Origin of the sequence: Caldibacillus debilis DSM 16016 (genome assembly GCF_000383875.1) — a bacterium.
Lineage (GTDB): Bacteria > Bacillota > Bacilli > Bacillales > Caldibacillaceae > Caldibacillus > Caldibacillus debilis.
The window spans coordinates 57,672-115,342 of record NZ_KB912916.1; the positions used below are offsets into that span (position 1 = coordinate 57,672).

49 protein-coding genes, 1 tRNA gene, 2 pseudogenes and 1 other annotated feature (1 of these 53 only partly in view) are annotated in these 57,671 nt (G+C 51.8%); of the genes and pseudogenes, 26 read left to right on the forward strand and 26 right to left on the reverse strand.

Annotation, left to right across the window (positions count from 1 at the left end):
- Positions 1-71 precede the first annotated feature (71 nt).
- Positions 72-449 carry an iron chaperone gene (locus A3EQ_RS0118275; protein ID WP_020156588.1) on the forward strand — a complete coding sequence of 126 codons (378 nt, stop codon included), beginning with the start codon at positions 72-74 and terminating at the stop codon, positions 447-449.
- 810 nt (positions 450-1,259) lie between these two features.
- The gene (erm, locus tag A3EQ_RS0118295) at positions 1,260-2,114 is read left to right on the forward strand and encodes a 23S ribosomal RNA methyltransferase Erm (protein ID WP_020156592.1); all 855 of its coding nucleotides are present in this window, start codon (positions 1,260-1,262) and stop codon (positions 2,112-2,114) included.
- 516 nt (positions 2,115-2,630) lie between these two features.
- Here the strand turns inward: erm and A3EQ_RS0118305 are convergent.
- Both A3EQ_RS0118305 and A3EQ_RS23160 read right to left on the reverse strand, forming a co-directional pair.
- Positions 2,631-3,149, reverse strand: a complete 519-nt coding sequence (locus A3EQ_RS0118305) for a DUF2179 domain-containing protein (protein WP_020156594.1) — start codon at positions 3,147-3,149, stop codon at positions 2,631-2,633.
- Positions 3,150-3,495: 346 nt separating this feature from the next.
- On the reverse strand, positions 3,496-3,624 hold the full coding sequence (locus tag A3EQ_RS23160; RefSeq protein ID WP_259462699.1) for a hypothetical protein: 129 nt from the start codon (positions 3,622-3,624) through the stop codon (positions 3,496-3,498).
- 463 nt (positions 3,625-4,087) lie between these two features.
- Here A3EQ_RS23160 and A3EQ_RS23280 point away from each other — a divergent pair.
- The 12 genes and pseudogenes from A3EQ_RS23280 to A3EQ_RS0118430 form a co-directional block, all read left to right on the forward strand.
- A pseudogene (locus A3EQ_RS23280) lies at positions 4,088-4,315 on the forward strand (hypothetical protein); the annotation flags it as partial.
- Positions 4,296-4,520, forward strand: a complete 225-nt coding sequence (locus A3EQ_RS0118325) for a hypothetical protein (RefSeq protein ID WP_147402735.1) — start codon at positions 4,296-4,298, stop codon at positions 4,518-4,520. The pseudogene A3EQ_RS23280 and the gene A3EQ_RS0118325, both read left to right, overlap by 20 nt.
- Positions 4,521-4,868: 348 nt before the next feature.
- Positions 4,869-5,744 carry a Cof-type HAD-IIB family hydrolase gene (locus tag A3EQ_RS0118335; RefSeq protein WP_020156600.1) on the forward strand — a complete coding sequence of 292 codons (876 nt, stop codon included), beginning with the start codon at positions 4,869-4,871 and terminating at the stop codon, positions 5,742-5,744.
- A 655-nt stretch (positions 5,745-6,399) separates the two neighbouring features.
- The gene (locus A3EQ_RS0118350) at positions 6,400-6,945 is read left to right on the forward strand and encodes a sigma-70 family RNA polymerase sigma factor (protein ID WP_020156603.1); all 546 of its coding nucleotides are present in this window, start codon (positions 6,400-6,402) and stop codon (positions 6,943-6,945) included.
- On the forward strand, positions 6,914-7,918 hold the full coding sequence (locus A3EQ_RS0118355; protein ID WP_020156604.1) for a DUF4179 domain-containing protein: 1,005 nt from the start codon (positions 6,914-6,916) through the stop codon (positions 7,916-7,918). The genes A3EQ_RS0118350 and A3EQ_RS0118355 overlap by 32 nt, the downstream gene beginning before the upstream one ends.
- 1,371 nt (positions 7,919-9,289) lie before the next feature.
- A complete protein-coding gene (locus A3EQ_RS0118385) occupies positions 9,290-9,874 on the forward strand; it encodes an SF0329 family protein (RefSeq protein WP_020156610.1) in 585 nt (194 codons plus the stop codon).
- A 261-nt stretch (positions 9,875-10,135) separates the two neighbouring features.
- Positions 10,136-11,560, forward strand: a complete 1,425-nt coding sequence (locus tag A3EQ_RS0118395) for a type I restriction-modification system subunit M (RefSeq protein ID WP_026500072.1) — start codon at positions 10,136-10,138, stop codon at positions 11,558-11,560.
- Between the two features lie 150 nt (positions 11,561-11,710).
- Positions 11,711-12,216: pseudogene (locus A3EQ_RS0118400) on the forward strand (DUF1648 domain-containing protein).
- A gap of 374 nt (positions 12,217-12,590) precedes the next feature.
- Positions 12,591-12,879 (forward strand) — a binding site (T-box leader).
- Between the two features lie 108 nt (positions 12,880-12,987).
- Complete coding sequence (locus A3EQ_RS0118415; RefSeq protein ID WP_020156615.1) at positions 12,988-13,845, forward strand: SAM hydrolase/SAM-dependent halogenase family protein; 858 nt, start codon at positions 12,988-12,990, stop codon at positions 13,843-13,845.
- A 68-nt stretch (positions 13,846-13,913) separates the two neighbouring features.
- A complete protein-coding gene (locus A3EQ_RS0118420) occupies positions 13,914-14,471 on the forward strand; it encodes an ECF-type riboflavin transporter substrate-binding protein (protein WP_020156616.1) in 558 nt (185 codons plus the stop codon).
- A gap of 202 nt (positions 14,472-14,673) precedes the next feature.
- Positions 14,674-16,404: an ABC transporter ATP-binding protein gene (locus A3EQ_RS0118425; protein WP_020156617.1), complete on the forward strand. Its 1,731-nt coding sequence runs from the start codon at positions 14,674-14,676 to the stop codon at positions 16,402-16,404.
- Positions 16,376-17,209 carry an energy-coupling factor transporter transmembrane component T family protein gene (locus A3EQ_RS0118430; protein ID WP_020156618.1) on the forward strand — a complete coding sequence of 278 codons (834 nt, stop codon included), beginning with the start codon at positions 16,376-16,378 and terminating at the stop codon, positions 17,207-17,209. Before A3EQ_RS0118425 ends, A3EQ_RS0118430 begins: the two co-directional genes overlap by 29 nt.
- Positions 17,210-18,263: 1,054 nt before the next feature.
- On the opposite strand, the gene A3EQ_RS0118445 is transcribed toward A3EQ_RS0118430, so the two are convergent.
- The 4 genes from A3EQ_RS0118445 to A3EQ_RS0118460 all read right to left on the reverse strand — a co-directional run bounded on the left by A3EQ_RS0118445 (position 18,264) and on the right by A3EQ_RS0118460 (position 21,282).
- The gene (locus A3EQ_RS0118445) at positions 18,264-19,160 is read right to left on the reverse strand and encodes a permease prefix domain 1-containing protein (RefSeq protein WP_020156621.1); all 897 of its coding nucleotides are present in this window, start codon (positions 19,158-19,160) and stop codon (positions 18,264-18,266) included.
- The gene (locus A3EQ_RS0118450) at positions 19,157-19,498 is read right to left on the reverse strand and encodes a PadR family transcriptional regulator (RefSeq protein WP_020156622.1); all 342 of its coding nucleotides are present in this window, start codon (positions 19,496-19,498) and stop codon (positions 19,157-19,159) included. The genes A3EQ_RS0118445 and A3EQ_RS0118450 overlap by 4 nt, the downstream gene beginning before the upstream one ends.
- Positions 19,499-19,792: 294 nt before the next feature.
- The gene (locus A3EQ_RS0118455) at positions 19,793-20,551 is read right to left on the reverse strand and encodes an ABC transporter permease (protein WP_020156623.1); all 759 of its coding nucleotides are present in this window, start codon (positions 20,549-20,551) and stop codon (positions 19,793-19,795) included.
- A complete protein-coding gene (locus A3EQ_RS0118460) occupies positions 20,548-21,282 on the reverse strand; it encodes an ABC transporter ATP-binding protein (RefSeq protein ID WP_020156624.1) in 735 nt (244 codons plus the stop codon). The genes A3EQ_RS0118455 and A3EQ_RS0118460 overlap by 4 nt, the downstream gene beginning before the upstream one ends.
- A 305-nt stretch (positions 21,283-21,587) precedes the next feature.
- Here A3EQ_RS0118460 and A3EQ_RS22645 point away from each other — a divergent pair, with 305 nt between their 5' ends.
- The 3 genes from A3EQ_RS22645 to A3EQ_RS0118485 all read left to right on the forward strand — a co-directional run bounded on the left by A3EQ_RS22645 (position 21,588) and on the right by A3EQ_RS0118485 (position 23,668).
- The gene (locus A3EQ_RS22645) at positions 21,588-21,785 is read left to right on the forward strand and encodes a hypothetical protein (RefSeq protein ID WP_154652920.1); all 198 of its coding nucleotides are present in this window, start codon (positions 21,588-21,590) and stop codon (positions 21,783-21,785) included.
- Positions 21,786-22,213: 428 nt separating this feature from the next.
- Positions 22,214-22,732: an RDD family protein gene (locus A3EQ_RS0118475; RefSeq protein WP_040369666.1), complete on the forward strand. Its 519-nt coding sequence runs from the start codon at positions 22,214-22,216 to the stop codon at positions 22,730-22,732.
- A gap of 435 nt (positions 22,733-23,167) precedes the next feature.
- Positions 23,168-23,668 carry a hypothetical protein gene (locus tag A3EQ_RS0118485; protein WP_020156629.1) on the forward strand — a complete coding sequence of 167 codons (501 nt, stop codon included), beginning with the start codon at positions 23,168-23,170 and terminating at the stop codon, positions 23,666-23,668.
- 108 nt (positions 23,669-23,776) lie between these two features.
- Here A3EQ_RS0118485 and A3EQ_RS0118490 read toward each other — a convergent pair whose 3' ends face one another.
- Entirely contained in the window at positions 23,777-24,490 is a 714-nt protein-coding gene (locus A3EQ_RS0118490; RefSeq protein WP_020156630.1) for an anti-sigma factor domain-containing protein, read from the reverse strand.
- Complete coding sequence (locus tag A3EQ_RS0118495) at positions 24,480-25,064, reverse strand: RNA polymerase sigma factor (protein ID WP_020156631.1); 585 nt, start codon at positions 25,062-25,064, stop codon at positions 24,480-24,482. The genes A3EQ_RS0118490 and A3EQ_RS0118495 overlap by 11 nt, the downstream gene beginning before the upstream one ends.
- A gap of 118 nt (positions 25,065-25,182) precedes the next feature.
- Between A3EQ_RS0118495 and A3EQ_RS0118505 the strand changes: the two genes are divergently transcribed.
- The 4 genes from A3EQ_RS0118505 to A3EQ_RS0118525 all read left to right on the forward strand — a co-directional run bounded on the left by A3EQ_RS0118505 (position 25,183) and on the right by A3EQ_RS0118525 (position 29,728).
- A complete protein-coding gene (locus A3EQ_RS0118505) occupies positions 25,183-26,337 on the forward strand; it encodes a COG1470 family protein (protein WP_020156633.1) in 1,155 nt (384 codons plus the stop codon).
- 2 nt (positions 26,338-26,339) lie between these two features.
- Positions 26,340-27,296: an ABC transporter ATP-binding protein gene (locus tag A3EQ_RS0118510; RefSeq protein WP_020156634.1), complete on the forward strand. Its 957-nt coding sequence runs from the start codon at positions 26,340-26,342 to the stop codon at positions 27,294-27,296.
- Positions 27,283-28,359 (forward strand): ABC transporter permease, encoded by a 1,077-nt coding sequence (locus A3EQ_RS0118515; RefSeq protein WP_020156635.1) that lies wholly within the window; start codon positions 27,283-27,285, stop codon positions 28,357-28,359. Before A3EQ_RS0118510 ends, A3EQ_RS0118515 begins: the two co-directional genes overlap by 14 nt.
- A gap of 469 nt (positions 28,360-28,828) precedes the next feature.
- Positions 28,829-29,728 carry a manganese catalase family protein gene (locus tag A3EQ_RS0118525; RefSeq protein WP_020156637.1) on the forward strand — a complete coding sequence of 300 codons (900 nt, stop codon included), beginning with the start codon at positions 28,829-28,831 and terminating at the stop codon, positions 29,726-29,728.
- Positions 29,729-30,138: 410 nt separating this feature from the next.
- Here the strand turns inward: A3EQ_RS0118525 and A3EQ_RS0118535 are convergent, their stop codons facing one another.
- Positions 30,139-30,561 carry an acyl-CoA thioesterase gene (locus tag A3EQ_RS0118535; protein ID WP_020156639.1) on the reverse strand — a complete coding sequence of 141 codons (423 nt, stop codon included), beginning with the start codon at positions 30,559-30,561 and terminating at the stop codon, positions 30,139-30,141.
- A 188-nt stretch (positions 30,562-30,749) separates the two neighbouring features.
- Between A3EQ_RS0118535 and A3EQ_RS0118540 the strand changes: the two genes are divergently transcribed.
- Positions 30,750-31,664: a DUF7916 family protein gene (locus A3EQ_RS0118540; RefSeq protein WP_026500076.1), complete on the forward strand. Its 915-nt coding sequence runs from the start codon at positions 30,750-30,752 to the stop codon at positions 31,662-31,664.
- Between the two features lie 310 nt (positions 31,665-31,974).
- Here A3EQ_RS0118540 and A3EQ_RS0118555 read toward each other — a convergent pair whose 3' ends face one another.
- Entirely contained in the window at positions 31,975-32,916 is a 942-nt protein-coding gene (locus A3EQ_RS0118555; protein ID WP_020156642.1) for a ketopantoate reductase family protein, read from the reverse strand.
- A 503-nt stretch (positions 32,917-33,419) separates the two neighbouring features.
- Between A3EQ_RS0118555 and A3EQ_RS23285 the strand changes: the two genes are divergently transcribed.
- A complete protein-coding gene (locus A3EQ_RS23285) occupies positions 33,420-35,075 on the forward strand; it encodes a C39 family peptidase (protein WP_020156644.1) in 1,656 nt (551 codons plus the stop codon).
- An 11-nt stretch (positions 35,076-35,086) separates the two neighbouring features.
- Here A3EQ_RS23285 and A3EQ_RS0118570 read toward each other — a convergent pair whose 3' ends face one another.
- The 5 genes from A3EQ_RS0118570 to A3EQ_RS0118600 all read right to left on the reverse strand — a co-directional run bounded on the left by A3EQ_RS0118570 (position 35,087) and on the right by A3EQ_RS0118600 (position 42,229).
- On the reverse strand, positions 35,087-37,267 hold the full coding sequence (locus tag A3EQ_RS0118570) for an EAL domain-containing protein (RefSeq protein WP_026500079.1): 2,181 nt from the start codon (positions 37,265-37,267) through the stop codon (positions 35,087-35,089).
- A gap of 144 nt (positions 37,268-37,411) precedes the next feature.
- Positions 37,412-39,481, reverse strand: a complete 2,070-nt coding sequence (locus A3EQ_RS23040; protein ID WP_020156645.1) for a helix-turn-helix domain-containing protein — start codon at positions 39,479-39,481, stop codon at positions 37,412-37,414.
- Between the two features lie 253 nt (positions 39,482-39,734).
- On the reverse strand, positions 39,735-39,932 hold the full coding sequence (locus tag A3EQ_RS0118580) for an aspartyl-phosphate phosphatase Spo0E family protein (RefSeq protein ID WP_020156646.1): 198 nt from the start codon (positions 39,930-39,932) through the stop codon (positions 39,735-39,737).
- Between the two features lie 390 nt (positions 39,933-40,322).
- Entirely contained in the window at positions 40,323-41,396 is a 1,074-nt protein-coding gene (locus tag A3EQ_RS0118590; RefSeq protein WP_020156648.1) for a PQQ-dependent sugar dehydrogenase, read from the reverse strand.
- A 323-nt stretch (positions 41,397-41,719) separates the two neighbouring features.
- Positions 41,720-42,229, reverse strand: a complete 510-nt coding sequence (locus A3EQ_RS0118600) for a superoxide dismutase family protein (RefSeq protein WP_051091440.1) — start codon at positions 42,227-42,229, stop codon at positions 41,720-41,722.
- Between the two features lie 186 nt (positions 42,230-42,415).
- Here A3EQ_RS0118600 and A3EQ_RS0118605 point away from each other — a divergent pair, with 186 nt between their 5' ends.
- A complete protein-coding gene (locus A3EQ_RS0118605) occupies positions 42,416-43,414 on the forward strand; it encodes a metal ABC transporter solute-binding protein, Zn/Mn family (protein WP_020156651.1) in 999 nt (332 codons plus the stop codon).
- A 150-nt stretch (positions 43,415-43,564) separates the two neighbouring features.
- Complete coding sequence (locus A3EQ_RS0118610) at positions 43,565-44,305, forward strand: glucose 1-dehydrogenase (protein WP_026500081.1); 741 nt, start codon at positions 43,565-43,567, stop codon at positions 44,303-44,305.
- 372 nt (positions 44,306-44,677) lie between these two features.
- Here A3EQ_RS0118610 and A3EQ_RS0118625 read toward each other — a convergent pair whose 3' ends face one another.
- The 10 genes from A3EQ_RS0118625 to A3EQ_RS0118675 form a co-directional block, all read right to left on the reverse strand.
- Positions 44,678-46,342, reverse strand: a complete 1,665-nt coding sequence (locus A3EQ_RS0118625; protein ID WP_020156654.1) for a glycerol-3-phosphate dehydrogenase/oxidase — start codon at positions 46,340-46,342, stop codon at positions 44,678-44,680.
- Between the two features lie 455 nt (positions 46,343-46,797).
- On the reverse strand, positions 46,798-48,288 hold the full coding sequence (gene glpK, locus A3EQ_RS0118635) for a glycerol kinase GlpK (RefSeq protein ID WP_020156656.1): 1,491 nt from the start codon (positions 48,286-48,288) through the stop codon (positions 46,798-46,800).
- Positions 48,289-48,313: 25 nt separating this feature from the next.
- On the reverse strand, positions 48,314-49,111 hold the full coding sequence (locus A3EQ_RS0118640) for an MIP/aquaporin family protein (protein WP_020156657.1): 798 nt from the start codon (positions 49,109-49,111) through the stop codon (positions 48,314-48,316).
- Positions 49,112-49,328: 217 nt separating this feature from the next.
- Positions 49,329-49,883 (reverse strand): glycerol-3-phosphate responsive antiterminator, encoded by a 555-nt coding sequence (locus A3EQ_RS0118645; protein WP_020156658.1) that lies wholly within the window; start codon positions 49,881-49,883, stop codon positions 49,329-49,331.
- Positions 49,884-50,007: 124 nt separating this feature from the next.
- Positions 50,008-50,268 (reverse strand): HPr family phosphocarrier protein, encoded by a 261-nt coding sequence (locus A3EQ_RS0118650; RefSeq protein ID WP_020156659.1) that lies wholly within the window; start codon positions 50,266-50,268, stop codon positions 50,008-50,010.
- A 22-nt stretch (positions 50,269-50,290) separates the two neighbouring features.
- On the reverse strand, positions 50,291-50,683 hold the full coding sequence (dhaM, locus tag A3EQ_RS0118655) for a dihydroxyacetone kinase phosphoryl donor subunit DhaM (RefSeq protein WP_020156660.1): 393 nt from the start codon (positions 50,681-50,683) through the stop codon (positions 50,291-50,293).
- Positions 50,683-51,309, reverse strand: coding sequence for a dihydroxyacetone kinase subunit DhaL (dhaL, locus tag A3EQ_RS0118660; protein ID WP_020156661.1), 627 nt, complete (start codon positions 51,307-51,309; stop codon positions 50,683-50,685). The genes dhaM and dhaL overlap by 1 nt, the downstream gene beginning before the upstream one ends.
- Positions 51,310-51,355: 46 nt before the next feature.
- The gene (dhaK, locus tag A3EQ_RS0118665) at positions 51,356-52,351 is read right to left on the reverse strand and encodes a dihydroxyacetone kinase subunit DhaK (RefSeq protein ID WP_020156662.1); all 996 of its coding nucleotides are present in this window, start codon (positions 52,349-52,351) and stop codon (positions 51,356-51,358) included.
- Positions 52,352-52,620: 269 nt separating this feature from the next.
- Positions 52,621-54,657: a sigma 54-interacting transcriptional regulator gene (locus A3EQ_RS21455; protein WP_020156663.1), complete on the reverse strand. Its 2,037-nt coding sequence runs from the start codon at positions 54,655-54,657 to the stop codon at positions 52,621-52,623.
- Between the two features lie 103 nt (positions 54,658-54,760).
- A tRNA-Pro gene (locus tag A3EQ_RS0118675) sits at positions 54,761-54,834 on the reverse strand.
- Between the two features lie 859 nt (positions 54,835-55,693).
- Between A3EQ_RS0118675 and A3EQ_RS0118700 the strand changes: the two genes are divergently transcribed.
- Entirely contained in the window at positions 55,694-57,160 is a 1,467-nt protein-coding gene (locus A3EQ_RS0118700) for a nicotinate phosphoribosyltransferase (RefSeq protein ID WP_040369656.1), read from the forward strand.
- Between the two features lie 326 nt (positions 57,161-57,486).
- On the opposite strand, the gene mnhG is transcribed toward A3EQ_RS0118700, so the two are convergent.
- Positions 57,487-57,671: the 3' portion of a monovalent cation/H(+) antiporter subunit G gene (gene mnhG, locus A3EQ_RS0118710; protein WP_040369658.1), read on the reverse strand. The gene runs 181 nt beyond the window's last position; the window shows 185 of its 366 coding nt (coding positions 182-366); its start codon lies beyond the right edge, outside the window; it ends in the stop codon at positions 57,487-57,489.

Genomic DNA, 57,671 nt, shown 5'->3' on the forward strand with positions numbered 1-57,671 from the left:
CTTAATGGGTCGTTTTGCTTAAAATTAGGAAATAAGATAAGATAAAAAAAGATTTTTATGGAGGATCGACGATGCAATACGATGCTAAAACCCCAAAAGAATATCTTGAACTGCTGGACGATGACTGGAGAAAAGAGAAGCTATTAATCGTAAGACAATTTATATTAGAAAATGCGCCTGAACTCGAGGAGGGCATCCAATACAAGATGCTTTGTTATGGCAGCGGGTCCTCCAAATTATTTCATTTGAATGCCCAAAAATCTTATGTGAGCCTGTATGTGGGCAATATTGAGAAAATCGAAAATGCCAAGGAGTTTCTGACCGGATTGGATTATGGAAAAGGGTGTATACGCGTCAAAAAGTCCGTTGATTTGCATAAAAGCGGGCTAGAAGATTTTGTGAAAAAGGCGATCGAGACTTGGAGGGCCGGCGGCGACACTTCCTGTTAGAACTGCATGGCTCGAAAGGTGTTCGTCCTATTTATGAACCCGCATGAATCGTCTTTTTATTTGAAAAGATGCACTTCCGGGATTTTTCAGGGGAGGACCGGATCGGATTCGATGGAGCGGGGAAGCCCGCATGATTGAGGAACCGGAGAAGGATTGGAAATGGAGACCGGCGGGCCATTTCACCATTGCGGAAAATCTCGATGCCGGTTTCCGTTACCGGATCTGAGGAAAATTTTTGCAAAAGTAAGCAAACCCATTGGTTGAAATGGAGGAGCCCGGCATACGGATCCGACGGCCATCCCGGGAAAATCCTGACACATCCCGGGTTTTTTCTGTTGATAATCAGCTGATTATTATGTTATTGTAAGACCGACTGTTAATGATGGAGGGTTTCCTTGTGCCGTTTGTCAGACTGCGAATCCCAAGCTTTGAACGGGTAATTGAATACGTTCAAAGGCTCTGCCTGTGCGTAGAGTAAATGGGATTGGTCTGCTTTTTTTGAAGGAAACCTGTTGTTTTATGATCATAATGCGAAAAATAGGGGGGCGAATCTGCCCTCTTTTTTGTTTTTCAAACGATTATTCGACAGGGCTCCGCATCGCTCTGGGTTTGGCTTATTTGCAGTCATTTTGGGCCATGTGGCAGGTTTCGTCAAGTATGACGTTCTTTATCGCGAGGCCGGAATCGGAACCAAGTAAGAATTGTTAAACCACGATCCTTTTTGCTTTCTCCGATAGGTCCATCTTCCTTTACCGAAGCACAGGCAGGGCGCCTGTGTTTTTTATTTTGTCAAAGGAATGGAGGATCTGTATGAGAAAGCAAAATAAACGGAACCGTAAAATTCGTAAAAGCCTGGAGTGGCCCAATCCTTCCGGCCAACATCTTTTGCACAACAAGCGGATCATTCATGACTTGGTTCAAATGGCAAATTTGACTCCGAATGACATCGTACTGGACCTTGGAGCGGGGAAAGGGGCGCTGACGTTTCCGCTGGCGGAGAAAGCGGGAAAGGTGATCGCCGTAGAGTATGACCCCCGCTTTGCGGCGATCCTGAAGAAAAAAGCGGAAGCTTATCCCAATATTAAAATTATCCAGCAGGATATTTTAATGTTTCATCTGCCTAAAGAACCTTTTGTCGTCGTCGCCGGCATCCCGTATGCGATTACGACGCCAATCATGAAGATGCTCCTTCATCACCCTGCCAATTCCTTGCAAAGAGCCGTGATCGTGATGGAAAAAGGGGCGGCCAAACGCTTCACCTCTTATCCTGTGACGAATCCGGTGATTTTGAAGTGGCGGATGTGGTTTGATTTGGAATATGCAATGGAAATTTCCCGTGAGAACTTTTCTCCTCCGCCAAGGGTGGATTCCGCCGGCTTAATCATACGGAGGAAGGAGAAGCCTGGCATCCCCTGCAAGGATCATGACAGTTTTTTAGGGTTGGCCGAATATGCCTTGAAATATCCGCAGCTGCCCTTGGACGAAGCGTTGAAAGGGGTGTTTACCCCTCCGCAAATCACCCGCTTGGTCCAAAATCTCGGTGTTGATCGAAAGATGGCCGTTTGTTGGCTGAATGAAATCCAATGGGCGACCGTTTTCCATACGATGGTCCGTTATGTTCCGCGTCCGTGCTGGCCAAAAGCCAAAAAGTACAAAGACCGCTGATGATCAGGAAGGAGGGACGGTCCGCCGCTCCCTACGAAGGGATGGGGCCGTTCCAAAGGTTTCCGCAACGCTTTCGCCTTTGGGACAGCCGCCGGCGCCGGCAGTGGGGAAGGCGTCCGGCAGGGAGATTTGCGGAAGTTACCGACAACGTCAGTCGTGTTGACCGGGAAAAATTTGGACTGGACCATGGTGGGAAGATAAGGTTGGGGGTGGGGAGAAGGGTTCCGGATCAGGGAAGAAATATTTCCGATATGGAAATTGGAGACTGGCCGTTATAAAAGCACAAGGGAAACAGGCGGACAAGCTGCCGGCGGCAGGTTTTTGACCGGTCTTTGCAGGATCTGGAATGGCAAACCCTTGCCGGCGAAGAGCGATAAGGCGATTGCAGACAAGAAACTCCCAGGGAATTCCCTGGGAGTGGGCGGAGGCCACTTGAAACGGAGGCACCGGTCTGCATGGGAACGGGGGACTTCCGGTCTCCCGTCTTCGCCGCATCAGATGCGGCAAGCGGCTTTTTTATCTTTTTTTCATGGCGGAGACGATAAACCCGCCCTTGAACCGGCGCGGCTCATAGGAGATAATGAACGCCTTCGGCTCGTAGGCTTCGATCAGTTTTAACAGTTCCTTTTCTTTGTTTCTTTTGGTCAAAATATCCAGCCGGTAGCGCCGGCTGTCTCTTCCTTCTCCGACAAAAACGGTAACGCCGTACCCGTTTTCCCTTAAAACCCGGATCAATTCTTCGTTTTTATCCCGAAGATTGACGATTAAACTCGTATATCCGATCGCCAATTTTTGTTCGATATAGTTGCCGATAAACAGTCCGGCCCCGAATCCGGCCGCATAGACGATCATCACGATATAGCTTTGTTCGCCGCTGAAAACGATGGATAATCCGAACACGTAAATGAGCGCCTCTAAAAATCCCATGAACGCCGCCAAAGCGCTTATGTTTTTTACCATGAAAATGGTCCGCAGCGTGAGGATCGGCACATAAATGAGCTGCAGCAGTAATACCAAAAGGATATCTTTTACCATCGCTTCTCCCTCTAATCAATCGAGATCATGAATTGCGGTTTGCGGACGTCCTCCGCCGCATCCCGCCGAAGTTTCCGCCCCCCATCATATCAGCTGATGATCCGGGTTGTCTATAGATTTTTTCACAAAATCATATGGAAATATTGGACATGATGCAACGGCAATGGCCGCATAAGAAAACCGTTGGCCTGCCCGGCCGAGGGGGGGTGGTGCCAGGTACCCGCCGCCAAGCGAAACGTTCGCTGCTGATACGGTTCGGGATCCTAAGCGGCGTTCCGACAGCCGGCAGTTTTGGAAAACTGACGACATGGAATAGCCATAATCAGGATATTATGAAATGTCCATTTCATTTTAGCCAGAGTTGCCGGATTTGTTCTTCCATTTCCTTCAACTCCGCCTCTTTGGCCACTTTCCCGGCAAGATCGGCAATCCCAAACGTGGCGGACTGATGAAAGATCCATTTCAACGGGGCCATTCGAAAAAATTTCCTTCCCGCCCTTTCCGGCAGGAAGATTCCATGCCGGCGGGGAATGTTGTTCCGGCGATAGGAGGAATCGGGAAAATATGTTAAACTATTAAAAAATGAACGGCCAAACTTGCCGTTTGCGGAGGTCAACTGGAATGGCAAAGCCGGCGATTTTGCTTTTAGGGATCGCCCATTTGGAAAATCCCGACAACGGCGATTTTTTGAACCCTGTGACCGATGGGATCTTATCGCCATAAAGGCAAGCGGAGATCATCGAAGTCGGAAAATCGTTAAAAAAATTCCAACCGACGCAAATCGCCTTGGAAGTTTTTTTTAAAGGAAGAAGAGGAGCAATTAAACAAAGAGTACCGCTTCTAATTAAACGGAAATTTTCAACTGACAGCCAACGAAATTCACCAAATGGGATTCCGGATGGCCGAGGATATGAAGATCGGACGGTTACACGGTCGACTGGAACGGAAATTTGGAAAACATCCCCGATGCGGCATCCTGGGCGGAGAAAAACGGTTCGCAGATTTTTGCTGAAATCATGAAGCGGGGGAGAGAAATAGGCGGCCAGGGTGCAGGAATATTTTCAAGCCAAACGATCAGGGAGTTTTTATTGTGGCTGAACCTGCCTGAAAACAGGAAAGCAAACCATTCTGCTCGCCGGCGATATGTTGACCGTCCAGGCATATAAACCGGCATTGAGGCTGCCTTTCTTTTTGGCGGGGCTGGCGGTTGCGGCGCTGGCCGCGATCATGCTGGTGCGAATCCCTTCCGGTTGGAAGGCGGGCTATCTTGCGGCGGTCGCCGTTTTGACCTTGAACAGGTGTACGGGAAGATATTTGTTCGCCCGTAAAAACAAGACCAATAAGATCGGACGGCCGGAAAGCGAAAGATAAAGTCCGTTATGAGGGAAGGGTTTTTCAATTTGAAAAATGTTCTTTAGGCGTCTCCGTATAAACGGCATGCGCAAAATGAAGCACAGGATCAAAGCGGATGCAAATCAATTCGGGTTGGCGAAGGATGAAGTCTGAGCAGGAAGTCGGATTTTGCGAAAAAATTTGAACTTGACCCGAAAAATTGCCTTGCGGCCCTGCCATTTTTTTGTTTAGCATGAGAAGAGCATGGATTCCGGATTGCCGATTTGAAAAATTTTTGAACGGATTTTCATGCGGACATGCGCCGCCAAACTGTGAAGGAGACGAAAAACAGTTTTCCGCGGTGATGGTGAAAGGGGGTGTCTCACATTGAAAAAATTAATCGCTTTGGATTTGGACGGCACCTTGCTGAACCGGAACAGCGAGATCAGCGGGGAGAACATCCGGGCGATCCGGGATGCGCAAAAGCATGGGATGGAAGTCGTCATCGCGACGGGGAGGGCCCATTTTGATGTTCGGGAAATCTTTAAAGATACGGGCATCCGGACATGGGTCATCGCCGCGAACGGGGCGACGATCCATGACCCGGAGGGGAAGCTGTTTTTTTCCGTCCCGCTGGATAAAGATCGGGCAGTCGAAATTCTGGCGTGGCTCGAACGGGAAGGCTATTATTATGAAGTGATCAGCGATGCCGCCATCTTCACGCCGCAAAACGCAAGGGAGATTTTGGCCGTCGAGATGGATCGGCTGAAAAGCGCCAACCCGGAACTGGATATCGAAGAGCTGAAGGAATCCGCCGAAAAACAATACGGGCAATTCGGATTTTCCTTCATTTCTTCCTATCAAGATCTGTTGGATCCTTCGATTCCGGTCTACAATATCCTCGCCTTTTCTTTTGACGAAGAAAAGCTGAAAAAAGGCAAGGAAAAATTCAAGGATTGCCGTGACCTGACCTTGGTCTCATCCGCCAAATACAATTTTGAATTGGAGCATGTCGAGGCTTCCAAAGGGAAGGCGCTGCATAGGCTCGCAACGGAATTGGGGATTCCCATGAGCGAAACCGTAGCGGTCGGGGACAGCCTGAATGACTGCTCGATGATCGCCGCGGCAGGAACGGGGATCGCCATGGGGAACGCCGCGGAGGAAGTGAAAAAAATCGCCGATGAAGTGACCTTGACGAACGACGAACACGGGGTGGCGCACGCGATCCGCAGGCTGCTGCAAGAAGCCGGGGCGGAAAAATAAACATCGCGCGGATGGCGTCCATTCTCTGCGGGACGCGGGCGTGCATTTGGACCGGAAACAGGGAAATTTCCTGGCGCCATTGCCGAAAAACCCCGAAGCGGGGTTCGGCATGGCTTTTTTTTATTTTGGCAATGGGGCAGGCGGGCGTTCCTTTGCCAAAACCAAAAGATCGGGAAGAATTATGTTTTTCTTTTGGCAAGGGATGGGGCGGGCAGGGCCGGACAAGGGAACCCGGCATCAGTTTGAGACATTGCTTCCCTGATGCAAACCCGGACAAAAGGAAGCGCCCGTTTTTGCTCCACTTGTTGGCTCTCGATCAACCGGAGACGGGCGGAAAAGGCGGAGCGGAAGAGGGGAACAGTGAAGGCTGAAAGAAGGACGATGGCCCGAGAAAGAAACGCGTGAATTTCCTCCCTGAGGAATTCCTCCTTCCTCCAATCGGGCGCCAACGCGGGTGGTTCAGCCGGCACCAGGCCGGTTTTTTCCCATTCCCCCGGCCCAAAATCCTTTGCACTTTTTCTATCCGTTGATTTTGTATGGGCCAATTTTATTGGAAAAATCGGCAGCGGAAAAAAGCGGACTGAATAAAGTTTTCTTCTTTGAAACTTTTTGGCCGGCCCCATGGCTCTAATAAACAGGGAAGGGGGATACGGATATGGAGCATCTGGAACTGATCCGAAAAGCGAAAACGGGTGACCCGGAAAGCTTTGAAAAACTTCTGTCCCTATACGGCGACCGATTATACCGGACCGCTTTTCTTTATGCGGGCAACCGGGAAGACGCCTTGGACATCATTCAGGAGACGGCTTGCAAGGCCTTTTTGGCGATCGGGAACCTGAAGGAAGAGAAATATTTTTCCACATGGCTGACGAGAATTTTGCTGAATGCCGCCTATGAATTTCTGCGGAAAAGAAAACGGGATATCCCCTTTGCATCGGTTGAAAAATTTTCGGACGGGACGGAATCCATCAGGATGGAATCGATGGATTTGGTCCGGGCCATTCAACGATTGAGAAAGTCATACCGTGATGCCATTATTCTGTTTTACTATCAGGATCTTCCGATCAAAGAAGTGGCGAAAATCATGAAGGTCCCCGAAGGGACCGTCAAGACCTATCTCAAGAGAGGAAAGGAAGAATTGAAATCCATTTTGGAAGGGTGGGAATTTGATGAAAGAAGGATGGCACCTGGAAAAATATAACGCCATCGAAGTGCCGGAAAAAGAGGTCCGGGAGGCGATACGGGCGGGAATCCGAAAGGCCGGTCTTTCCGTTTCCAAGAAGAAAAGAAGAAAAACAGGCCCCCTCCTTCTTTCTGCGGCGGCCGCCGCACTGTTCTTGGCATCCGGAATTTTCCTTTCTCCCGTCGCTGATGTATTGGCTAAAGTCCCCTTCATCGGCCAATTGTACGGCAATTTCGATGACTTGGTCGGCAAACATTTGGAATCGCAGCAGCTGATCACCCGGTTAAACCAGTCGGCGGCGGATAAAGGGATAAAGGTAAAAATTACCAGCGCCTATTATGATGGTGCCATTCTGGGAGCGACCTTTGATGTCAACGGCAAAGTCAAAGGGAACGGCGCTGATCCGCCCTACGCCTTTTATGAGATTTTTGGCGGCGATGAACGGATTTCCGACAGCAAAGAACTGGTCCGCTTGGAGCCGAAAGGGAAAGGTTTCACCGGCCACATCCAATTGTATTATCCCGCGTCCGATCTGCCCGAAAACGCCACGTTTCCGCTGGCGTTCAAAGCGATCGGCGAAACCGAAGGAGCATGGAAGTTTAACGTCCCGGTGGAGCAACTGCCGTATGAAAAGCTGAAAATGGATAAAGCGGTATCGAAGCAAGGCATCCGCATCCATTTCGATTCCATGATTGTCGGAAAAGCCTCGACCGCCATCGATTACACGGCCATTTTTCCGAAGGGCGGGGAAGAAAACCAGGTCCGGTTGGAGATTTACGATGACGATGGCGAAATAAAATCCCTGATGGACGGCATCGACTTGGAGGTGAAAAAAGAGGGGCAGCAGGTCATTGTGAAAGGGAGGACCATCATTTTGCAGCCGTTGAATGGCGACAGGCCTTCGTTGACGGTTTATCCGAAGGTTGCCCTTGCCGGCGAAGATCCGAATCAGCCTTTGGAATTGGAACCCTTCCGCATCGATTTCAAATAAAGAAGCGAAAACGGCCGGATCCGAACGGGGATTCGGCTGTTTTCTATACAGTTTTTCATTTTTCCTGCAAGAAATATTGGATCTTTCCGCTCACCGAACCTTCGGCCGGAATCTGCGAGGGTATCCCAAAAGCGGCTATCGATGCGAACACTTTTGGGGTACTCTTTTTTATTGCGGCTGGATTACGAAAAATTTGTTAAAATGGTTTTTACTAAAATATTCCACTTATACTTGCTGCAGGATGGTCAGAGGAAAAAAGATGGATAAGGGGATCATCTAGAAAAAATCTCAATTTCTATCCTTGTAATCATGATGATCGTATCGGGCGCGATCGATATGGACCGCATGAAAAACGTCGTCCTTTGAAGCGGTGGTCGATCTCGAAAAAAACGCGATAATTATACATGGTAACGATGAAATCATTTTACAGGATAAAAACGGCATTGAGACGGTAATGGATGATTTCGCCAAGATGAAGCTGAGAAAAAACGGATGCCGGAAGATCTGAAGGAAAGCTATTGGATCAGGATCAAAGAAAAGAAGAAGCTGAAATATGGATTAACCCTTTATGATCATGACCTCACCATCTATTACTTCGATACAAGAAAAACTGTTGGATATGAAATCATAAATAAACCGGGGTTAAAGATTTATGTAGTATCATAGGGTGCCTGCATAGCCGCGAATAATCGCGGGCATAACCCTTTTTCTTGCGGTCCGGGACGAAGCCGGCTATATTTTGAATCACATGATATCCATGGAGAGAAGCCGTGCTTTCTTTCAAGGGGAGTGGGCGGACACTTTATGGAGAGCGCTTTCTCTTTTTTGCCAGTGGAAAGATCCGATCCCCGGGAAAAATTGACGTCAGCTGTCGATTTGTGCCGCCTGGTATATTCGGCAATAATGAGGCAGAGACGTTTTAAGATCATCGCCACCCGCAGCGGCAAGGTCGCCGGCCGATGCGGCGCCGTTTACTCCTTAAAAAAGGAAGAGCTTTTTTAGAGGCATTTAACCATGGATGCGCAAACCGGGGCTATGATGAAACGGGTCCTGCCATTCCCTTTTGGCCCCGCTAAGCCCCCCTGCCCGTGAAGGCGGCCCGCCGCGGAACGGAACGTCCGTCCCGAACGGAAAAGAATATCGGGGCCTTTCATGAATTGCCGATGGATGGTAAATATCCCGGTCCGGCGTACTTTAAGAGGCGCATCCAAGTTTTCATGAAACGGCCAAAGGATGGTAAACTTGTTTACGGTCCATTTTTCTTCAAAGGGACGGCGGATATTGAAGGACGGGACGTCGAGCCACCGTCCCGGTCCGGCTGCTGCCGGAATGCCCCAGACGCTCGTTAATGACAGACGATGGAGGTTATCGATGAGGTGGAGCAAACTGAAAAAACAATTGGAAGATTTCCTTTGTCCTGCCCTGAAAGGCCGTGTGGAATATTGGGTCACGAATTACCGGAAAGCCCATGACCGCCTGGGAAGAGCGTACATTACCATCGACGGAAAGGAAGTCATCAACATGTGCACGTTGAAGAAAGAAATCGCCGTCTTCCAAATGGAAAAAGCCTTGATGGACCGCGGGGAAAATTTTTCGGATATGACGGCCGGCGGAAATGGAGCCCCTGAGCTGCCGAAAGAGGCGGACTTCCCGGAAGAGGCGATGGCGGAAATGGACGATCCCGGCAGGATCAACGAATGGGCCCATCAAATGGCTGAAAAACAGAACCTCTTCGCCCAATACGATTTTTTTGCCGCTGCCGCACAATTTTTGCAGACACCGATCCGGGAATCGCTGAAATCCGGCCATCCCATCATCAAGGGAATGGCGCTTCTTGACCGGAGGGTAGGGAAAAGGACCCTCCTCGCTTTGAAGGATGCCATGGAACAAGAAAATGACCTTGTCAAATTTTTTTATAAGCTGAGGTGTAAGGCGGAATCCATTCAAATCGATTAATTCGGAATGGTCCCATACAAAAATGTTGTTGCCCCTTTCCATTGGGCAAGTCGCGTCCTATTGGAAAAGGGGTTTTTCTTTCCTAAGGACTTCCTGGGCGGCTCTCCCACAAAACGTCGAACCCGAAGATGCTTCCGTTTTCCGTAAAAGGATCCGGGTCCTGGCCTTGCGGGCGGCCGTTTTCAAATGCCGTGCCCGATTCTGATAAACTAGAAATGACTTGAACAAAAAGACTTCCCATTGAAAAAGGAGCAGTTGCGGATGAACAACCGGGAAATGGTACAAAAGCTGTGGAATTTATGCAATATCCTCCGGGATGATGGCATTACCTACCATCAATACGTGACGGAGTTGACATACTTGCTTTTCCTGAAAATGATGAAGGAAACCGGGCAGGAATACATGATCCCGGAAAAATACCGCTGGGATTCGTTGGTGGAAAAGGACGGAGCGGAACTGAAGGGACATTACGCCCGGCTGCTGACGGATTTGGGAAAGGAAGAAAATCAACTTTTAAGGCAGATTTATCATGATGCCAAATCCAACATCCGGAAGCCGGAAAATTTGCGGAAAATCATCCAATCCATCAACCATTTGGATTGGTATAACGCGAAGCAGGAAGGGCTGGGCGACTTATATGAAGGTCTTTTGGAAAAAAATGCCAGCGAATTCAAGTCGGGAGCGGGCCAATATTTTACTCCCCGGGTCCTCGTGAACGTTATGGTCGAGCTGGTCGACCCCCAGCCCGGGGAACGTTGCCACGACCCGGCCGCGGGCACCTTCGGGTTTATGGTCGCCGCCGCCCGGCATGTGCGGGAGCAAACGGGACAATATTCCCGCTTATCCGATGAAGAAGTCAAGTTTCAAAAGTATCAGGCCTTTTCCGGAGTCGAACTCGTTCCCGACACCCACCGCCTGGCGGTCATGAATGCCCTGCTGCACGATATCCACGGAGAAATTGTGTTGGGGGACACCCTTTCGCCCCTCGGCGAAAGACTGAAAAATTTCGATGTGATCTTGACCAATCCGCCCTTCGGTACGAAAAAGGGGGGAGAGAGGGTGAAGCGCAACGATTTTACCTTCCAAACGGCGAACAAACAGCTCAATTTCCTCCAGCATGTCTACCGGGCATTAAAACCGGACGGGAAGGCCCGGGCCGCCGTCGTCGTCCCGGATAACGTTTTGTTCGAAGAGGGCATCGGTGCCGACATCCGCCGGGAATTGATGGAGATGTGCAATCTGCACACCATCTTGCGCCTGCCCACGGGCATTTTTTACGCCCCGGGGGTGAAGACGAACGTTTTATTTTTTACGAGGGGAGAAAAGGATACGGGCAACACGAAGGAGGTGTGGGTCTACGACCTGCGGACGGACATGCCTTCCTTCGGAAAACGGAATCCGTTGACAAGGGAGCATTTTACCGGGTTTATCCGGGCCTATACGGCCGAAGACCGCAGGCAGGTGAAAGATGAGCGCTGGAACGTGTTCACCCGGGAGGAAATCGCGAAAAACGGCGACAACCTGGACATCGGGCTCCTTTCCTTCGCCCCCCTTTACAACCCGGAAAAATTGCCGGACCCGATCGCCAAGTCGGAAGAGGCGGTGGAAAAGCTGGGCATGGCCATTTCTTTAATCAATGAAGTGATCGCCGAATTGAAGGCCGCCGAACAAAGGGGCAGGCGTTGAAAGAGGTTCGGCGCACGAGGCGGACCGGGAGAGTGAAACGAAATGCTCGGCTGCCCCGTAAATTCTTTTGCAACCCTCCGGGTCTTTTTCATCGGAAGGCCATTGATTCTTTCTTCAATCAGGAAAGATGCCGGGAAGGAGGTGCATACGATGGCGGAATGGTCCGCGCGACCGCGGATCAAAATACCGAAGACGAGAAGCGAACGGTTTGGGATCTGATCGGCGCCGTTTCGTATTTCGGATCCGTCCTGTTTTTGGTCGTTGTTTGGGAACTCCTCCCGGCGTCCGTCCCCGCCCATTTCAACGCGGCCGGGGAGGTCGACCGCTGGGGTTCCAAAGGGGAACTTCTCTTGTTGCCCATGATGGGGGCGTTTATCTTTTTCCTTCTCCATATTTTGGAAAAATTCCCCGAAATCCATAATTATCCGAGGCGATTCAATGAAAAAAATGCGGCCAGCTTTTACTTGGCCAGCCGGAAGATGATGAATCAAATCAAAAATATTTGTTTGGCCATTTTCGCATTCCTTCTGTTCGAATCGGCCTCCATCGCCTTGGGATGGCGGGACGGGATCGGCATATGGCTTTTGCCCATTATGACAGCCGCCTTACTTTTTCCGATCGTCATCGGGATTGTCAGGCAAAAAAGGATCAAGTAACTCCGGTTAGGGTGTTCGGGGGGGTTAAAAAAGATCGGGCTTTGCGGACGGTGATCATAAAAAGATCGACCGTCGGGGACCGGGGCGCCGGACTTGGATTCAGCGGATGATCGGCTCGGGGCGTTGCTGATTCCGATCACGGGACCGGGCGCCGATCCGGGCTCAGCGGCATCCCCTGGTTCCTTTTCAGGTCCCGCTTTTTTTGCCGGGAAAATGTGCGGGGATCCCTTTGGGTATCTGTACGATCGTCCCGGTTGATTTCCGTTCGGGGACCGGTCCCGCCCAAATTTTCCGGGGAACCGGCGGCATTTCCATATTGACTTTCCAAAGGGAACGATTATAATAAAAAATAAATTATGAATAATTTCACATCTTCAAAGACCATGAAGGGGAAAAGTAGGATTCGGCCATTTTTCCCAGAGAGCTTCGGCAGGTGGAAAGAAGCAAAAATGCGAATCCGAACAATGGCCCCGGAGTTGCGTGCTGAACGCGGCCGTTTTTTCGGCCGTCAGTAGGTTCCGACGAGCTCGGTACTCGTTACAACTACCGCAGTATGAAGGCGCGATGCCGCAAGCGTCGATGCCGTAGTACTGGCTGAGGCCGTCTTGCGCGAGCGGGCGGTGAAGTAAGGTGGTACCACGTGAGCCCAACCACGTCCTTATCGTTTGATAATGGCGTGGTTTTTTTATTCCGCGCAAAGCTCGGTCGCCCGCGGGGCATCCGGGCTTTTCCGGAGGGTTCAAAGATTTGTCGACAGCAGGAGGTGAAAGGGTGAACGGCTTATTGGTGCTGCAAACGGACTTCGGTTTGAGCGACGGAGCCGTATCGGCGATGTACGGGGTGGCCCTCGGCGTCAGCAGGGACATCCGGATCTTTGATCTGACCCACGACATTCCCCAGTACAATATTTGGGAGGCATCCTACCGGCTGTATCAGACCATCGCTTATTGGCCGGAAAATACCGTGTTCATTTCCGTGGTCGATCCGGGGGTCGGCACGGCAAGGAAAAGCATCGCCGTCCGGACGAAATCCAACCATGTGGTGGTGACCCCGGACAACGGAACGATTACCCATATCAAAAAATATATCGGCATCGAAGATGTCCGGCTGATCGATGAGCAGGTACACCGGCTGCCCGGTTCGGCCCATTCCTACACCTTCTACGGCCGGGATGTTTATGCCTATGTCGGTGCCAAGCTGGCTTCGGGAAAGATCGCTTTTCATGAAACCGGGCCGGAAATTTCGCCGGAGGAAGTGGTGGAATTGCCGGTTTCTGAGGCGGTCATCCAGGATGGTGCCGTGAAGGGAAACATCGACGTTTTGGACGTCCGCTTCGGAAATCTGTGGACGAACATCGACCGGAGCCTGTTTTTGCAGCTGGGTGCGCAATACGGGGATTTATTCGAGGTCACCATTGAAAATTCCACCAGGCAAGTCTATAAAAATATTATGACCTTCGGACGTTCCTTTGCGGACAGCCATTTGGGCGAGCCCTTGTTGTATGTGAATTCCCTCGATAAGATCGGCGTCGCCATCAATCAGGGATCCTTTGCGAAGGCCTATCATATCGAATCCGGCAACAAATGGAAGATCACGATCCGCAAGGTGGACGGGAAGAATTGCCAATGAAGATGCACTTATTTTAGTTTCATTATTCAAAAAATTTTTAATAAAAAATCGGAAAAGGAGTGGGAAAAATGAAAAAAGAAGCGTTGTCCGTGCGAACCATCGTTGCCATCGGCATCGGTGCCGCCGTGTTTGTGATTCTCGGCCGGTTTGCGTCCATCCCGACGGGGATCCCCAATTCGAACATTGAGGTCACCTATCCGTTTTTGGCCCTGATGGCCGTTGTCTTCGGGCCCGTGGCGGGCGGGCTGATCGGATTGATCGGCCATGCGCTGAAAGACCTGATTATGTACGGTTCCGTTTGGTGGAGCTGGGTTTTCGTCAGCTTCCTCGTCGGAATCCTGTTCGGGCTCGGCGGCAAGAGGATCGACGTCGCATCGGGCGAATTCGGCAGGAAACAGATCATTGCCTTCAACGTGACCCAAGTGGTTGCCCAAGCGATCGGCTGGTTTCTCGTGGCCCCCGTCCTGGATATCCTCATTTACGCGGAACCGGCCAACAAGGTTTTCGTGCAGGGGCTGACCGTGGGAATCACCGATATGGTCACCGTCGGGGTTCTCGGGACATTGCTGTTGGCCCTCTATGCGAAAACCCGTACGAAAAAGGGAAGCCTTGATGTGGAACAATAAGCACCGGAAACTCCAATGCGTTGCATAAATCCGTCCCTTGCATAAATCCGCCAATCGCATCAGGCTTGTTGTCGAACAACGGGCATCGGAAACAGTCCTTGCGATGGAAACCGCTTGATGCTTGAACAATAAGAATTCATGAAATGCCGGGGCTTTCTGGAAGGAAAGCCCCGGCGCAAAACGTCGCTTGCAGGAGTCAAAAATGAAAAAAAAAGTCATCGAATTTCAGAACTTCAGCTTTAAATACGAAAGCCAAAAACATCCGACGCTGAAAAACATCAATTTGACCATTTACGAAGGGGAAAAGGTGTTGATCGCCGGCCCTTCCGGATCGGGGAAAAGCACCCTCGGCCATTGCATCAACGGGCTGATCCCCTTTTCCTACAAAGGCGAGATCACGGGAAGTTTAAAAATTATGGGGAAGGAAACGAGGGAGGCCGGCCTTTTCGCTTTATCGAAGATGGTTGGCACCGTTTTGCAGGATCCGGACGGGCAGTTCATCGGTCTCACGGTCGGGGAGGACATCGCCTTCGCGCTGGAAAATGACTGTGTGCCGCAAGCGGAAATGCTGCCGATCGTGGAGGAAGCGGCGAAGCTGGTGGACATGGACGGGCATTTGCCGGCGTCCGTCCACCATTTGTCCGGCGGACAAAAGCAGCGGGTCGCATTGGCCGGGGTCATGGTGGACCAGGTCGGCATCCTGCTCTTCGACGAGCCTTTGGCCAATCTTGACCCGGCCACCGGCAAGCGTGCGATCGATTTGATCGATCAGATCCAGAAAGAGAAAAATTTGACGGTGCTGATCATCGAACATCGCCTGGAGGATGTGTTGTATCGTCCCGTCGACCGGGTCATCGTCATGAACGAAGGAACGATCGTTGCCGACATGGACCCGGATGAATTGCTGGCCGCCGACATTTTGGAAAGGGTCAACCTTCGGGAACCTTTGTATATTAAAGCCGCCAAATACGCCGGCTGCACGATTACGAAGGAAATGAGGCCGGCGGATCTTTCCCGGTTCCGGGCGGATACCTGCCGCGAACCGCTTGCCCGCTGGCTGGAAGAGGTGAACGTGGAAAGGCCGGCCTCCGGCAAACCGCCGATCTTGGAACTGGAGCACCTTTCCTTTTCCTACGGGCCCGATGCGGAAACGATCCGTGACGTTTCCTTTGCCGTCCATGAAGGGGAAATGGTCAGCATCGTCGGGAAGAACGGCGCGGGCAAATCGACGGTCGCCAAATGTATCTGCGGGTTCGAAAAACCGGCGTCGGGACGGATTTTGTACCGCGGAAGGGATATTACCGACGAAACGATTGCGGAACGATCGTCCAAGATCGGCATGGTCCTGCAAAACCCGAACCATATGATTTCCAAGCATCTGATTTTCGACGAGGTCGCCCTCGGCCTGTACGCCCGGGGGCTGCCGGAAGGGGAAATCAGGGACCGGGTGGAGCAGACCTTGAAAATTTGCGGATTGTATCCCTACCGCCATTGGCCGATCTCCGCCCTGAGCTTCGGGCAAAAAAAGCGGGTGACGATCGCTTCGATCCTGGTCCTGCAGCCGGAGATCCTCATCCTGGACGAGCCGACGGCCGGCCAGGATTTCCGGCGTTATACCGATATCATGGAATTTTTGGTTCATTTGAACCGGCAAGGGGTCACGATTTTAATGATTACCCATGATATGCACCTGATGCTCGAATACACCGACCGGGCCATCGTCCTTGCCGATGGGAGAAAGATCGCCGACGACAGATGCGTGAACATCCTCGCCGACGAGAAGCTGATGGCGCAGGCTAATTTAAAAGAAACCTCCCTTTTTGAACTGGCGAAAAAAGCCGGCTTGCCGGATCCGGCCAAATTGGTGGAACGGTTTATCGCTTACGACAGGGAGGTGAGGGGTCATGGCCAGCGAAATGCTGTCGTATATTGACCGGCCGTCTCCCGTCCACCGGCTGACCGGCGCCGCCAAATTGCTCTGTTTTCTTTTGTGGTCCAGCGCGGCGATGTTGACCTACGATACCCGGGTGCTCCTTTTTTTGTTTGCCATGGCCATCGTGATTTTCCGGATTTCTAGGATAAAATGGAAGGAAGTCTCCTTTGTCCTGATTTTCATTTTGGTGTTTTTGCTCATCAACAATATCGCCATCTACCTATTTTCCCCGCAGGAAGGGGTAAAGATCTATGGTACGCGCCATGTGCTGCTGGAACTGGGCGGAAGGTACGACGTGACCGCGGAACAGCTGTTTTACCAATTCAATATTACCTTGAAATATTTCACCGTGATCCCCGCCGCCCTCCTTTTCATGGTAACGACCCACCCGAGCGAATTCGCCGCCTCTTTGAACCGGATCGGGGTCAGCTACCGGATCGCCTATGCCGTTTCCCTCGCGCTCCGGTATATTCCGGACATCCAAAGGGAATTTCGCAACATCTCCAGGGCCCAGCAGGCGCGGGGACTGGATATGTCCAAAAAGGAGAAGCTCCACCGGCGGCTGAAAAACGCCTTTTCCATCCTGGCGCCCCTCGTCCTTTCCAGCATCGACCGGATCGAGACGATCACCAACGCCATGGAGCTTCGCGGTTTCGGGAAAAAGAAGAGGAGGACCTGGTACAGCGCCCGCCCCTTTCACAAGAGGGATTTCCTGGCCGTTTTCCTGTTCGCCCTGATCTTCCTCGCGTCCGTTCTCATCACCTTCCATGACGGCAGGCGGTTTTACAATCCCTTTCTTCCGTAAATCCCTGTCCGCCGGAAAATCTTGATCCCGGTCATTTCCAGGCGGCGGGGGCCCGCCTTATCGAGGGCAGCCGTTTCCGGCGGACTTTTCCGACTGTTGCGCCGCGGCGGTTTGCTAGTTTTCCATGAAAATTCCGCCGGTGCGCGGCGTCCGTTTGAAATTTTTAATGGGGTATTCGGATGATCTGGTGGGCATTTCGGTTTATTATCTTCAAATCGTGCTTTTTCTGTACGCTTGCGTACATGTCCATCCATCATTCGAAATCTCACGATCCGCCTGCAGGACGTGGTCTTTGTTACTTGCTTTTTCTGTGGCCGAAGACCCGGTTCAAATTTCGACAGACATGATAAACATTCAATGGATGGATCACAAGATGTTCGGATTGGGAGAAGGCTTCCCTGAACTTTTCTGCGGTATATCCCGCGCCGCCATCGTTTATGGTCACTGCCAGGGCTTTTTCAAAGACGGGGAAAAGTCACCGTGTAAATAGGAATTGAATTGATCGCTGATCGTTTCTTTCCACTTTCCAACCTTCGGGCGGTATTTGACCAAGTCTTCATGTTTGGGTAAAATCCTGCTTCCGGTCCAGGGAACACAGCCTTCCGGAAATGGAAGAGCTTTGCGCCCGCTTCCTTTTACACAATTTCTTGGACTTCATCCTGTATTTTCTCCTTGATAACCGACGGCAGCTCGGTAAAAACCCTCACCAATGCATCCGCAAAACAACGGTACATAAACCGCAATATTTTTTCTATCGTTTTCATCAGATTCGCGGAATCCTTCAGGGGTGCGTAATATTATAAGATAAGGCGCCTCCCTCTGTTAGAGGTTATCTATTGACATCTAAAGGATAGGGAGCCTTCTCATCTTTTGGCTAGTAGATGGATGGATCCGATCCCTAGGAAAATTTTTCACATACTTCTACTCCCGCTCCGTCCTGTGGGGAAAGGTCCTTTGTCCGGCCCGTTGCGGCGACTGCGGTAATGGGGAAACGGGCAAAAAAAGGCGGGAATCCGTTCCCGCCCTGTTAAGGGACAGTCCTGGCGAGTGCCGGTCATTTCGATTTTCTCGTATGGAACCACAATTCGATGAGCAATTCAAAGGCAACGGCCAGCACGATGGCGATCCAGGCATATTTTATGGAAAAGATCATCCAGATGAGGGCGAAGGCGGCGATGGCGATGATCCAAAGGGCGCCGGACAAGAGCCCCCTTGCGGTCAGGTATTCGGGATTGCTGTATTTTTGGGCATAGGATTCGGCATAGCGTTCCATCAAGATTTTTTGTTCTTCCGCCACCCAAGGTTTATGCCGCTTCTTCTCCGTCAACAGGAGAAAACCGAGCACGCAGGCGGCCGGAATGACAAAGGGAATCAATGTGCCGATCGCGGCGAAGGACGGGACATGGTTGGATAAATATTCCGTTATCGACGCGTTCAGGCCGAAGAGAAGGGTTCCGCCGGCCAGGGCGTACAAGAGCGCCCGTTTCCAGGGCATCGGATAATTTCTTTTCGTTTCCTGGGTAAGGCCCAGGAAAATAAAGGCGGATCCTGAAATGACAAGGAAGGGCATCAGGGACGATACGCCGATAAAGATTTTCCCCGTCGCAAAGTAAGCGGTCAAGGCGGAGACGATCCCGAAGAAGAGGATGCCGCCGGCCGTCACATAGCCCAAGGCATGTTTCCAATCCACCTTTGTCCCTGGTTCAATATACATCTTTCCGATTACCTCCTTGCGTTTTTCTTTACTGATTTCATCGGCGATGGCCGTGATGTTGCCCAGCTCTCCGACCGCCTTTGTAAAGGCTTCGTCCTCGTTCATTCCGCTCTTTTTCAGATCCTCGATCCGTTCCATCAAATTGGAAATGATTTCTTCTTTGAAATCCCGCAATTCGGGCGTTTCCTCGTAACCTTTAAACAAATCTTCGATATAGGCATGAATATCGGTTTTCATCCCTGTTCCTCCCCTAATAATTTGTTCAAGATTTTTTTGGTAAATTCCCAGTCGGCCTTGTTCTGGTAATATTGCTGCCTGCCCTTTTCGGTGATCCGGTAATATTTGCGCCTGCCCCCCTGGGTTTCGTCGCCCCAATAGGCGATAATGCAGCCTTCCTTTTCCAAACGTTTATAACTGGAGTAAAGGGTCGCTTCCTTCAGCTCGTAAAGCCCTTCGGTTTTCTCCAGGATCGTTTTATAAATTTCATACCCGTAATGATCGCCCTGCATTAAAATGCTTAAAACGATCGTGTCCGTATGCCCCCGCAACAAGTCGGCCGAAATCTTACCATTCATGTGGACACCTCCTGGATCAAGTACTATTTTAGGTGAATTATTTTCATAATCATATTACTATATCTGTCATAGTAATGCAACAAAAAAAGTAGTTGAAGTAAAAAATATGCTTTCCGGCAATCCTTTGGCACAGAACGGGCATACCCGCCGCCAGCTTTTTCGCAAGGGCAGGAGAAAATGGCAGGAAGCCGATGTCCGAAAGGGGGAGGAGAAGAAAGGACAGGAACGGGAAGAATCGGAAGGGAAGATCCCTTCCGCTGTGGGAGGAGACAGAAGATCCGCTTATGGTAAAACTCAATCCGAAGGTTCCTGCAAAAATTGCATTCTTTCGTTAAACAACGCGGGATAGGATAAATACCCAAGCAAAAGGCTGGTAATCACGGCCGTCGTCAGCAAAAGGAACAAAATCAAGAGCTGGAACTGCACCGCCTGCACGGGGCTTGCCCCCGCGATGATTTGCCCGCTCATCGTCCCGGGCAGCTGGACGAGCCCGATCGTTTTCTGGCTTTCGATGGTGGGGATGGTGCTTGCCTTTATGGAAGCGAGGAGCGGCTGATGGATGGCCTGTTTCGGCGTCCCGCCCAAGGAGAGGATCAATTCCGTTTCCTCCTGCCGGCCCTTTACTTCGGCGGTGAACCGGTTGAGAAACAATATGGCCAACACCATGGAGTTGCCGATCACCATCCCCGAGATCGGGATGATATATTGGGCGGAGGCCGGCGTAATGCGGAATCCGATCAAAATGCCCTGGGTCAAAACTTCGATGAAGACGAAGGTCACCGTTAATTTCCAGCCGATGCCCCTGATGGACGCCCCTTTTTTCCGGGCGTTTTGAACGGCGGCGGCGATCATCAGCGTCAGCATGAGCAAGATGTAAAGAAAATGCTCCGAGTCGAAAACGAACTGCAAAATGTATCCGACCAAAAGAAGCTGGATGATGGAGCGTATAACGGCAACGACCATGTCCCTTTCCAAATCCAGTTGAAAGGTTTTGGCTAAAAGGAGCGGGATCAGGACAAAAATCAGGGCGAGCGACAAGGTTAGAACGTTCAATCCTCTTCCCCCTTCACAAACCGTTTGACCCTTTCGTCGGCGGGCGATCGCAGGAGAGAGATCTCCCCGCTTGCAGCGAGTTCCCCGTCCATCAGGACCCAAGTATAGTTGCCGATGCGGATCGCCTGTTCCAAAGCGTGGGTAATCCAAAGGATGGTTGTGCCGAATTCCCCGTTGATCCGGAGAATCAATTCCTCGATGTCTTGGGTGGAAACCGGGTCGAGGGATGATGTGATCTCATCCAACAGCAAAATTTCCGGGCGATTGACAAGGGTGCGGGCGATGGAAACTTTTTGCCGCTGCCCGCCGGACAGTTCTTTGGCCGGATGATGCAAAAATCGGCTCTCCAGTCCGACAAGGTCCATCCATTGAAAAGCTTCCCGTTCGGAAAGCCGTTTCCCTTGCAGTTTTTTCGGGAGTTCCAAATTATCCATCACCGTTCCGTCCACCATCGGGGCGTTCTGCATAGCGATCCCGACTTTTCTTCGCAATTCCGGCGGATCGTAATCGGCAATGGGTTTTTCGTTTACATAGATCTCGCCGGAATCCGGCGGCCGCAATCCGTTGCACAAGCGGAACAAAGTGGATTTTCCCGCCCCCGACGGGCCGACGACGGCGGTGATTTTCCCTTTCGGGAAGATGCCGGTGATATTTTTTAAAATCGGGACTCCGGAGGCGGAATAGTTGACGCGGTGAAATCTGAGGGCAGGGACGAGTGGGTCAGGCAACACGATCACATCCTCTGAGCTGGTTTTTATTTATATGAAAGGATTTCCGCCAAACCCGGCCGACGGTGGAAATTGGCCAAGGGACCGGGAATGGTTCTTGAAAAGTTGTCCTCCTCCATTGTACCAGCAATCCGATTCCCGGTGAAATGGACGGATCGGAAACGCCCGGGGTTCCCGACCCGGGGAAGAGTGGGGCGCTTGTCGGGTCGGGGAACGTTGACCGCGGGTAGCCACTTTGCAACGATTTAAGACGCCTGTAGTTTCAAATTTTGGGATTGGTTGCCGGTTGGATACTGGAACAAACGGTAATGATCTATAAAGGTTTCCGCCTCTCCCGCATCGCCCGCAGTGGTGAGGAGATTTTAAAAGAATATCAAGAAGGTTTCGCAATGAATACTTATCCAACAGCTTTCTTTGTAAAAAATCTAAAATTTGAACTTGGTAGTAAAGGCGCTATTGGTCACAAGAGAGCCGGTGGCTGCTTGAGTCATGCGGGATGGCTTTGATCGGGCAAGGAACCGCCGGCAGTTGGAACGGGGAAAAGGAAGGGGAGATCTCCTGACTGTTCCGCCGGCAGAACATTTTTTTCCTTCCAGCGGAAGCTGATGACGGCTTTCCAGGGGAAGGTTTTTCAAGGATGGCAGACGGGCGGACCGGTTGAAACCCACCGGAATCCATCGGGTTCTTTTTTGGGAGGCGAATTTGTATATTTCAAATAAAGATTCCTTTCGACCCGAACGATCCTGTCCCGGAACTGGTTCGATGCCCTGCCCGGAGGAACAAATCTCCGGATTTGTTCCAACAAAATTAGTCAGCAAATCGCAAAGCCGGCGGAAGTTCGCAGGGCGGAAAACTTCAAATTTTATCAGAATGGAAAGGATAATGGAAAATTTTGAAGAATTTCAATAAGAAAGCGAAGGATAAGGAGAATCGGATGAAATTAACCGTGAAGAGGCTCTTGGCCTATGGACTGGATTTTGTACTGTTGGCTTCCGTATTGGTTTCACTGCAATGGACGCTTTACCTGGTGACGGGGGGGTTTCCTTTCGTCCGCTTTGACGCCGGGCATGAAATCGAACTTTGGGTACTGTTGACCTTTTCGCTGCCGGTGTGGGGGTATTTTATCTGGTGTGAAGGAAAAAAGCAGCAAACCGCCGGCAAGTTCTTCCTTCGACTGAAGGTGGTAAATGCCGGCGGGGCGAAGATCCGTTGGCGGCAGGCGTTCCTCCGTACTTTGATCCGCCTCCTTCCGTGGGAATTGACCCATCTGATCATTCTCGTTCCGGAACCGTGGTGGACGGTTGAGGTTCCGGAAAATGAAATTTGGATATGGGTGCCCAATGTTCTGATGGCCGCCTCCATCGCAGTCTTATTTGTGTCGAAAGGAAAAAAAGGAATCCATGATTTTGCGGCGAAAACGACGGTGGTTTCAGCCGGCGGGGCCCGGGGATAAACAAACATCCCCCTCCGTATTTTGAAAAATACGTGGCATTACCCCATGAGTAAAAAAGCGACCTGCACCGTTCCCGGCGGCGGGCTGCCCCAGGCGGGAATTTTTCAAGCCGGGGAGTTTAGGGTTTCCTTCCTCTTTAAGAAAAAGCGGCGCAGGGAAAAGGCGCGGGGAGAGGAGGATGATGGAAAAGGCCGGATGTCTTGGTCCGGCGGGAAAGAGACATGCTTGATGAACATGCTATCTTTTGCGAAGCCGGGAACGGGGGGTTCCTCCCTTGGCGGACAGATGGTTCTTATCCCGGCAAGTCCCGCAAGTACGACGGGTTGAAAGAACGGGAGGAACGGATGATTCGCCCGCACCGCTTCCCCGCACCCGCCGGAGAAAAGGGGCGCCGGATTTTCGGGCAAAAACCGACGGAAGGAATGAATAAGAAACATGAAAGTATACAATGTCATCTTCCCGATTTGGCTGATCATTTTTTTGCCGCCGGTGATCATCGTAACGCTGATCGGCAATTTCCTGATCGATTCCCTGGTGGTTGTCGCCTGTTTCCATGCCTTCAGGCTGGCGAGTCCGTCCATGGATTTAAAAACCTTTTATAAAAAAAGCATTGTCAAGGTTTGGTTATTCGGCTTTTTGGCGGATTTCATCGGGGCCGCCCTCTTGCTTTTGACCGGCCTGGCGGGGGAAGCCGTCCTGCAGCTGTCCGATGATTTGCTGGAGGGCATCTTTTACGATCCTTACAGCCATCCTGCCGCCTTGGTCATCCTCTTTGCCTGCACCCTCCTGTCCGGGTTCTTTATCTTTCTGTTCAATTACCGCCTCACTTTTCGAAAATTGATCGAAGATCAAAAGACCCGGTTCAAAGTGGCGCTTGTCCTGGCCATAACGACGTTGCCCTGGACATTCCTTTTGCCGACGAAATGGTTTTATTGACGGGAAAATCCCTTCTTTTATCGGACGAACCCGGCCTGCATCCGCAGGAGGCCGGGTTCGCGCTTTCTGAAAGGGGGGAGGCGGCAAGCGCGGCTCTCCCCCTCCTTTTTATTCTTCTTTTAAATGGACGATAAAGGTTTCCGGCCCGGTCGGTTTCCGGCTTCCTCCCTTCGGTTCGAGGCTCGCCTTGATCAATTTGAAATCCTTCACGTCTTCCCCTTTAATAAAAATCCGGGAAGAGCCGTTGTCGATCGTCAGGAGTTCCCCCTTGATTTCGTCATTGGTATAAATGATCCACAATTGATAATCCCTCGTGCTGAAGACGTCCAGCCCGTTGATCTCCATGAGCATTTCCCGCGTCGTGTCGTTCAGCCAGATCATCCCGTTCATATCTTCAAAATCGGATAAGGGCTGAATGGGGAACCGTTTGGTGTTCGGATTGTGGATGATCCGCTGGACCGGGACTTCTTCATTTTGGACGATTTGGTAATGATCGCTTTCCCGGGGAGAATCAAAGGTGAGCTTCGAAAAAACCGCGGCGATCACGGTGAGGCTCGCCAATCCGGCGGTCAGTCCGAAAATGGGCCGGAACGTTTTGCTTTTCCTCTTTTCCGCCTTCATCCAGATCCGCTCTTTATGGGCCGGGGAGGGCCGGCGATATTCGGCGGTTTTTTCGATCCCCAACCCGCGCCAGCTGTTCAAAAGTTCCCGGCATTCCGCGCACCGGTCCAGATGGCCGGCAATGGCTTCCCTTTCCTTTTCCGGCAATGTTCCCAAAATCCATTCAACCATCTTCGTTTCGGGGACATGATTAGATTTCATGCTTATTCCCACCCCCGCCGGGCTCGATCCAATTCAAGATTTCCTTCTGCTTCCGCAAATTGTTTAATCCGTAACGGATCAGGGATTTGATCGAACCGAGAGGCTTTTGCATCCTGTCGGCGATTTCCCTTTGGGCCTCCCCCTGGAAATAGAAACGGATGATTGCTTCCCGCTGCTGGGCGGGGATATGATTTAAGGCATCGAGGAGAATGTTTTTTTCCAACTGGTGCAGGAAATGGAATTCCGCCCCCTTGTCTTCCTTCAACGCCGCTTCTTCCAACCGGCTGATCAGAAGCGCCCGTTTCTTCCGCAGCCGGTCCAAGGCCCTGCTTTTTGTTTTTACGGCAAGGAAGGCTTCGATGCTTCCCCTTTTCGGATTAAATTGTTTCGGTTTTTGCAGGATTTCCAGGAACACATCCTGGCTGATGTCTTCGGCTTCCGCTTCGTCTCCCACGATCCGGAGGGCGATGTGATAAATGAAAGGACCGTATTTTTCATAAAAACGGTCAAAGGAACTTCGGGAGCCTTCGGCGATCTCCTGCAGTAACCGGACGTCTTCCCGGCTGTCTTTCATCGGCCTCCCCCCGCTTCCCGTTTTTACTTAAAATTTTATAATTTTTTCCGCGAAAAACAAATCCATTTTGCTTTTTCCGGCGTACAAAAAATGAAAAAGGCCAAGGAGGAGAGTGCGCATGTATCGGAAACTCGTCGCAGGATTCATCGCGATCGTCCTTCTTCTATTTCCCTTCTTCACCTTGCCTGCGTCTGCCGCAAGCAATGTCGTTCTCTTTACTCCCTATACCGGCCTTTCGGTCACGCCGGGCGAGACGATTGACTATACCGTCAATGTCATCAACAACGGCTCGGCGATTCAAAACTTGACCTTCTCCTTTGAAAACTTGCCGAAGGGCTGGCGCACGTCCATCGTAGCCGGCGGCAGGGACATCAGGCAGCTGTCCGTCCGGGGCGGAAAGGAAGAAGAAATCAATGTGGAAGTGACCGTCCCCTTGGAAGTGGACAAGGGGGATTACCGTTTCCGGCTGGTGGCGAGAGGAGAAGGGGGGACTTCGGAACTCCCTTTGCTGGTGACGGTAACGGAACAGGGATCTTTTAAAACGGAGCTGACGTCGGAACAGGCCAACCTGGAAGGGCATGCCGATTCCAGCTTTACGTATGATGTCACCTTGAAGAACCGCACCGCCAAAGCGCAGAACTATGCCTTAAGTTCATCGGCGGGAAAGGGCTGGCAAGTCACCTTCAAATCCGGCAGCGACACGATCACCTCGGTCAAATTGGAACCGAATGAATCCAAGGACATTACCGTCGACGTAAAACCGCCGGAAGACGTGGAAGCCGGGACGTACAAAATCCCGATCAAAGCCCAAACGAGCGACACTTCCGCCGAATTGAACCTGGAGGCGGTCATCACCGGGACGTATAAGATGGAATTGACGACGCCTACCGGAAACTTAAGCACGGATATTACCGCGGGCCGTGAAAAAGTGGTGGATCTTGTCATCAAAAACACGGGAAGCGCGCCGCTGACGGATATCAGCATCACCGCAGAGGCCCCGCCCAATTGGGAAACGGAATTCGACCAAAGCACGATCGCCCAATTGAATCCGGGGGATTCAAAGACGATCAAGGCAAGAATTAAAGCATCGGACGAGGCGATTGCCGGTGACTACGTCGTAAACTTTACGGCAAAAACGCCGGAAACCTCATCGGAAGCCGTTTTCCGGGTCTCGGTAAAGACTTCGACCCTTTGGGGAATCGTGGCCGTCCTGATCATTCTCGGTGTGGCGGGAGGTCTATATTATCTGGTCAAAAAATACGGGAGGAGATAAAAATGGCCGCGCCTGCCGTCATCGAGCTGAAACAGATCTGCAAAAAATATGAGGATCAATATGCCGTCGACCATTTGTCTCTTTCCATCAAAAAAGGAGAAATCTTCGGCCTCCTCGGTCCCAACGGCGCCGGGAAAACGACCACGATTTTGATGATGCTCGGGCTCAGCGAGCCGACTTCCGGCTCCGTCCGGGTCTGCGGCATCGATCCGGTGCGGCATCCGATCGAAGTGAAAAGGAAAGTGGGGTATTTGCCCGATGATGTCGGGTTTTACCACCAGATGACCGGCCTGGAAAATTTGCTGTACACCGCCGCTTTGAACGGCATTCCGAGGGAAGTGGCCGAAAAGCGGGCCGCCGATTTGCTTGAAAAGGTGAATCTGACCGATGCGGCGAACAAAAAAACGGGCAAGTATTCCCGGGGAATGAGGCAGCGGCTCGGTCTGGCCGACGTTTTAATGAAAAATCCGGAAGTGATCATCCTCGATGAACCGACGTTGGGCATCGACCCGGAAGGGGTGCGGGAATTTTTGCAGCTGATCCGGGATTTGAGCCGGAAGGAGGGGATCACCGTCCTCTTGTCTTCCCATCAATTGCATCAGGTGCAGCAGATCTGCGACCGGGTCGGCATCTTCGTGAAAGGGAAGCTGCTGGCGGAAGGGAACACGGAAAGCTTGGCCCAAAAACTGTTTCTGCAGGATGCCTTCGTTATCCACGTGATCGCTTCGCCGCTGGATGAAGCCCTCGTGAAAAAAATTGAGGGCATCCCGGACGTCAACAAGGTGGAACGGACGGATAACCGTTTGGAGGTTTACTGCAAGACCGATGTGAGCGCGGAAATCAGCAGGACGGTTGTCGAATCCGGGGCATCCCTTGCCCATATCAGCAGGCGGGATTTCGGCCTCGACGAAATTTACCACCGTTATTTTGAAGGGCGTGATCCGCATGAGACTCGATAATTGGGTAAACCGTGCGAAGGCTTTCTTCCCGGAGACGGGGAGATGGGCGGAACGGTTGAAGGAGATCCTCCCCGCCAAAAAAGGAGCGGGAGGGACAAACAGCATCTTCTTTGCCGTGGTCAGGAAGGAATTTACCGATTACCTGACCAGCTGGCGCATCATCATCCTGATGGGGATCATCCTGCTCACCTGTTTCGGTTCCCTCTACACGGCGGTGACGACGATTCAGGATGCCTTGGATTCTTCCAAAGACGCCGAGGAGATCGCGAGAAGTTCCTATCTGTTTTTAAAATTGTTCACCGTCTCGGACGGGACATTGCCCTCTTTCATCACCTTCGTCGGTTTTTTGGGGCCGCTCTTGGGCATCGCCCTCGGGTTTGACGCCATCAACTCGGAACGGAACCGGGGGACGCTGAGCCGGCTGATGGCCCAGCCGATCCCGCGGGATTATGTCATCAACGGCAAGTTTACCGCGGCGCTATTGTTGAATATCGTGCTGTTTCTCTCCCTCGGCCTGTTGGTGACCGCTTTCGGCATCCTGATTTTGGGCATTCCGCCCACCTTCGAAGAGTTCGCCCGTATCCTTTGTTTCCTGGTGTTATGCATCGTTTACATCGCCTTCTGGCTGAATCTGGGCATCCTGTTTTCCGTGACTTTCCGGCAGGCGGCGACTTCGGCTTTGTCGGCGATCGCCGTGTGGCTCTTCTTCAACGTGTTTTATTCGATGATCATCGAGGTGTTCGCCAAATCCTTTTTAGCCTCGGAATCGATCACTTCACTGCAGCAGGCGATCGGCAGGCAGGAATTCGTCTTGAATTTGATGCGGCTTTCCCCCAGCTATTTGTTCAACGAATCGACGACGACCCTGCTTTCGCCGAACATCCGGAGCCTGAGCGTATTAACGGTGGAGCAGACGGCCGGGGCGGTTGCCAGCCCCCTTCCCTTCTCCCAAAGCCTGCTGCTCATTTGGCCTCAGGTGACCGGGCTCATCGCCGCCACTTTGATCTGCTTTGCCATCGCCTACGTATTGTTCATGAGACAGGAAATCCGGGCCCACGGATGAGCGGGATGTTTCGGCCGGGAGGACCGGCGGGAATGGTTCCCGCTTTTTTTTTTGCCTTGGGAAAAGGGGGTTATCCTCCGAAAAGGGATCCTTTTTTCCGCATTTTGCCATGTATCCTCCCTCATTCGGCTCCGCTGGGGACAAAGAAACGAAAGTTCCGGCCGTCACGTACAATCCGCATCCTCTATGGCGCAAATGATTTTCATTGAGAATGATTTAGGTTTCCGGGAAAGATGGATGCCCGTTCATTCTCAATAGATTGAGAATGAACGGGCATTCGGTTTTTTTCTTTTTTGATATAAAAGGAAAGGAAGGGGAAAGAAACCCGTGATTCCGTAAGATATCATCTTGTCATGGCAATTTCTCCAAATTGTAACAAATTTGTCAGATCGTCCGGTTGAACAGCAATAACTATTTATTTAGAATTATAACTGACAAAAAATTATTTTAATCTAGGGGAGGATTGATGATGTTTAAACGTGTCAACCGTTTGCCCATTGAACTTCCCAAGCCGGAACATGCCGATCCGAACGCGGCCAGCGCCGTGCAAGAGCTCCTCGGCGGACGCTTCGGGGAAATGTCCACCTTGAATAACTACATGTTCCAATCCTTCGCTTTCCGCAACAAGGAAAAACTGAAACCCTACTATCATTTGGTGGCCAGCATTACCGCGGAAGAAGTGGGCCATGTGGAATTGGTTGCCAACACGATCAATCTTCTTTTGACCGGCTCGACCAAGCCCGGGGATCCGGATGAAGCTCCTTTGAAAGCCGGGAAAGATGCCCGCAATACTTACCATTTCATCGATACCGCCCAGACGGCGAAACCTTGGGATTCGATGGGGAAGGCATGGACGGGGGATTATGTGTTCAACAGCGGGAATTTGCTTCTTGACCTGCTTCATAACTTTTTCCTCGAAATCGGCGCCCGCACCCACAAAATGCGGGTGTACGAAATGACGGACAACCCGGTCGCCCGCGAAATGATCGGTTACCTGTTGGTTCGCGGCGGCGTGCACACCCTCGCCTATGCGAAAGCGATCGAAACGATTACGGGCATTGATCTGACCAAGATGCTTCCCGTTCCCAGCCTGGATAATTCCAAATTCGATGTTGCCCGCAAATACGAAGAACAAGGCATGCACCGCAGATTATATACATTCAGCGATAAGGATTATGAACAAATTGCCCTGATCTGGAAAGGAAACCATCCGCAGGACGGAAAACCGCTGGAAGCCATCCAAGGCATGCCGGAAGGCCATCCCGTGCCGGATCTGCCTGCGGTGGACGAAGAGTTCGCGCCGGGAATTTCGGCGGAAGATTTCAATGAAATCTTCAAACGCTTGAAGGATGCCGCCAACATCAAATAAAAAACAGATGATTTTCTAAAGCGGATGATTGCCGCCGCGGGGAACGCCGAATCTTTCCCCGCGGCTTTTTCTGTCCGAGGAACCGCCGGAAAGAAGGATTCGCGTTGGGCTTCGGAATCCGGGTGCCTTCCCTTCCTTGCGGCGGACAAGGAGGGAGAAAGCCTTTTCCCTGCCTTTCCGGCAATAGGGGGGAGGATTTTCCGGCATGTTTTTCCGTCGTCCCGCCGGCGATCCCCGGAACTCCCTCGACGGGGCCGCACAGGAAACGGTCCGTTCCTCCGTCCGGGATGGAATCTCTTTCCGAAGCAGCTGCCGCGGGACTGGAATGGGCTGCCGGAAAAGAAAAGCAGGGCCGAAGGCGAAAGAAAATCCCTTTGAAAACGATCGGACGGGGCGTGCGCCCCGTCCGTCTATTTTTTCCGCTTAATCTCTTCATATTTTTGGAACCATTCCGGGAAAATCTTCCCGAATGCGACCGGCCGGAAATCGGTTTTTCTCACCACGATATGGGTCGTCGTGCCTTCCGCGCAAACTTCCCCGTCGCCGTTGACGATTTGGAAACCGTAAGTCGTCCTCGTCCGCAGATTTTCTTCCACCCAGGTTTTGACGAAAACCCGGTCCCCGTATTTAATCGCTTTTTTATATGTAATGTTCAAGTTGTAAACCGGTGCGTAATAACCGGCCTTTTCCAGATCCAAATAATTGAAGCCGACGTCTTCGATCAACTTCGTCCGGCCGATCTCGAGCCATTTCACATAATTTCCGTGATAGATCACCCCCATCATATCCGTATCCGCATAAGTGACTTGAACCTCCGCTGTCGCCACGTACATTTCGCGCTCTCCTCTTCCGTTGGTTTTCACAAGAATAGTATACGCTTCCTTCGATTTCATTCCAACGGATCGGAAGGGATTCCAATTTCATTTGCAGAATTTCGGCCGCTGTTCAATAATAATAGTAAGCTGGTTTCATAGACGGAGCCTTGTAAGAAATGGAAAAAATGAAGACGAGGGTGGGGAAGATGAAACGAATACTGGATTGTACCGCATCCGATTTTCAAAAAATGGGCGGGAAGGAATTGCGGCAGGCCATCGCCGCGGCGGAAGGGCGGACCGTCCTCGCCGAAGTGGTCTGTACCGTTCCCCCGATCTATCCGAGTGTGACCAACGCGGAATTGGCGGCTGCCTTCGGAGCGGATCTCATTTTATTGAATGTGTTCGACGTGGATCATCCGGAGGTCTTCGGCTTGGAAACGAAAGGGGAGGAAACGGTCCGCCAATTGAAAAAATTGGTGGGGCGTCCCGTCGGAATCAATCTTGAACCGGTGGATCCGAATGCCGAACGCCTGGAAGCGCTTTACGAACTGCCCCAGGGAAGGAGGGCGGTGGAGGCGTCGCTCGTGAAAGCGAAACAATTGGGGGTTGACTTCGTTTGCCTCACCGGGAATCCGAAAACGGGGGTGACGAACCGGGCGATCGTCGAGTCGGTGAAGACGGCCAAGAAGATTTTCGGCGAGGAAGGATTGGTCATCGCCGGAAAGATGCACGGGGCCGGAGTAAAAGGGGAAAGCGGCGGCTCCATCGTCGATGAAGAAACGGTCGCCTCCTTTGTGGACGCGGGCGCGGATGTCGTCCTCATTCCCGGCGTCGGAACCGTTCCCGGAACCACGCTGGAAAAACAGGAGAAATTGATTCAAACCATTCATGAAAAGGGTGCGCTGGCCCTGACCGCCATCGGCACGAGCCAGGAAGGGGCGGGAAAGGAGACGGTCTCGCAAATGGCCCTCTATAACAAAATGGCCGGCGCGGATATTCATCATATCGGGGATGCGGGGATCTTCGGCATCGCCGATCCGGAAAATATCATGGCCTATTCCATCGCCATCAGGGGCAGAAGGCATACCTATGTCCGCATGGCGGCATCCGTGTTGAGATAAGGGGGATCCCCTTTCCGAAAAAACGTACGGAGGTTTTTGGCGGAGCGGAACCGGGCGGGCGGACACCCGGTTCCGCTCCTTTTTTATCCCTGGGGAACCGACGGATCCGTAAAATCTTTTGAAAAATGATGCCCCCCGCCTCCATGAAGGCCCTTCCGGATGAAGAATTTTCGGGCAGGATCGTCGGGAACTTCGTTCAATCTGCCCGCGCAGCCGAAGGGAAGGCCGGCCGGGTGCGTTGGCGGTCCAAGCGTTTTTTTTTGCCCACCCATCGAGGGTTCTCCCTTCTAATCCGAAGGTGCCGCCCGGATCAGGGAGCGGCGGTTTCGGAAGGCTTCAAGCCTTTTTCGTAAGGCTTCAGCAATTGATAGACAAATTGAATATAAGGCAGTTTTGCCTTCTTCCTTTCCGCCATCCGCAAAGCGGCGCCGTGGAGGTGATCCAGTTCCAAGGGCAGCCCTTTTTTCTTGTCCCGGTGCATGGAAGAAGTCCCTTCCTCCGGCAGCGCTTGGAATATTTGCTCCGTTTTTTCCACCTGTTCCTCGGTGAGGGGAACTTGGTACAAATTGGCCAATCGTTTCATTTCCTTGACGATTTGGCGGGCGATCTCCAGCGTTTCCGGATGGGAGCGGATGATGCCGATGGGCAAATCGGCGGCGGACGTCACCCCCGAGAAGGCCGTGATAAACATGTACTTTTCCCATATGGCCGTTTCAATCGCATCGGTTTTTATGGCGGTGAAGGACGCCGGCCGGAAAAGGTCCTCCACTTGCGCGCAAAAATCTTCTTGGGATGGAGCCAGCGGACCGAATAGGAGCGCATCTTGGGGGTTGGCGTGAATGACGTGTCCGTGCTCATCCAAGGATGCCATGATATAGGACAGGCCCCCCAACACGTTTTCCTTTCCCAACTCTTTTTGCAACACTTCATAATGTTCGACGCCGTTTAAAATCGGTAAAACCTTTCCGCCCTTTTTCACCAGTTCCTTCAATGCGGGCAAGGCATCCCGCAGATGATAGCCTTTGACGGCCAGCAAAACGAGGTCCGCTTTTCCGATCTCTTCGGTTCGGGTGGCAAAGGGGACTTCGGTGAAAGCGGCATCCCCGTTCGGCGAATGGATGGCCAATCCGAATCTTTTCAGTTTTTCCGCCCGTTTTTCCCGGACGAAGAAGACGGCATCCCGGCCGCTTTCCAAAAGCCTGCCCCCGTAATAGGCGCCGAGGGCGCCCGCTCCGAAAATGACGATTTTCAACTTGCAACCCCCCGTAAATGTTGGATATTTTTAGTATAAAACAAATATTATAAATTTTTAACATCATAATTTTTCAACTAGCGGCGGCGGGAGAATCGCTGCCGTACGCCGGCTGCAAACGGGAAGGGGGCGGGACGGATTTTTTGAGCCGGGAAAACGAGCAACGGATGGGAACGGCTGGATGCGGGGATGCGGGCGCGTGGATCAAGGACGGGTTTTAAACGGAAAACAAGGCGTTTGCGTTTTTGCCGTTCCCGCTTGTCCGGAAAGGCGGAAACCGTGAACATCCAAGGGAAGCGGCAATGGGAGGAAAAGATTTGCTGCGGGTTTGTCCGTTTCCGGGAGACGGAACGGCCTCCCTCCATCCCGGCTCGCCTTCGGCGTTGAAATCCGGGGACGGGAGGACCGAAAAAAATGAAAGAGGGCTATTCAATTTCGGATCATTGACGATATAATAAATGGAAAAAGAATACATCCGTGGAAGAGCTAGGAAGGAGATTGTTGTGAAAAAGAGATATTTCCTGATCCCCTTTTCTATCCTATCGATCTTTCTTTATTGCAATCTTTCGGCGGGAGCGGAAGGGTTGCCCGCGGAAGGGGAAAATGTTTTCATAGATGGGGACGTCCATTATTACATGGACGATGAAGGGAGAATCCTCTTCGCCAAAGTGTATGAAGACGGACAATTAAAATTTATTCAGGAATATTACGCGGATGCCACGATTGAAAACGCGAGAAATAGAATCAAGGAAATTTTTGAGTTGGACGGGAACGAATGGATTATCCGGTCTTCAGAACTGGATGGGAAAACGCAAAAAGTCATTCGCTATTACGAGTTCTACCCGTCGGCGAGATACGGCGAGCAGGATGGAAAGGTCAAGTACCGTTTCGATTTGGATGCCTCGGGATACGTGAGCCGGGCGGCGAAAATGGAGGAAGGAACGGGCCGGGTGATCAGCCGGTACGAATACTATCCGAAAGCGGAATACGGGAAACACGGAAAAAAGATCAAATACCGTTTTGATTTGAACGGATCAGGCTACGTGGACAAGGCGGTGAAAATGGAGGAGGGCACAGGCCGGATCACTAGCCGGTATGAATATTATCCGAAAGCGGAATACGGGAAACACGGAAAAAAAATCAAATACCGTTTTGATTTGAACGGATCAGGCTACGTGAACAAGGCGGTGAAAATGGAGGAGGGCACAGGCCGGGTCGTCAGCCGGTATGAATACTATCCAAATGCGGAATACGGAAAGCATGGAAAGAGAATCAAGTACCGTTTTGATTTGGATGCATCAGGCTACGTGAACAAAGCGGTGAAAATGGAGGAGGGCACGGGCCGGATCACCAGTCGGTACGAATACTATCCGAAAGCGGCGTACGGGAAACACGGGAAAAAGATCAAATACCGTTTCGATTTGGACGCATCAGGCTACGTGAACAAGGCGGTGAAAATGGAGGAGGGCACGGGCCGGATCACCAACCGGTATGAATATTATCCGAAAACCGTATACGGAAACCACGGAAAAAACATCCGTTACACATTTGCCATTTCCTCGGGTTATGTTCAGTCTGCGGCAAAATTTGAACAAGGCACAGGCAGGGTCCTCGCCTGGTACTCCTATTTGCCGAACACGGTTTACGGAAAGCACGGCACAAGAATCAGCAAACGGGTAATGAATGTTCCCGCGATCAATCAATTGCCGGAGCTGCCGACCGGCTGCGAAATCACCGCCGTAGCCATGATGCTGCAATATAAAGGCGTTCCGGTAGACAAAATAAAATTGGCGAAAGAGATGCCGCGGCACAGCTGGAACCCGAATTTGGGGTATGTGGGAGATCCTTTTACGAAGCGGGGCTGGACCGTTTATCCCCCGGCATTAATGAATTTGGTTAAAAAATATGCGCAAAGTGCCAAAAATTTGACCGGAGCGGCCGACGGCACCGTTGAAAAACAGCTGGCTTCCCTCCGGCCGGTCGTCGTCTGGGTTTCCCCCATGCACGGTTTCAACGTCCATGCGCTCGTTCTCACCGGTTACGATGCGAAATATTTTTATTTCAACGATCCGTGGACGGGCAAAAAAAATCAAAAAATCAGCAAAGCCGAGTTTTATAAAATCTGGAAAAATCAAAAAAGAAGGGCGCTGTCCTACTAACAGCGCCCGCATCAGGCGAAAGGGTCAAAAAGAAGATGTCTCTGGCTGACGAGGACTTGGTTGAGATCTTTGATTAAACGCGCCCTTTCATTTTCGTCGATGATGAATTCCGCGCCGTATTCAAACCCTTTCCTCAGCTTCTTTTTCCAAATGATATGGCCGTTCAAAACGAACGGGTCGTCCTTCAGTTCAAAACCGAAGGCCAACAGCATCTGATTGCCCGCGGGCAGATCCAGGTCGGACAGGAAACAAAGACCGCCGCCGCCAATATTTTTTATGTCGATGGGCGCTTTTCCGGCATTGACGGATTTGCCCCGCACGGCCTTCACCGTCAGCCAGCCTTTCTTGCGGCTCGGGAAATTCACCCGAAAGTAGCCCCTTCTGTCGTTTTCCATGATGTCCGTGGCGCTTCCGAACTTCGGGCGGATTTCTCCTTCCCGCAGCAAACCTTCAAAGTCGGAAAGAAACAGGGGTTTGCTGTATATAAACCCTTGGACGACCGGGCAGTCATTATCGGTCAGAAATTTCAGCTGGCCCGCGGTCTCGACGCCTTCCGCGATGACCTCCATGTCGAGCCCTTTGGCCAACATGATAAAGGATTTGACAATGGCCGACATTTGCGGGTCTTCATCGATCTTGGCGATAAAGCTCTTGTCGATTTTCAGCGTATCGATCGTCCGGAATTGTTTTAAATAGTTGATGGAAGAAAAACCGGTGCCAAAATCGTCCAGGGAGAATTTGATCCCCAATTGCCTGATTTGCTGGATCGCGTCGGTAACGACGGCCTTGTTTTCCATTAACGATGTTTCGGTGATTTCGATTTCCAACAGTCCGGGGTCGATTCCCCATCGCCTGATCACGTTCCGCACCAAGCCGGGATAGTCGCCTTTCAAAAACCGTTTCGGAGAAATATTGATGGATATCGGCACGGCGGGCAGTTTTCTCTTCGTCCAATCGGCTAAAATTTTGCAAGTCTGCTTCAATACCCAATCGCCGATCTCATCGATCAGCTCCGATTTTTCGGCGATGCGGATGAACTGGTCGGCGGGGATCAGTCCCCGTTCCGGATGGTTCCAGCGGACGAGGGCTTCTGCGCCCACGATGGCGTTATTTTTGGCATTTACTTTCGGCTGGAACAATAAAGTCAATTCATTTTGGCGGATCGCCTTTTTTAAATCCGCCTCCGTTTGAAAGACATGCCGCGCTTCGATGTCCATGGCGGGGAAATAAAATTTGATCCGTTCCTCCCCGTAATCCTCCGCATGATTCAAGGCGATTTCCGCGCGGTTGATCAATTCCTCCCCGGCGCTGCCGTCGTTCGGATAGCGGCTGATGCCGATTTTGACCGGAAAGAGGAATTCATAATTCTCCAGCGGAACGGGGGCTTCCAAGTTTGCGATCATCCTTTGGGCGGTTTTTTTCGGCTCTTCTTCATCCCGGATATTGGGCAGGAACAGGCCGAAAACGGTGCTGTCCAGCCGATAAAGATGATCGTAGGGGATCTTCATATCCTGCAATCGGTCCAGCAGGATTTTCAGCAGTTTCTGTTCATTTTTTACCCCCAGCACTTCCGAGATGCTTTTCAGCTTATCGAATTGAAACAGGAGGACGGCGAACATGCGCTTGGGAGAATCTTGCAAGCAGGAGGCGATTTTGGCTTCCAACATCTTGCGGTTGCCGAGGCCGGTCGCCGGGTCATGGAATGAAAAGAGATCCGCGGGATCGCCGGGAACGGACGGATCGGCGACCTCGGCCACAAAGCCGTCCAGGCGAACCACCCGCTGGTTTTCGTCCATTTTGGGGGATATGAATTCTTCCACCCATCTTACCGTTCCGGAAGCGTCCGCGATCCGGTATTGATGATGGATGTTTTCCCCGCGGTTCACCCGTTTCCGTTTCTCTTCATAACCCGGGCGGTCTTCTTCAAAAACAAGGTCCTGCCAAATTCTTTTTCCTCGTTCAAAATCGCTTGCCCGATAGCCGGTGAGCTGTTCGATGCCGCTGGAGCAGGCCATGCGGCCGGTCACGAAATCGTAGCTCCAAATGACGACGTTCGTTTTTGCCAGCAGGCCGGTAAAATATGGATGGCGGATATGATTGCCTTCCTGCGAAAGAGGCCGCCCGCCGTTTCCGTTCCGGTGCACCTTTGAGGAATTCCGTTTCTTGGATCTCGAAAAAAATTCTTTCAGCATGACCGTTGCCCGCACCTCCTCGGTTAAAAATCGATGGCAAAAAACTTGCATCCGCAATCTGGCCCAACCGGGAAAAACTGCGGTGGACAAACAAGCCCGGCGGCAAGGAAACGGAATCCGGTCTTCCCGTCATGGAGAGACGGGTTAATCCAGTTTCGGGAAATAACCCATCTGATAAATTTTGGCGATCGCCTGGGCCCGGTCGGAAACGCCCAATTTTTGCAGGATGTTCGTCATATGATTTTTCACCGTATGGTAGCTGATGGATAATTTTTCGGCGATTTCCTGATTGCTGGCTCCTTTTAAAACCAGGTCGAGGACTTCGAATTCCCGCCGGGAAAGATTGACGGACTGCAAAAAACCATGCGGAACATTTCCATCTTCCCCTTTTCCTTCGTCCGTCTTCCCGGGCGTCATTTCATCCTTTTCTTCTTCCTCCAGGCCTTCGAGAAACAGAATGAACGCTTGGGAAAGCTGATCCGTCAGCTGCCGCACCGATTCCGGATCGATTTCGTATTGAAAGGCGAGAAAGATGATCTTGCTCTCCAGGGGTATTTTTTCTTCCTTCATGTCCCGGGGGTTTTCCAGCAAATAATGGTACATTTCGATGTACTTCTGAATCTTTTTGTTAGGAAAATATTTTTGGATAATTGCAGAATCCAAGTTGATTAAATCGATGGCGTATTGGATCATGTCTTGAAAGAGATCGTTGAGATCCAAGGAGCGGCAAAACTTGCGCGCGATTTCCTTGGCCTTCCTTTTGTGATGAAGGATATCCGGACGAAAGTACTGTTCCAAGTCGATGAGAAAATGGTAGAATTCATGTTCCCTGTTCATCTCGCTGCCGTTTTCGGCCATCGCCAAAGAGATGCCGCACACGTTGGCCAAAGTGATGAGGCATTCTTTGCTTTTTTGGGGAGGATGGGGTTGATCGATGGCGACGGAAAGGATTCCGTAGAAATGTTCTTGGCAAATGATCGGATATTCCAAAAACCATTGATCGTTGAAACGGTACACCTCCGGTTTGGTGAACGGCGCCGCATGAAACGGTTTCGTGAAAAAACGGCTTTCCAGATCTTTCTGATAAACGGACCGGAGCGTTTCATCCATCCCCCGCGAGAGAAAGGAGATTTGTTCGGACAAGCGGTTCTTTCTGAAAACGACGCAAGCGGCGGGGCTTTCCATGAGATACATGCTCATATCGAGAAAAATGGACAGCAATTTCTCCCCGTCTGTTGTGTTCGCCAAATGGCGGAGGATTTCGTTCATCGTAAACCATTGAATCCGCTGGCTGTTAATTTGGTTTTTCAGGCTGCTGATCAAGTAAATGGATTGAAACAGGGAAGACAGGAATTTGAATTCCTCCACCAAAAATTCTTCCCAATGGGCACGGTGGAAGCTTCCCCCGAATAAAAGCCCCTTGTTTTCGCCGTGAAGGCGGACGGGAGCGCAAAATAAGCTGCTGGGCAATAACCCGAACCGCTTGAAAAAGTGAGTTCTCGGATCCTCTTGAATATCCGTCCATATTTGAAATTTTTGGGCTGCCATGGCTTGCCCGAGAAACCCTTCCCCGAGCATGAATTTTTGACCGATCATCGACCGGTCCGTGCCGCTGTGAAAATATTTGACCGTAAATACGTTGGCTTCCGATTTCACGGCGAATCCGATAAAATCGAGCGCATCCGTCCTTTTTTGCACATGGGTCAGGAACGAATCGACATCCGCTTGGGGATCGGACAAAAAATGGACCGTTTCCTTCATTTCCCGCATTTTTTTTTGATACTGCATCCGCTCGTGTTCCGCCGCCCAAAGCTGCCCGATCAATTTGCATGCGTTTTCCAGCTGGCGGAGCTTTTTCTGTTTTGCCGCTTCCGAATATTCTTTCGCCTGCAAAACGAGCGGAAAAAGGGAGGTATCCTGGACGGTTTTTCCGCTGAAGTTCAGCACCTCGTGTTTCGTTCCTTCCTCGAGGAAAAATCCGGAAACGAGAAAAAAAGTCCGTTGGAAAGGGAGCCGGAAAGGGATGATATACATTTTTAATCCGGGAATAAAATCGTAAATGAGGGAGTCTTCGAAATGGCAGGAATTTGGGATGATCTCTTTCAGCCGGTCTTGGATATAAGTCAACGCCCCGATTTCCACCGTTTGGGGAAACGAAAACGGAGTGAAGGAATCCCCTTTTTCATCGACAATCCCTATGAATAAATCCGTCACAAGTGAGTATGCATTTTGAATTTCCTGGATACTTTCCATTCTTGAACGCATAAGGACCCCCCGCTTATCAGATTCCGGATTCGTGAATGCTGCGTTTCCGCCTCCCATATTCGCGGGATATTCGTGAAAAAAAGATCGCCGGGAAGCCAAATGTTTCCTATGATTTTTCCACGGTTTTGCGCGCCCAGAATCTCCCCCTCGCTTCTTTTGGGATGAAGCGGTCTATTCTAAACGTTTCGAATCACAGCGCAAACTAATAATTGGGGCCGACCCTTTTTTTATGCGCACTCTCTCTCACGTAGACATTTATTAAGTCATCCAGCCTTTGGCTGAATTGGATCGTTTCCTGATGGGACAGCCCGTACTTTAAACCGATTCCGATTAATTCCGCCTTCCTATCCTGAATTTCATTTTTTAATTTTTGCAGCTGGCTATGATCCAAATTTTTCATGAATGTCCTCCTTTCAAAAAACATAACGGAGGCCGGGGGAAGAGATACCCGGGTCCCCTTGCCTGTTTTGGTCCACGAAAAGGAGGCTCATTGGCGAAAAATTCGAAGATGCCTTTATGTATGTATATTTTCGTCTAAAAATGACGAATTTTGTATCCCCATAAACTCCTAAAATCAGCGGCTTTGCTTGACGACATGGGAATCATGAGTCCGATTGACTAGGACTTTCTTCCTATTATGTCGAAAAAATCCGGCGGGGAACTTCCGAGCCTTGTTCTTGCTTCAAGTTCCGGAAGCTTTTGGCCAAAAAAAAAGAGCGGGGGATTCTTGGCGGCGGAAAGGGGATGGGGGGCACCGGCGTGAGGCAGTGAGGCGGGGCCGAAACGAACTTCACCGGAGCTGAGGGAGCGGGATTTTATACATTTTATCGTCCTCTTCGGCGGGCGTTCCTCTTCCGTCCGTGTTGTTCGTGATGAGATATAAATCATTGTCCAAAATATAGACGTCACGGACGCGGCCGACGCCGGACACAATCTTTAGAAAGGTTTTCTTCGTCCGGTCGAAGGCGATGACCCCTTCCCCGCGGAGCTGGGCGACGTATAACATCCCGTCCTTGTAGGCGATCCCGGACGGCGCCCAAGTATCTTCGCCGGTATGGAACAGGGGAGGGAGCATCCCTTCTTTTGTTTCATCTCCCTGGATGATCGGCCAGCCGTAGTTTTGCCCCGGCTCGATTTCGTTGATTTCATCGTGGGCGCTCTGGCCGTGTTCCGTACTGTACAGCTGCCCGTTTTCATCCCAAGCGAGGCCTTGCGGATTGCGATGGCCGTAGCTGTAAACATAGGAACCGGGGAACGGATTGTCGTCGGGAATGGTCCCGTCCAAATTCATGCGCAAAATTTTGCCGCCGAGGGAATCCAAATCTTGGGCATTCGCCGGCTGGCCCGCGTCTCCGGCGGTCACGTACAATTTCTTGTCCGGTCCGTTCTTCATTCTCCCGCCGTGATGGACGGGACCGCTTGGCAGCCGGTCGATGAGCACTTTTTCTTCCGACCATTCATCCTTTTCGAGACGCAATTCCACGACCCGGTTGTATCGGTTTGTGCCCTCTTCATATGTATAGTAAAGGAAGGCGGCGTCCTTTTTTTCCGGATGGAGGACGAAACCGAGGACGCCCGCTTCGGCGGCGGAGGAAAGCTCTTTTTCCAGCCGGAGCTTTTGCCGCGTCATTTTTCCGCCGGCAATTTTTACAATGGCTCCGGTTCTTTCGGAAAGATAAAAGGAGGATCCGTCAAATTCGATGGACCAAGGCGTGCGCAGATTTTTGGCAATCACTTCCATGTCATTTTCCTCTTCCGTTTGCGGCGGGCGTTCGGAAGGTTTCGGCTCCGTTTCTTTTTCCCCGGCGCATCCGTTCAAGGCCATCAACGGGAAGAAAAGAAGGAAAAGGAGAAATTTTTTCATCGTGTTCCCTCCCATCGCATAACTGCATATTGCGGAATTTAATAAGGTATTTATACATTTCCACGATCGGGACGTGTGCTCCTTTCTTTTTATCATTTTTTCTTTTAAAAGATGATCCGGCGGGAACCCGGGAACGGCCGCAGAACTGGGGAGGAAAGGCCGTTCAGAACTGGAGATCTTCCGCAAATGCCCGCGCCGCGAAAAAGGAGCCGCCAGCCGGGAGCAAGGATTCGGCGGCCGTTTCCGTCCGCAAAGTTCTTCCGCCGATGCCGGGAAAAGAAGCGGACGGGGAAGAAGCCTCCCTTGACCGGCGCTTTACCGGTTCAGCCCACTGCCTGGATGACGCCGCAGGCCAGCCGTTTTCCCGCGTTGCCGGCCGGCTGGGTGCGATAATCGTCGGGATTTTCGTGGATAATGACGGATTTGCCGATAATGTCGCTGACCCGGAACCGGTCCGTAAAGAAACTCATGCGGGCATAGCCGTGATTGGAAAAAAGGACGGGAAAATCCCCCGGGTGATTGCCATGGGGCTGATTGTCCGGGTTCCAATGGCTGCCCGCCCCTTGAAAAGGATCGTTCGGGTCGCCGACGGCGCAATTTCCATGATCATGGATATGAAATCCGTGGGGCCCTACCGGCGAGCGTCCGCCGGAAGCGGGACGGTAGGGGGGAAGCCCGGAAACTTCCACAAAGATTTCCGTGCCGTTGCCGAGATCGGAAAAAAAGCAAATGCCCCGGAGATTCGGCGCCAACGGTCCGCCTTTGATGACGGCATAGGCCGCCCGGCCGGCGGATCTCTGAGAGGGATAAGGGGAATAAATATAGTAAGGAATTAGGGACAACACCGGTCACTCCCATCTGAACAGGATTTTTTTCATCATATGCGCCGGCCCATTTATCCGTTCCCGCAGGAAAGGGTAAATCGTAAATATTACGATTTATTATTTACAAACCGGTGGGAACCGTTTATACTATAAATCGGAATTGTTACGATTTGTATAGCGGATGGAGGGAATATTTTGAAGCGTTTATCTTTGTTTCTGGCGGTCCTCTCCCTTTTTTTCACGCTGGCCGGCTGCGGCGGCGAAAAGGGAAAGCAGGGTCAGGGTTCCGAAAAATTGACCATTTACACGACCGTTTTTCCCCTTGAAGACTTCACCAAAAAGATCGGCGGGAAATATGTCCATGTGGAATCGATTTTTCCCCCCGGTGCCGATGCCCACAGCTATGAACCTTCGACAAAAATGATGATGAAACTGGCGGACGGCGATGCGTTCATTTACAGCGGCGCAGGGATTGAAGGATTTGCCGATAAAGCGGAAAAGGTTTTGCGGGAAGAGGGCGTGAAAGTGGTTAAAGCCGCTGAAGGCGTTGCGCTGGAAAAACATGAAGAGGAAAATCCGGAGGAAGAGGGGCACGAACATGGGGAGGAGGAACATGGGGAGGAGGAACATGGGGAAGAAGGGGGACACGAACATGAACACCATGACCACGAATTCGATCCCCATGTCTGGATCGATCCCGTTCTCTGCATCCGGCTGGCGGAAAATATTAAGGACGCCCTCGCGCATTTGAAACCGGAGCAAAAATCGTATTTTGAGGAAAATTATACGAAGTTGAAGAAGGAACTGGAAAGTTTGGACCAGGAATTCCAGCAGACGATCGATCAAGCGCCCCATAAGCAAATCGTCGTCACCCATGCCGCCTACGGATATTGGGAAAAACGCTACGGCATCGAGCAGCTGAGTATCGCCGGGCTGTCGCCTTCCCAGGAACCTTCCCAAAAACAGCTTGCCCGCTTGGCGGATCAGGCGAAAAAGCTTCATATCCGCTACGTCATTTTTGAGGAAAACGTGACGCCGAAGGTGGCGGAAGTTTTGCGGAAGGAACTGAAGGCGGAAAGCCTGACCCTTCACAACCTGGAAACGATCACGGAAGAAGAACGGAAAGCGGATAAGGACTACTTCGCCTTGATGAGGGAAAACTTGCAAACTTTGAAAAAGGCGCTGTATGATTAATACGGAAGAGAGCCGTTACCCTGTTTTTTCCCCTGACGGTCTTTTGGTGTTCCACAGCCGATTTTCATCGGCTTGCAAACGTTGGAAAATGTCGTGCAAGAAACATGCGGTGCAGAAAAAAGGAAAGCGTTTGTCGAAGGGGATGATTTCATGTTTGCAAATCGGACGGTCGTTGTCACCGGAGGCGCGCAGGGCATCGGAAAGGGGATTGCCCTTGCCTTCGCGAGAGAAAAGGGCAGGGTGGTGATCGCCGATCTCAATCAGGAGGCGGGATCCGCCCTGGAAAAGGAAATGAAGGATCAGGGGCTGGAGGCGTTTTTCGTCCGGACGGACGTGCGGGAAGAAGCCGATGTGATCCGCTTGATGGAGAGGGCGGCGGAAAAATACGGCCGGATCGATGTCCTCATCAATAATGCGGGCATATCCGTCTTCAAACCCTTTTTCGAGTTGACGGTGGAAGAGTGGGACAACGTATTGAATACGAACTTGCGCAGCGCTTTTTTATGCACCCGGGAAGCGGCCAAATATATGAAGAAGGAAGGGGGAGCCGTCATCAACATCGCCTCCACCAGGGCGTTCATGTCCGAGGCGAATACGGAAAGCTATTCGGCGTCAAAGGGCGGCATCATCGCATTAACCCATGCGATGGCGGCATCTTTGAGCCCGTACCGGATCCGCGTGAACGCCGTCAGCCCCGGCTGGATCCATACGGGAGACGAAGGCGAACTGCGGGAGATCGATCATAAACAGCATTGGTCCGGCCGCGTCGGAAGACCGGAAGATATCGCCAGGGCCTGCTTGTTTTTGGCCGACGGCAGAAATGATTTTATAACGGGACAAAATTTGATCGTTGACGGCGGCATGACAAGAAAAATGATTTATGCGGAATAGGGATCTTTTTTTCCTTTCGCTGCGTCTTTGACGGGATCGCCGCGAAGGGGAAAAGATGGATATTCCTCCATTGTTCATTTCTTTTGGAAAGCCCTTATTCATAAAGGGGGCGGGGTGATCGATGCCCCGTCGTCTTTTTTCTTTATGAAGGCCTTAAATGGATGGCCGCGGGGCGGGAAGATCGCGGGACCGTTGATCTTTATTTCTTCAAGAAGTTTCATTTCAAGGGAAAAGAAAAAGGAGGGCGCCAAGGGAACATGGCTTGGCCCTCCTTTTTTTGCATGGCGGCCGATCACAGCGCAAGAAAACCCGGCGGGGCGGGAGGCGTTCCCTTTCGGCGGGCCGCTCCCTTATTATCCCGCCTTTCTTCGCTTATTGGAGATCTGCCGGTGTGACCGCATCGGTCAATTCCCTGTTCAGTTCTTCCGTGTAGGCCGCTTGCTCCTTTTCGGACCATCCGAAGTATTGGCCCATGAAGCGGATCACTTCCTCCTTCCAGGTACGGACCCAGTTGATGTTGAAATAGAGGGCCCCCGTCCTGCGGATGAAGAAGTCCACCGGTTTTACCGTCATTTCGTGTTCGATGGCATACATCAGCTGGGCATATACCGGACGCGGAAGGGCTGTTTCGCCGCTTTCCTCATATTGTTTTCCGTAGCGGAACAATCGGTCCACGTTGGCTCCGTACCTGTGGGCGAGCCGACCGCCTTCCTCCCGGGAAAATCCGTAATTTTGCCCCTCTTCCGCCTTTTTTGCGATAAAGGCGTTCAGATTCGCCGATCCGCCCACGTCGCCTCCGGAAATCGGGTAATGCTTCGTTTGGCAAGGCCTGAAGCTCTTTCCCGTCTCATTTTCAAGCCGTTTGGCGACAAGGTTGACCACATTTTCCGCCATTTTCCGGTAACCGGTAAGTTTTCCTCCGGCGATGGTAATCAGCCCGCTTTCGCTTTCCCAGATTTCGTCTTTCCGGGAGATTTCGCCCGGATCTTTTCCTTCTTCATAGATCAGCGGACGGACCCCGGCCCAGCTGGATTCCACGTCTTTTTCGGTCACATCCACATCCGGGAACATGAAACGGACGGCCCGGATTAAATAATCCCGGTCCTCTTTCAACATCTTCGGGTTGATCGGGCGTTCGTTGTAGAAAGTGTCCGTCGTACCCACGTAAGTTTTCCCGTCCCGTGGAATGGCAAAAACCATCCTGCCGTCGGGGGTGTCAAAATAAACCGATTGCCGGAGGGGGAATTTCCTTTGATCGAAAACGAGGTGGATGCCTTTTGATAATTGCAGCCGCTTATTGTTTTTGGAATAATCCTTGTCCCGCACTTCATCCACCCAAGGTCCTGCGGCATTGACCACCTTTTTTGCCCGAATCTCCGCCGTTTCCCCGCTGATCATGTCTTTGACCCGGGCGCCGGCGGCCTTTTTGTTTGCGTAAAGGAATTCTTCCGCCTTGACGTAGTTGATGATATCGGCTCCCGCAGCCGCGGCGGCTTTCATGACTTCGATCGTCAGGCGGGCGTCGTCCGTCCGGTATTCCACATAGTAACCGCCGCCGATCAGCCCGTCTTTTTTCAACAGCGGTTCCTTGTTCAAGGTTTCTTCCCTGGAAAGCATCCTTTTCCGTTCCGATTTTTTGACCCCGGCCAAAAAGTCGTAAATGGTCAGTCCGATGGCGGTCGTAAATTTGCCGAAGGTCCCTTCTTTGTACAGGGGAAGCAGCATCTTCTCGGGGGTGGTGACATGGGGGCCGTTTTCATAAACGATGGCCCGTTCCTTTCCGACCTCGGCGACGAGCCCGACTTGAAATTGTTTTAAATAGCGCAGGCCGCCGTGGACGAGTTTCGTGGAACGGCTGGAAGTTCCGGCGGCGAAATCCTGCATTTCCACGAGGGCGGTTTTCATCCCGCGGAGGGCCGCATCGAGGGCGATCCCGGCTCCGGTGATCCCTCCTCCGATGATGAGCAAATCATATTCTTCCTCACCCAAACGCTTAAAGATGTCTTTTCTTTTCGCTGCGGAAAAATTATCCGGCATTTCAGTCATCCTCCTTTATTACCTTTTTTAACGTGGCATTAGAAAAAAAGAGACCTGGACATGCATTATAGAAGCATGCTCTATAATGCAGCCTGGTCTCTCCGATTCTCCTGCCGAATATTAACTTACCTTTATTATAACATAAGTTGCGGCCGATTGGAAAGGAACGGGTTTTCGTTCCTGAGCCGGAACGGTTTCCGGCAACGGGCGGCCCGGTTTCAACCGGCCGTGGGATAGGGCGCTAACCGCGACGGATGAAAACCGCATCCCCGATGTCCGCGGAAGAGCGATTTTCCCTGTTTCCGCCGGAAGTTTTTTTCCATCTGCGATGGCCGTCAAGGGGAGCGGCATCCGGCGCCCGGCAAGAGGCGGCATGGCCTTCCGTTCCGCCTCCCGCGGGCAGGAAAGGGCGGCGGGCAACCGGCTCAACCGGCCGCCGCCCGCCGGAGGCAAGGTCATTTGAATGCCCTTGCCGCTTGGACCGCCTTTTTCCATCCTTCATACAGCCTGTTCCGCTCGTTTTCATCCATTTGCGGCTTAAAGGTTTTATCGATGGCCCATTGATTGGCGATTTCTTCCTGGCTTTCCCAATATCCGACGGCGAGGCCGGCCAAATAGGCGGCACCCAATGCGGTCGTTTCGTTGATGATCGGGCGGTCGACGGGCACGTTCAGGATATCGCTTTGGAACTGCATGAGGAAATCGTTTTTCACCGCTCCGCCGTCGACACGCAGCGCTTTCAGGGCGATTCCCGAATCGGCTTCCATGGCGGCGAGGACATCCTTCGTTTGATAGGCCAAGGATTCCAAGGTCGCCCGGATGAAGTGTTCCTTCGTCGTGCCCCGGGTCAGGCCGAAGACGGCACCGCGGACGTCGCTGTCCCAATAGGGCGTGCCCAATCCGACGAAGGCGGGGACCATATAAACGCCGTCCGTGGAGGGGACCCGTTTCGCATATTCTTCCGAATCCTTCGCTTCCTTAAACATCCGGAGCCCGTCGCGCAGCCATTGGATGGCGGAACCGGCGACGAAGATGCTTCCTTCCAAGGCGTATTCCACTTTCCCGTTCAGGCCCCAGGCGATGGTGGTCAAAAGGCCGTGGTTGGATTTGACCGCTTTTTCCCCGGTGTGCATCAGCATGAAGCATCCGGTGCCGTAAGTGTTTTTCGCCATTCCTTCCTGGAAGCAGGCCTGGCCGAAAAGGGCGGCTTGCTGGTCGCCGGCGATCCCGGCGATCGGGATTTCTTGGCCGAAGAAATGGTGCGGAATCGTATGGGCGTAAATTTCCGAGGAGGAACGGACTTCCGGAAGCATGCTTTTCGGCACGCCGAGGATGTCCAGCAGCTCATCGTCCCATTTGAGCTGATAAATGTTGTACATCAATGTCCGGGAAGCGTTGGAATAGTCGGTGATGTGGGCCCGGCCGCCGGAAAGTTTCCAAACCAGCCAAGTATCGATCGTGCCGAACAGAAGTTTCCCTTGTTCCGCTTTTTCCCTGGCCCCTTCCACATTGTCCAAAATCCATTTCACTTTGGTTCCGGAGAAGTAGGCGTCGATGAGAAGGCCGGTCCTTTCGCGGAACAGGTCATTGTAGCCTTTTTCCTTCAATTCTTCGCAAATGTCGGCGGTTTGCCGGGATTGCCAAACGATGGCGTTGTATACGGGCTGGCCGGTTTCCTTGTCCCAAACGACCGTCGTTTCCCGCTGGTTCGTGATCCCGATGCCCGCTACCTGCTCCGGTTTGACATCGGCTTCCGCGAGGACGGTCGCAATGACGGCCAAAACCGATCCCCAGATTTCATTGGCATTATGTTCGACCCAGCCGGGATTGGGGAAGATTTGCGTAAACTCCTTTTGGGCGGTGTGGACGATCTCCCCCTTTTTGTTGAACAGGATTGCCCTGGAGCTGGTGGTTCCTTGGTCGATGGCTAAAATGTATTTTTCCATTTGCGCACACTCTCCTTTTCTATGATTATTCTTCGATCTGATCTTTGGTTGCGAGCGCCAGGAAAGCGATGATCAGCGTCACCGCGAGCAACAGCCAGAACAGCCAGTTGATTTCGCCGGTGAACAATGCCTTGTAGGTCAATCCGCCCAACGCGCCGCCGATCAGCGGACCCACGACGGGGATCCAGGAATATCCCCAATCGGAGCTGCCTTTGCCGGGAATCGGCAAGATGAAGTGGGCGATCCGCGGTCCCAAATCACGGGCCGGGTTGATGGCGTAACCGGTGGTACCCCCGAGAGCCATACCGATGGCGACGATGAGCAGGCCGACGACCACCGGATTCAAGCCTTCCGTGAATTCATTGGCCCCGATAAACAGGATCCCGAAGACCAGCAGGAACGTTCCGATCACTTCGCTCAAAAGGTTCGAATAGGTGTGTTTGATGGCCGGTCCGGTCGAAAATACGCCCAGTTTCGCTCCGGTGTCATTTGTAGCTTTAAAATGGGGCAAATAGTGGAAAAAGACGATCGTCGCGCCGATGATGGCACCGAGCATTTGGGCGGCGATATAGGGGACCACGTCCTTCCACGGGAAATCCCCCGTCAATGCAAGGGCGAGCGTCAGGGCGGGATTCAGATGGGCGCCGCTGATTCGTCCGACGGCGAAAACACCGAAAGTGACCGCAAGTCCCCAGGCGAAGGTGATGACGACCCAGCCGGCGCCGTTGGATTTGGTCTTATTCAGGGTGACGCCGGCGACGACCCCGCATCCGATAAGAATGAGTACGGCTGTTCCAATCAGTTCTCCCAAAAAAGCAGACATAAAATCTCTCCTCCCCAAAATTTGAATTTATTGGCCTGATTCAGGATCAGATAAGGGATAAAGCCATGAAAAGAACGGAAAAAAATCACACAGAAATAACCTGGACAACAGGCAATCTGTGTGATTCTCCGAATCTCCTCACGAGTATTAACTTACCTTTAGAATAACAAGGGATGAAAGCGGTGTCAATGAGAAAGTGAAACTTTTTTGAACGATTTCAGCGGGCTTTTTCAAAATAATCCCACAGTTCCCGCTTGGAGGTCGTTACGGCATCAGCCCCCGACTCAATGGCCCGTTTCACTTCCTCAGGAGTTCGGATCAGACCGCCTGCCAATATTTTAATATTCGTTTTTTCCTTCACTTCCTTGATCATCCACGGCATCGTCCCGGGCAGGACCTCAATGTAATCGGGCCGCGTCTTTTCGATGAGCCGGTAGCTTTGGCCCAGGGCGTGGGAATCGATTAAAAACATCCTTTGGATGGAAAGGACGCCCCGCTGTTTCGCCTTCAGGATCACGTTCGCTTTCGTCGAGATCAGCCCGAAAGGGTTGAATTCCTGGCAGATGTATTCCGTGCCGTAGTCGTCGTTTTTCAAGCCGTGGATCAGATCGACATGGAAGATCATTTTTTTGCCGTGTCTTTCAGCCATTTTGGAAATATGCTTTAATTGGGCGATGTGCACTTCCAACAGAATGCCGATCTCATAGTCGCTTTCGAGAAATTTTTCAAAGTCTTTCATCGTCGGCGAAGCAGGGATCAGGAATTGCTTCATGGAAACACCCCTTTGATGGCGGCGGGATCCGGATCTCAAAAAGGGCCCACTTCGGAGCCCGTGGCGAGGATCCGGAATCCCGCCGGATGTGCGGAAAGTCCCGGGAAGTGCAGAGGGAATCCCTTTAGCCGTTTTGCTCCTGCAAAAATTTTACCACAAAATCCAGCGCCTCTTTTTCATCGTCCCCGTCGGCGACCACCGTAATGAGGTCGCCTTCCCGGACGGCGGCGCTCATTAAATTGAAAATGCTTTTCGCTTCAATTTTCCGGTCGTTTTTCACGAGGAATACATCGCTATGATATCGGCTCAACAGTTTGACGAATTGGGCGGCCGGCCGGGCGTGGAGGCCGTCTTTCAGCTTTACTTGGATCTGTTTTTCGACCATTTTTTCAACTCCCGTTCGGTAGTTAATCGTTCATTTTTTTCAGATTTCTCGCCCGCTCAGAGGATTGGACGACTTCCTCCAGAGAGCTTCCCATCCCGGCTTCGACAACCGCGGCATAAGCGCCTTCGACGAGGGGGGCGTCGGCGATGCGTACGGCTTTGTCTTCGCCGAGCATTTCCAAAGCCAGCTCGGCATTGATGAGGGCGCTGCCCAAGTCGAACAGGATGACCACCCCTTTTTCCGAGTAAACCGATTCAATCGCTTCCTTGATGGCCAGGGCATTCGTGCCGATTTCCCCGTCCGCGCCCCCGGCGGCGGCCACTTTTACGTCCGGCTGCACCTGGTTCAGGATCTTCTTTAACCCTTCGGCGACTTCTTTGCTGTGGGAAATCAAGACGAGGCTTACGTATTCCATCAGGCGGATTCCCCTTCGCCGATCACTTCGGCCAAAGTAGAAAACAGGAGATAGGAGGATGCCGCCCCGGGATCGATATGGCCGATGGAACGTTTTCCCAGATAGGCGGCCCTCCCCTTTTTCGCCTCCAATTCTTTTGTTCCTTCCATCTTTTCTTTGGCGACGGACGCCAACTCTTCGCCGTTCAACGGTCCTTCCCCGGCCATATATGCGACGGCGGGCTCCCACACGTCGATCATGGTTTTATCGCCGGGCTGGGCTTTTCCACGCATTTTCAGTCCTTCCAAGGCATCCTTGAACCCTTTTGCCAAGGCTTCCCGATCGATTTCCTTTTGCCCCTTCCAGGCCATGGAAAGCTTCATGAAGGCGGTGCCGTACAGCGGGCCGGAAGCCCCGCCGACTTTGCCGATCAAGGTCATGGCGACATCTTTGCACAAGGCGCCGAGATCCTGGTAGGAATTGGCGGAAATCGCGTTGGCCGCCTCCTGGAATCCCCGGGCCAGATTGATGCCGTGGTCGCCGTCGCCGATCGCCTGATCAAGGTCGGTCAAATACTGTTTCTGTTCCTGGATTTTCCCGTTCAAGCGGTGGATCCACCGTGCTGCCTTTTCCACATCCAGTACCATGCGAACATCTCCTCAATCGTTGATTTCTAGCCGTTTTCCGGATCGTTTACCGTTTGAAAGCGATGGCGTCGCTTTCCGCGTCCAACAGTTCCGTCAGCTGTTCGTCCAATTTTAATAAGGTGACGGAGCAGCCGGCCATTTCCAAGGATGTCATGTAATTGCCGACAAAGGTGTCATGGACCTCGATGTTTTTCCCTTTTAAAATTTCCGCCACTTTCCGGTTGATGATATACAGTTCCATAAGCGGCGTGCCGCCGAGGCCGTTGATCATGACCGCCACTTTGTCCTTTTCGCCGAGCTGCAGATCATCCAAGATCTTGTCCGTCAATGTCTGGGCGATTTCGTCGGCCGGACGGATCTCCGTTTTTTCGATTCCCGGTTCGCCGTGGATGCCCATGCCGATCTCCATTTCCTTTTCGCCCAGTTCAAAACCCGGTTTGCCGGCTGCGGGTACGATGCAGGGCGTCAGGGCCATCCCCATCGAACGGACGTTTTCGATCACTTTCTTGGCGGCCGCTTCCACTTCCTCCAGGGAAGCTCCTCTTTCCGCCATGGCGCCGGCGATTTTATGGACGAAGACGGTGCCGGCGATTCCTCTCCGTCCGGTCGTGTAGGTGCTGTTTTCCACCGCGACGTCGTCATTCACGACGACCTTGGCCACCTTGATGCCTTCCGCTTCCGCCATTTCCGCGGCCATTTCGAAATTCATGATATCGCCGGTATAGTTTTTGATGATCAATAGCACCCCTTTTCCGCTGTCGACGGCCTTGATGGCTTCATAAACCTGATCGGGGGTGGGGGAAGTGAACACTTCGCCGCATACGGCGGCATCCAACATGCCTTTTCCCAAATAGCCGGCGTGGGACGGTTCATGGCCGCTTCCGCCGCCGCTTACCAGCCCCACTTTTCCCTGGACGGGGGCGTCCTTCCTGACCAGCACCGTCGTTCCCGGCAGGCGCCGAATCCGATTGGGGTAGGCGGCAACCATTCCTTCAATCATTTCTTCAACGACTCGATCGGGATTGTTGATCAATTTTTTCATGAGCCAACCTCCTCATTGCTATTTTTATGACGGATTGCTGCAAGAAATCAATCTTTTGAAAAGTCCGTTCCGGTCCCCGCGGATTTTCGGCCGCGCGGGCCTTCGGCTGAAAGATGAACTTCCCCTATGGACCCCAATCGACCTCCTTTCGTTCACGGTTTGTTAACCGCTTTCACCAAAACTTTATAATGCAAAAACTGTGCCAACAGGAAAAACACCGAAAAATGTATGCGCTTCCAACAGAATCGAAAAAAATTTGATAAATTTTATCAATCTCCTTGATATTTTTTACCAATCAGATGTTCCAGTTTGTATTTCCGGATTTTGCTGGCCGCGGTCTTATGGGTGATGCCCAAGGATTTGGCCAATTGATTGAAACTCGGATAAAACTGGCAGGCGTAGGCGAAAATTTGTTTTTCGTATTCGTGAAGCGGCTTATCCTTGCTGAGAACGATCGTCTCTTCCTGCCCCTTGGAAGAATCCGGCGCGTGGGGATTCGAGATGTAATGGGGCAGATCTTTGCACAGGAGATAGTCCCCGTCGGCCAAGTTGAAGAGGCGCTCCATGATGTTTTGCAGTTCCCGGATGTTCCCGGGCCAATGGTAATTGCACAGGGCTTCGATGAAACCTTTTTCATAGCCTTTGATATTTTTTCCCAGCCGCGCGTTCAATTCCACCCGGAAGGCTTCGACGAGGAGGGGAATGTCCTCCTTTCTCGCCCGCAAAGGGGGGAGATGGATCGGCACCACGTTCAGCCGGTAGTACAGATCCTCGCGGAAGGTCCCTTCCTCCACCATCTTCGCCAGATCCCGGTTGGTGGCGGCGATCACCCGCACATCGAGGTGGATCGTGGAAAATCCGCCGATGCGGACGATTTCCTTCTCTTGCAGGACGCGCAAAAGCTTCCCTTGCAATTCCAAATTTAAGTCGCCGATCTCATCGAGGAAGATCGTTCCCTTGTCGGCCAGTTCGAATTTTCCCCGATGGGTTTTGTACGCGCCCGTAAAGGCGCCCTTTTCGTAGCCGAAAAGTTCGCTTTCCATCAATTGGGGCGGGATCGCGGCGCAATTGACCCGGATGAAGGGATGGTTCTTCCGCGGGCTCGCTTCATGGATCGCCCGGGCGACGAGTTCCTTCCCCGTGCCGCTTTCGCCCGTGATGAGGACGGTGGAATGGGTTTTCGCCACTTTGTCGGCGATGGTCAGGGCGTCTTTCAAAGTTTCGCTGTTGCCGATGATTTTATGGAAGGCGGAGCTCAATCCCTTATGTTTCGATAATTCCTGTTCCAGGTATCTCGTCCGCTGTTCCATGATGTCGATTTTTTCCAGCAGCTGTTTCACGTCATCCAGCGGGGTCATCGTCGCCACCGTGCCGCGGATTTCCTTTTCCACGATGACCGGATTCACCTTTGTGATAAAGGACTGTCCCTTGTGTTTCGTGACCTTCATAAACGGATTCCGGCGACGGATGAGGTCTTCCCAGCCGGTTTTGCCGATGATTTCCCGGATGTTCCTTTTTCCTTCCCGCTTCTTGAGAAGCTTGTCCATGCCTTCGTTGCTGAAAATGAAATCCCCCTTTTCATCGGTCAGGCCGATCAGGTCGGTGACCGACTGCAAGACCAGGTTCAATTTTTCCTGCAGTTCCTTGACTTCATTCAGCTCCTTGCTGATCTTTTCGATGCTGGAGATATCCTGGAAGATGGCGACGGCGCCGATGATCTGATCGTTTAATAGGATCGGCGAGCGGGTGGTGATGACGGTGTAGTGGTTGATCTGCTGTTTTTCCGTGATTTCCGTCTTTCCCGTCTGCAGGATTTTATGCAAGCAGGAATGGGGGATGACTTCGTCGGCCCGGCGGTTCAAAATATCCTGGGGTTCTTTTTCCAGCAGTTCGGCCGCCGCTTTATTCACGTAGATGATAACGTTTTCTTTGTTGACGACGATAATGCCGTTCGGGATGGAAGAGACGGCTTCATGGAGGGTGACCGAGTTCTCCATCAAAAGGCGGTCCGTTTCCGTTTGCCGGGTATCCTCCGAAGCGGCTTGGTTAAAAAAGGCTTGGATTTGCTCGACGGTTTTTCGGTCGGTATTTTCATCCAAAACGAGGGTAAATTCGTCGCCCTGCTTTATTTTCAGGGCCACCAGCGACAGCAGGTTGTTCGCCTGGACTTTCTTGCCGTTATAAATCACATAGGTGCGCTGAAGTTTTTCCTTATCGGGAATGAGGCTTTGCAGAAAGGAGATGAACGCGGCTCCCATGCGGATATGGAGGCCGTTTTTTCTGTTGATTTTCAGACGGATTTCCATTGGAAAGGAACCTCCCCAATTTCCATTTTAAAGCATTTCATCGGGTTTTGGTTGATTTTTTTTCGTAAAAGGAAAGGGGAGAGGGGAAAAAAGGCAAAAAAAATCGGGATGACAGGATTTGAACCTGCGACCCCTAGCACCCCATGCTAGTGCTCTACCAAGCTGAGCTACATCCCGGTATTCGGACTTGTTTTATTGAATGCCCAAGCGGTCTCATGGGCTACAAAACATATTATAATGGATAGCCGTCCGGTTGACAACGGTAAGATGCGGAAAGAACCGATATCGAAAAATTGGCTTATTTTAAAAATTTATTGGAAATCGAAATTCCATGGACAAAGGATGCCGGCCGCCGCGTTCGTGAACATTTTCTTTGCGGCGGCTGCGGATGACGGATATTTTTCTTTTTTGCCGGTGAAATGTTTCCGCGATGAACGGAAAGATTGAAAGGATGAACCGGTTAGTGGAAATGCCGGAGGATTTTGATCCGGTCGGCATGTTTGTCCCTTCGCCGTGAAAACCGGCACAAATCCGGAACGTTTTTTCGAAAATACCGGACGACCCCATGAACCTTCAGCCTGAATGTTGAGCATGCTGAACCCATCCAAGCCGGAGGAAAAATGCCGGACATTCCTTCCAGAAAAAGGCAGATCCTCCCCTGCCGGACGAAGATCCGGCCGTGCCGGCCGATGAAAGGCAGGGTGGGGCAACCGCGGGGAATGAAACGGGCGTCCCGGCGTTTCCACGGGAGGAAAATGATGGTTTTTTAAAGAATTCGGCCCTTCCGGTGATCCTTTCCGAATCCCGCGGGAAAAGGGTGTCCGGGTGAGCGGACGGGCGATTCCGGGTCCCAGGTCCCGAAGAAATTTCCTTTATTCACGTTGAAAATAAGCCAACTTTATTGGCGGCGGATGGAAGCGATTGGTATACTATTAGTAAAAGGTTCGTTCGTCCTTTTTGCGCTGTTGAACGGAAACCGGCCCCTCGGCAAAATTTTTCCCGGTCAGGAAGCAGATGGTGCCTGGCAGAAGCTTATATGGAGGGATTCAAGTTGAAATACCGACATCCGGACGACGGATTGGCGTTGCATACCGATTATTATCAAATCAACATGGCCCAGGCTTATTGGGAAGACAATATCCACGAAAAAAAGGCGGTATTTGAAGTATTCTTCCGCAAACTTCCCTTCGGCAACGGCTACGCCGTTTTTGCCGGATTGGAGCGGGTCGTCCAATATTTGGAAAACTTCAGGTTTACGGAAAGCGATATTGAATATTTGCGGGAACTGGGGGAATTCAGCGAGGGATTTTTAAATTATTTAAAAGGCCTCCGCTTTACCGGGACGGTCCGGTCGATGCGGGAAGGGGAGATCGTTTTTGCGGGCGAACCGATCATGCGGATCGAAGCGCCCCTCATCCAAGCCCAGATCATCGAAACCGCCATATTGAACATCATCAATTATCAAACCTTGATCGCGACGAAGGCGTCCAGGATCAAGCAGGTCATCGGCGATGAACTGGCGATGGAATTCGGAACCCGGAGGGCCCAGGAGCTGGATGCGGCGATTTGGGGGACGCGGGCGGCCTATATCGGCGGCTTTGAAGCCACATCCAACGTCCGCGCGGGGAAACTGTTCGGCATTCCCGTGGCGGGCACCCACTCCCATTCCATGGTACAAGCGTATCGGGACGAATACGAAGCCTTCCGCAGCTACGCTTTGCGCAACAAAAACTGCGTTTTCCTTGTGGATACTTACGATACGCTGAAGTCCGGCATTCCGAACGCGATCCGGGTGGCCAAGGAATTTGGCGATAAAATCAATTTTGTCGGGATCCGGCTGGACAGCGGGGATTTGGCCTACCTGTCGAAGGAAGCCAGGAAAATGCTGGATGAAGCGGGATTCCATAAAACGAAAATTTATGCTTCCAGCGACTTGGATGAATATACGATTCTCCATTTGAAATCGCAAGGGGCGAAGATCGATGCTTGGGGTATCGGGACAAAATTGATCACCGCTTACGACCAGCCCGCCTTGGGCGCGGTATACAAAATGGCGGCCATCGAAGAGGACGGGAAATTCGTGGACACGATCAAGATTTCCAGCAATCCGGAGAAGGTCACCACCCCGGGATTGAAAAAGGTCTACCGCATCATCAGCAAAACGACGAAAAAAGCGGTCGGGGATTACATCGCCATGGAATGGGAGCGGCCGGAAAAGGAAAAAACCTTGAAACTGTTCCATCCGACCCACACGTATATTTGCAAGTACGTGAGCAATTTTGAAATTTACGATTTGCATCATGAGATCTTTAAAGACGGCAAGCTCGTTTATTCCCTTCCGCCCTTGAAGGAAATCCAAAATTTCGTGAAATCCAATTTGCAAATGTTCTGGGAAGAATACAAACGGTCCCTGAATCCGGAACATTATCCCGTCGATTTGAGCCAAGCCTGTTGGGATAACCGGATGAACAATATCAAAAAAATTAAACAGCAATTTTCCTGATCGGTCGGACGGAGCCATCTCCGCTGATGGCGGAAGGACCGTTCCTTCCGCCGGCGATCCGGCCATTAGGAATCCGAAAAGGAAAGGGAGGCGGCGTTAAGCCCCCTTTCTTTTTTGCCGGTTGGCGGATGACGGACCAAAATTTTCACGGGACCCCCCTTGAAAGGAGCCCCGAGCAAAATCCCTCTCCACCCTTTAAAAAAGAGCCGGTCAAGGTTGGTGTATTTTTGCTCCCGCCGCCATTCGGACAAGACGGCGTTGGGAAGATTCGGAAAAATAAACGGAAAAGGGGCGCCAAAGAGGGCCGGGCCTCCGGCCGGCGAATTTCACCGTTCCGCCTGCCCTGCCTTTTTGCGCATATATTCCTGCAGATCGTCCTGGACGCTCGTTTCCGCCATCGGCACACGGCTGCGGTAAGCCGCCCGGATGATCATGTGCGATGCCACGGGGGATGTCAAAAATACAAAAAAGATGCCCAAAATGAGCCGGATGGAGAAATAGCCTTCCGAAA

Excerpts from the sequence above, each read along its gene's own strand:
- A3EQ_RS0118510 (WP_020156634.1), top strand. The coding sequence starts at position 26,340 with ATGGCCGCGCCTGCCGTCATCGAGCTGAAACAGATCTGCAAAAAATAT.
- dhaL (WP_020156661.1), bottom strand. The coding sequence starts at position 51,309 with ATGGTACTGGATGTGGAAAAGGCAGCACGGTGGATCCACCGCTTGAAC.
- A3EQ_RS0118700 (WP_040369656.1), top strand. The coding sequence starts at position 55,694 with ATGGAGGGATTCAAGTTGAAATACCGACATCCGGACGACGGATTGGCG.
- A3EQ_RS0118385 (WP_020156610.1), top strand. The coding sequence starts at position 9,290 with ATGAGGTGGAGCAAACTGAAAAAACAATTGGAAGATTTCCTTTGTCCT.
- A3EQ_RS0118570 (WP_026500079.1), bottom strand. The coding sequence starts at position 37,267 with ATGCTGAAAGAATTTTTTTCGAGATCCAAGAAACGGAATTCCTCAAAG.
- A3EQ_RS0118425 (WP_020156617.1), top strand. The coding sequence starts at position 14,674 with ATGAAAAAAAAAGTCATCGAATTTCAGAACTTCAGCTTTAAATACGAA.
- A3EQ_RS22645 (WP_154652920.1), top strand. The coding sequence starts at position 21,588 with ATGATCTATAAAGGTTTCCGCCTCTCCCGCATCGCCCGCAGTGGTGAG.
- A3EQ_RS0118450 (WP_020156622.1), bottom strand. The coding sequence starts at position 19,498 with ATGAATGGTAAGATTTCGGCCGACTTGTTGCGGGGGCATACGGACACG.
- A3EQ_RS0118540 (WP_026500076.1), top strand. The coding sequence starts at position 30,750 with ATGAAACGAATACTGGATTGTACCGCATCCGATTTTCAAAAAATGGGC.
- A3EQ_RS0118590 (WP_020156648.1), bottom strand. The coding sequence starts at position 41,396 with ATGAAAAAATTTCTCCTTTTCCTTCTTTTCTTCCCGTTGATGGCCTTG.
- A3EQ_RS0118275 (WP_020156588.1), top strand. The coding sequence starts at position 72 with ATGCAATACGATGCTAAAACCCCAAAAGAATATCTTGAACTGCTGGAC.
- A3EQ_RS0118535 (WP_020156639.1), bottom strand. The coding sequence starts at position 30,561 with ATGTACGTGGCGACAGCGGAGGTTCAAGTCACTTATGCGGATACGGAT.
- A3EQ_RS0118515 (WP_020156635.1), top strand. The coding sequence starts at position 27,283 with ATGAGACTCGATAATTGGGTAAACCGTGCGAAGGCTTTCTTCCCGGAG.
- A3EQ_RS0118610 (WP_026500081.1), top strand. The coding sequence starts at position 43,565 with ATGTTTGCAAATCGGACGGTCGTTGTCACCGGAGGCGCGCAGGGCATC.
- A3EQ_RS0118525 (WP_020156637.1), top strand. The coding sequence starts at position 28,829 with ATGTTTAAACGTGTCAACCGTTTGCCCATTGAACTTCCCAAGCCGGAA.
- A3EQ_RS0118650 (WP_020156659.1), bottom strand. The coding sequence starts at position 50,268 with ATGGTCGAAAAACAGATCCAAGTAAAGCTGAAAGACGGCCTCCACGCC.
- A3EQ_RS0118490 (WP_020156630.1), bottom strand. The coding sequence starts at position 24,490 with ATGAAATCTAATCATGTCCCCGAAACGAAGATGGTTGAATGGATTTTG.
- A3EQ_RS0118350 (WP_020156603.1), top strand. The coding sequence starts at position 6,400 with ATGGAGCATCTGGAACTGATCCGAAAAGCGAAAACGGGTGACCCGGAA.
- A3EQ_RS0118475 (WP_040369666.1), top strand. The coding sequence starts at position 22,214 with ATGAAATTAACCGTGAAGAGGCTCTTGGCCTATGGACTGGATTTTGTA.
- A3EQ_RS21455 (WP_020156663.1), bottom strand. The coding sequence starts at position 54,657 with ATGGAAATCCGTCTGAAAATCAACAGAAAAAACGGCCTCCATATCCGC.
- A3EQ_RS0118495 (WP_020156631.1), bottom strand. The coding sequence starts at position 25,064 with ATGAAAGACAGCCGGGAAGACGTCCGGTTACTGCAGGAGATCGCCGAA.
- A3EQ_RS0118505 (WP_020156633.1), top strand. The coding sequence starts at position 25,183 with ATGTATCGGAAACTCGTCGCAGGATTCATCGCGATCGTCCTTCTTCTA.
- A3EQ_RS0118395 (WP_026500072.1), top strand. The coding sequence starts at position 10,136 with ATGAACAACCGGGAAATGGTACAAAAGCTGTGGAATTTATGCAATATC.
- A3EQ_RS0118430 (WP_020156618.1), top strand. The coding sequence starts at position 16,376 with ATGGCCAGCGAAATGCTGTCGTATATTGACCGGCCGTCTCCCGTCCAC.
- dhaM (WP_020156660.1), bottom strand. The coding sequence starts at position 50,683 with ATGGAATACGTAAGCCTCGTCTTGATTTCCCACAGCAAAGAAGTCGCC.
- A3EQ_RS0118640 (WP_020156657.1), bottom strand. The coding sequence starts at position 49,111 with ATGTCTGCTTTTTTGGGAGAACTGATTGGAACAGCCGTACTCATTCTT.
- glpK (WP_020156656.1), bottom strand. The coding sequence starts at position 48,288 with ATGGAAAAATACATTTTAGCCATCGACCAAGGAACCACCAGCTCCAGG.
- A3EQ_RS0118445 (WP_020156621.1), bottom strand. The coding sequence starts at position 19,160 with ATGAAAACCGATATTCATGCCTATATCGAAGATTTGTTTAAAGGTTAC.
- A3EQ_RS0118580 (WP_020156646.1), bottom strand. The coding sequence starts at position 39,932 with ATGAAAAATTTGGATCATAGCCAGCTGCAAAAATTAAAAAATGAAATT.
- A3EQ_RS0118485 (WP_020156629.1), top strand. The coding sequence starts at position 23,168 with ATGAAAGTATACAATGTCATCTTCCCGATTTGGCTGATCATTTTTTTG.
- dhaK (WP_020156662.1), bottom strand. The coding sequence starts at position 52,351 with ATGAAAAAATTGATCAACAATCCCGATCGAGTCGTTGAAGAAATGATT.
- A3EQ_RS0118355 (WP_020156604.1), top strand. The coding sequence starts at position 6,914 with ATGAAAGAAGGATGGCACCTGGAAAAATATAACGCCATCGAAGTGCCG.
- A3EQ_RS0118625 (WP_020156654.1), bottom strand. The coding sequence starts at position 46,342 with ATGCCGGATAATTTTTCCGCAGCGAAAAGAAAAGACATCTTTAAGCGT.
- A3EQ_RS0118305 (WP_020156594.1), bottom strand. The coding sequence starts at position 3,149 with ATGGTAAAAGATATCCTTTTGGTATTACTGCTGCAGCTCATTTATGTG.
- A3EQ_RS0118645 (WP_020156658.1), bottom strand. The coding sequence starts at position 49,883 with ATGAAGCAATTCCTGATCCCTGCTTCGCCGACGATGAAAGACTTTGAA.
- A3EQ_RS0118420 (WP_020156616.1), top strand. The coding sequence starts at position 13,914 with ATGAAAAAAGAAGCGTTGTCCGTGCGAACCATCGTTGCCATCGGCATC.
- A3EQ_RS23160 (WP_259462699.1), bottom strand. The coding sequence starts at position 3,624 with ATGGCCCCGTTGAAATGGATCTTTCATCAGTCCGCCACGTTTGGGATT.
- erm (WP_020156592.1), top strand. The coding sequence starts at position 1,260 with ATGAGAAAGCAAAATAAACGGAACCGTAAAATTCGTAAAAGCCTGGAG.